We start from the raw sequence: 57,671 nt of genomic DNA on the forward strand, positions 1-57,671 counted from the left end.
ATCCCGCATTCGTTGCTGCGTCCCCATAGATTTTCGTCAATGCTGTATGGGCTATCCACATTTATCGGAATCGAGATGTCATGCTGCTGTGCAAACGCAATTTCTTCATCTCTGGACATTGACCATTCCCGTACAGGTGCCACAACATCGAGGTTCGGATTCAGTCCGGCAAAAGCTACATCAAACCGGACCTGATCATTGCCTTTTCCTGTACACCCATGTGCAACCGCAGAAGCACCTTCTTTCTCAGCTATATCAACGAGCAGTTTGGCGATAAGTGGTCTGGAAAGCGCTGAAATCAGCGGATATTTTCCTTCGTATAGCAGGTTGGCCTGTAAAGCCGGCAGAACGTATTCATTGGCAAACAATGATTTTGCATCAACCACATAGGACTTCATAGCACCTACATCGAGTGCTTTCTGTTTGACAAATTCCAGATCTTTTCCTTCCCCAACATCGATAGCCACCGCAATGACATCATAATTATATTGATCCTGGAGCCACTTAACAGCAACAGATGTATCAAGCCCTCCTGAATATGCTAATACGATTTTTTCCTTACCCATGATATCCTCTCCTTAAATAATATATCGTCACGTCAGCCGATAAAATCAGCTCATTAATGCTGTCATCAATGCCTTCTGAGCATGCAGCCTGTTTTCCGCTTGTTGAAACACGACCGATTGTTTGCCATCCATAATATCCGAGGTCACTTCTTCACCGCGGTGTGCCGGCAAGCAATGCATGAAAATGGCATCGTGATTTGCCAAGGCGAAAAGTTCAGCGTTCACTTGGAAGCCGGAAAACGTTTGTTCACGGACAGACTGCTCTTTTTCCTGCCCCATACTCGCCCACACATCGGTGTAAATGACATCTGCGTTTTGTGCAGCGGTTTCCGGACTTGAGCTGACTTCCACTTGGCTTCCGGAATTTCCGGCGATTGATAAAGCTTCCTGAATAACAGAACTCTCAGGCTGATAATCCTCAGGTGCGGCGATGCTGATATCCATACCAGACATAGCCGCTCCAATCATCAAGGAGTGTGTCATATTATTGCCATCACCGAAATAAGCAAGTTTCACACCTTTAAGTCCGCCTTTTATTTCCTGGATTGTCTGGAAATCAGCAAGAACCTGACATGGGTGATACATATCTGTTAACCCATTAATGACCGGGATGGAGGCATTTTCAGCAAATTCCCCCACCATATCCTGTGAAAATGTACGAATCATCATCCCATCAACGTACCCGGACATCACTTTAGCTGTATCGGCGACCGTTTCGCCCCGGCCCAATTGCATCTGATCGGCATTCAGGAAAATACCTGTACCGCCCAGTTGGGAGATGCCGGCTTCAAAGGATACACGCGTTCTTGTCGATGACTTTTCAAACAGCATGCCGAGTGTTTTTCCTTTCAATGGCTGATTCTGTGATCCTGATTTATAGCGCTTTTTCATCTTATCAGCCAGCTGAAGCAAATAGGCCAATTCATCTTTACTATAATCAGCAAGTTTTAAAAAATCACGGCCTTTTAACTGGTGTGCAACATGGATAGGTTCAATTTTTGTCTGCATTCACACCACCTGCTCTTTCGTCTTATTCAAACCATAGCTGATATCCAAATAATCATTGATTGAAACAGGTTTTCCTTGAGGTTGAACCGACGCATGCACGTAAGCGAGCAACGTCTCAGCTGATGTCAAGCATGGCGTGCCAACCGAAAGCGCCTCCGTCCTGAGTGAGGCATGAGCATCCTCTCTAAACGACTTCTGCGTATCACAAACGAGCTGGAAACCATTTTCTGCACAAATCGTCCGGGCCTCTGCAAGACTGATTACCTGCTTAACCGAAACACCCCGATTGCTGAGTGCATCAGCCGTTTCCTGATCGGCAGCTAATGTATCCGTCATATCTGAAAGCAGTGACAAGAGTTTCTGCGGCAGACGAGCAGCTGATGCACCAAGTGATAAATAAATCGGTTTTTCCGTTTGTTTAGCCAACAGACTGTTTTCCGTCCAGCCAACTGCTTTTGCCAACGCCTCTTCCATCGATGTTCCTATCCCGATCGCCTCACCGGTCGATTGCATTTCCGGTCCTAAATACGGATCCACACCGGCCAATTTATCAGATGAAAAGACCGGCATTTTGACAGCATAATAAGGAAGGTCATCATGCAAGCCAAGTTTCCACGGCTGTTCGTTCAGCGGTTTGCCCGTTTGTACCTGTACAGCGAGATCAATGAGCTGAATGCCGGTCACCTTGCTTGCTATCGGGACAGTCCTTGATGCACGCGGATTAACTTCCAGAACATACAATTGCTCTTTGTCTTCACTGAGCACAAATTGTATATTGACCATTCCCTTTAAGTTCAATGCTGCCGAGATAGATGTTGTATATGCTTCAATCAATTGCTTCTGCGACTTGGAAAGTTCCGGCGCCGGGAAAACTGCGATACTGTCACCTGAGTGGACACCTGCCCGTTCAATATGCTGAAAAACACCAGGTATCAGCACGTCTTCGCCATCACAGACAGCGTCAATCTCAAATTCATGTCCCGGAATAAACCGATCAACTAACACTGGAAATACGCTCGTATCCGGATTATCCGCATTTATCGCGTTAAGATATGTTATCAGTTCATCTTCATTCGTCAAAACGACCATACCGCTTCCGCCAATGACGTAAGAAGGGCGTACCAAAACCGGATAACCTATCGCATCCGCAGTCTTGACAGCCTCGTTTAATCCTGTCACTGTTTCCCCGGGTATATGGGGAATGTTAAGCCTCTTTAGCAGCTGGTAAAATTCATCCCGATCCTCTGCAGCATTGATTGCCGATAGTGGCGTACCGTACACATGAACACCGGCCTGACTCAATTCTTCTGCCAGATTAATCGCTGTCTGACCCCCGAATTGAACCATCACCCCGTCAGCCTTTTCATTATGAACGATGGCCAACACGTCTTCAGCTGTCAGCGGCTCAAAATAAAGATGATCGGCCATATTATAATCGGTACTGACTGTTTCCGGATTATTGTTTATGACAACGGCTTTGATCCCCTGATTCTGCAGTGAAACGGACGCCTGAACGGAACAATAATCAAATTCAACACCTTGCCCAATCCTGATCGGGCCGGATCCTAAAACGACAACTTTTTGCCCTTTCATCGGTAATGCTTCATTCGCATCATGCCATGTACTGTAAAAATACCCTAAATCGACCGAATCCTCTGTCGTGCTTGTATCAACTGACTTAAAGGAAGGTGCCATTTTCTGAGACCGATTTTTCACGTCTGATAAATCCTCGTTGAAAAGATAAGCCAGAACCTTGTCAGATAATCCAATAGCTTTTGCTCTTCTCACTTCGTCCCGGCTTATGTCATCCCAGCCTTTCTTAGCCAATTCATTCTCCATATCAGTTACAGATGCTATTTCGTTCAGAAAAAAGTGATTGATACCAGTCAATTCGTGTACCTGATCAAGCGAATATCCCCTTCTTAACGCTTCAGCTGTCACAAACAGCCGGTCATCAGTTGCGTCTATAAGTGTTTGTTCAATGGTTTCCGTCGTCCAATCCGTGAGAAAAGGAAAACCATCGATCCCTGCATCAAGCGACCGGATTGCTTTATTCAACCCAGCCGGTAAATTGCCTGCCAGTGCCATCACTTCCCCTGTTGCCTTCATCTGTGTCCCAAGTGTTCTGTCAGCTGTTTTGAATTTATCGAAAGGCCAGCGCGGTATTTTCACTGCGATGTAATCAAGTACCGGTTCAAAACCAGCATATGTCTTTCCTGTCATCGGATTTTGCAATTCATTGAGATCCCAGCCCATGGCGATCTTGGCAGCAACCCTGGCAATCGGATAGCCGGTCGCTTTTGAAGCAAGTGCACTTGAGCGGCTGACCCTTGGATTAACCTCAATGATGACATATTCGTCACTATCCGGATTTAGCGCAAATTGAATATTGCATCCGCCAATGACGCCGAGTTCCCGAATGACGCTAAACGAAGCACTGCGGAGCATTTGCTTCTGTTGATCCGTCAATGTCTGTGAAGGTGCAACGACGATACTGTCACCTGTATGAATACCGGCTGGATCAATATTCTCCATATCACAGACGATAATACAGTTATCGCTTGCATCCCTTATCACTTCATATTCAATTTCTTTCCACCCCTTAATGCTTTGTTCAACAAGCACCTGACCAACGGGGCTGACATCAAGACCGTGGCGTACAACTGATATGAGCTCCTGTTCGGTTTCGGCAACACCACCGCCGGCACCGCCTAATGTATACGCCGGTCTGACGATAATCGGAAAACCGGCTGTCTCTGAAAATCGGACCGCATCATCGGTTGTACGGACAGATAAACTTTCAGGAACAGGTTCGCCGATTGATTTCATTGTCGATTTAAAGATATCGCGATCTTCACCTTTTTGGATGGTATCTAAAGAGGTTCCCAGCAGTTCAACATTATGTTGTGCCAATACACCTGCTTCATATAATGTTACCGCCAGATTCAGACCTGTCTGTCCACCAAGTGTCGGTAATATCCCATCTGGCTGTTCTTTTTGAATAATGGCGGAAAGGGAGTCTTTCGTCAATGGCTCTAAATAAACCTGATCGGCAATCGTACGATCAGTCATAATGGTAGCCGGATTATTATTGACGAGAATGACTTCAATGCCTTCTTCTTTTAATGCCAGACAAGCCTGTGTTCCGGAATAATCGAATTCAGCTGCCTGGCCAATGATGATAGGACCCGATCCAATGACAAGAACTTTCCGGAAATGCTGTAATTTAGGCATACTGTACCTCCCTTTTCAAAAACGCATCATTTACATAGATATAAAATGTTATGTATTATTATGCAATAAAATTTATATTAATGCAACATGTTATCGATAATAAATTTTTTTCTATAAAAAAGAGTACAAATCACTATATAGATTCGCACTCATCGTTAATTCATTATTCAAATTTTGATTGTGCCACTTTATTTTCAATCCGCCCGATATTGTCGATCTCCGCAGTTACGATATCGCCATCTTTCAAATACTGCGGTGGTTTCATCCCCATACCGACGCCAGCCGGTGTACCTGTCATAATGATGTCGCCCGGTTTCAATGTGATGAGCCCTGAAATGAATTCAATCAGAAAAGGAATATCAAAGATGAGTTGGTTCGTTGTTGCCGCCTGTCGTACCACGCCATTCACCGTTGAGCGTATGGACAAATGACTTGGATCACCGACTTCATCAGGGGTCACAACCCACGGGCCAACAGGTGTCGTGCGATCGAGCGTTTTTCCCTGCAGCCATTGCGGTGTTCGTTTTTGCAGGTCACGGGCTGAAATATCATTGCCGATTGTATAGCCTGCAATCGCATCAAGCGCTTTGTCCCGTTTAACATGCGATGTCTCTTTTCCAATAACGACTGTCAACTCTGCTTCATAATCAAATTTTTGGACGAACCGCGGCTTTTTAATATTATGCTCAGGGCCGACAAGTGCATTGGCAAATTTGGCAAACAGCACCGGATAGTCCGGAACATCACTCTGCATTTCGGCTGCATGAGCTGCATAATTCTTTCCGACACAGATGATTTTTTCAGGCGATGGAACTGGTGTGGAAAGATAGACGTCACCACGGCTGAAGCTGATATCTTCCACATCTTTATTTGCTGCATAAGCCTGTACGTTTTTTGCCTGGTCAATGAGGTGCTGGCCGGCCGAAAAAAATTGTGTCGGGTCTGATGGAAAAAGTATATCTGCAGAACCCGCCAAGTCCTGATTCTCATTAGCACGATGCATCTTCTGCCATGCTCCCTGGAGATCGGTAATTTCATCGCCCTTCATAAAACCCATCCGCAGTGGTCCGGGAGCCCCTTTTATTTTATAGCTTAATAATTTCATGTTAAGTCCTCCTTGAAGATTGCGATTATATACTTATTCGATTCCAACCATTACAATCCCTTTAAAAAGATCGTATTTTGGGAAAGATTTTTATGTATACGGAAGGCTGTTTTATTGCTAAACGCCGCTATATGGGGAATATGAGCTGGAGACGACGTATATGGGCGGGTAAATAGAATTATGGGCGCGCGATTGAAAACATGGGTGCAAAAACTAAATTATGGGCGTGTAATCGGAAATATGGGCTTGAAAACTGAATTATGGGCCCGTGAATGGAAACATGGGCGCAAAAACCAAATTATGGGCCCGTAATCGGAAATATGGGCTTGAAAACTGAATTATGGGCCCGCGAATGGAAACATGGGCGCAAAAACCAAATTATGGGCCCGTAATCGGAAATATGGGCTTGAAAACTGAATTATGGGCCCGTGAATGGAAACATGGGTGCAAAAACTAAATTATGGGCCCGTAATCGGAAATATGGGCTTGAAAACTGAATTATGGGCCCGCGAATGGAAACATGGGCGCAAAAACTAAATTATGGGCGCGTGACCTCCCCTTCAAGCGCCTTCTGGCAAAAATCATCCTGCCATTAAAAATCCGGCACCCTTTTAAAAGGGATACCGGATTTTTCGATTACGTATTCATGTGTCTGCCGATATCTGCGACCATTTGTTTACATTTTTCATATTCATGCTCGCGTCGTTTTTCCACGGCTATTGCGGTTATCCAGTTTTCTTTCATATTCCACATAACCCATTTTGTGCGATTGCTGCATGGCTTTCTCCATTTCCGGAGTATAATGCATTTTTATTCCACTATGAATAGTGAACCATCCTTTCGTTTGATTACGATAACAAGGATATCATATCATCAATGTCCAAAACAAAATGCATATAGCCGCTTTAAATCGAAACGTATCATGTGAAAAAAGCTAAGACGCACTCACCAGGTTTTCATTTAAACATAGGGCAAATTACTGCCAAATGCTATCGATTCCTTAAAATCCATCCCCACGTGAATCACTCTGGTGCACCATCTACAGGAACAATAGCACCATCAAATTCTTCTATCATAAAGTCCTGTATCTCATCAGAATGCAGGACATCTACCAGCGTATTCAATGCTTCGTTGTCCTCATCGCCTTCGTTTACTGCCACAACATTGTGATATTGTGATTCCTCATCTTCGAGGATGAGTGCCATCTCCATTGGATTCAAATCTGCTCCAATGGCATAGTCGGTGTTTGATGGCAACGAGTGTGTTTTCTTCTGTTTCATATAACTCAGGCAGATAAGCTGCATCATAATCATATGAGAACGTTAAGTTTTTCGGGTTTTCCACGATATCATCCGGTGTTGCGTCCACTTTGTCAACATTCTCATCCAATTTGATCAGGCCTTCGCGTTCCAGGAGTGACAGAATACGGCCATGATCGGCAACAGAACGGCTCATCAGCACCTCAGTACCGTCCGGGATCTCATCAAGACTGTTGAAATCCTTGGAGTAAATCCCCATTGGTTCGATGTGAATACCACCGATATGTGTAAAGTCATACCCAATTTCCTCGATTTGTCCCTCTAAATAAGGAATATGCTGGAAATAGTTTGCATCAATTTCGCCGTTCTCAAGATCATCATTCGGCAAGACATAATCCTGATATTCTTCAATGTTTAATGTAATGCCCTGTTCCTCCAGTATTGGTTTAGCTTCTTCCAGAATGATTGCATGCGGGGTACTGTTTGCACCAACAGTTATTTCATTGGAATCCCCGTCGCCGGAACCACCACATGCCGCAAGTAAAAGAATGAATAGTAAAGCAAAAGTTACCAAAAGCCTTTTCATTTACATCTCTCTCCTTATCGTTTATCCAGTTTATTTGAAACATAGTCGCCAATGAATTGAAATAAAAATACGATGAGTACAATAAGAACCGTACAAATAAACACAACATCAAATTCACGCCGCTGGAAGCCAAAGAAATAGGCGTAGTTCCCAAGACCCCCGGCACCAATGACACCTGCCATGGCCGTGTAACCGATGATATTAATTGCTGTGACGGTAATACCCGAAACGAGTGCCGGCATCGATTCCGGAAGCAATACTTTGAAAATGATCGTTCGCGTTTTGGCCCCCATTGATTTTGCTGCTTCGATAACGCCTTTATCAACTTCCTTTAAGGCAATCTCAACGAGCCGTCCATAAAACGGTGCTGAACCGATGATCAAAGCAGGCAGAGCCGCATTCGGACCACGGATCGTCCCAATCAAAAAGTCGGTAAACGGGAAAAGTAATAAAATCAATATAATGAATGGGATGGCCCGAAATATGTTAACAATTGAAGCAACAGCCATGTTAAGGTATTTATTCTGCCAAATCCCTCCCTTCATGGTCAGATAAAGCAGCAGCCCAAGTAAAATCCCAAAAATAAATGTTCCAATCAATGCCAGGATTGTCATGTAAAACGTTTCATAGGTTGCTACCCATAAATCCTGCATCTCAATGTTTGGAAAAAGATTATTCCACATCCCGGACCACCTCCACTTCCACGGAGGTTTCATCCGTTATAAACGTTATGGCCCTGTCAATTTCATCCGGGTCTCCATCCATCTGGACAAATAAAGTGCCATATGCGCCCTGCTGCATTTGAGTTATTTTCCCTTGTAAAATATTAATGTCGATGTGATAGGACTTAGCTATCTGACTGATAAGAGCCTGGTTTGCTGTTTCACCGACAAAATGCAGTTTCATGATTTTGCCGCTCTCATATGTGCTGATCAAGTCCTCAACACCATCATCTTCATCATTTGTTCCCATAACCTGTTCCACAAACTTTTTGGTTACCTGCTGCTTAGGCCGTAAAAACACATCGAGTACATCACCTTGCTCGACGATTTTCCCTTCCTCCATCACGGCAACTTGCTTACAGATTTTACGGATAACATGCATTTCATGTGTTATCAGAATAACCGTCAGCCCTAATCTTTCATTGATGTCAACGAGCAAATCCAAAATCGCGTTCGTCGTTTCCGGGTCAAGTGCAGATGTTGCTTCATCACACAGCAATACTTTCGGTTTGTTGGCAAGTGCCCGCGCAATCCCGACCCGCTGCTTTTGTCCACCGCTTAATTGTGACGGATAAGCTTGTTCCCGGCCGGCTAATCCGACAAGTTCAATTAACTCCTGAACGCGTTCTTCCCGTTCTCGTTTCGCAACACCTGCAATTTCCAATGGAAAGGCAATATTATCTTTCACAGTCCGGGACCAAAGCAAGTTAAAATGCTGAAAAATCATGCCGATTTCCTGACGGGTTACCCGAAGCTGATTGGCATTCAAAGATGTAATCGTCTCATCATCAATAACAACTTTTCCGCTGGATGGCTCCTCCAATCTATTTAAAAGCCGTACAAATGTACTTTTACCGGCTCCGCTGTATCCAATAACACCAAATATGTCACCTTCCTCAATATCAAGGGTCAGATTATCGACAGCTGTTATCCGGCTAAGTGATGTATTATAAAATTTGCTTAAACCCTCTATGGATATCAACGTCATCCTCCTTCACTTCATCCACTATTATGTTCAACTTTGGAAAAAATCCTGCATCTTTCCTGCGTTCGAACGCACAAAATTTGGGGATCATCCAAGGTCAAGGTATTTTAAAAAATAAAAACGCCTTTCTGTAAGAGAACAGAAAGACGTATGCTGACATCCGTTTTCACGTTCCCCTATCTGCCAAAGCATCCGCTCTGCAGGAATTGGCACCTTTCAAATAGCTTTCATTTGAGGTTGCCGCGGTTTCATAAGGCCAGCCCCTCCACCGCTCTGGATAAGAGAATATCCATATTCATTTTGAAATTAGTAATCATTATTATAGTACGCTTTATCCTGGTTGTCAATTCAGCATTAGCTTTTGATAAACAGCTCCGGCTTGTATTCCATTAAATAGCTGTAAATATTGCCAATTGACTTGAATGCATAAATTTTATCCTGAATTTCCCCGCCTTCTTTGATCAGGAGGCAGGGGACACTTTCAACCTTGTATTCCTGCATAAAATCAGGATTGAGTGATGCATTCATGGCATAAAAGACATCCTGCCCGTGTACCGATTCTATTTTATCAAGCATTGACCGCGCCAAAGCGCACGTACCACAAAATGGTGTATAAATGTATAATAAATAGCGATCTTGTTCTAAGAGCTCATTCGATACTTCCTGCAAAAAATCACCCTAAATCAGAAAAATCGGATTAACCTCTATTCGCTTTCCCGCCAGTTCAGCAGCCAGTATATTTTCAGGCGTTGTCGCCACTTCGCGATATTCACTACTCACGAAGACATGCTCGGCATGCGGCAGTTCTTGTGACAGCTGCTTGCGTAACTTAATACCTGGTTCATCTTCATCAACCAAAATATAGACATCCCGATTGTCCAGATCATAATCTTCAAGAAGCTCATCAAATTTTTCCACGCCCAGTGTCCCGTTCGTACAGATGATATCGGCATCTTCAGTGATTACTTTTTGGATTTGTTTCTTATCGGTTAATCCTTCTACAATGATAACTTTTTCCGGAATATGTGTCATCTAAATTGCACTCCTTAGAGAAACAACCATGTTACGGGTATTGCATTTATTATATGATTTTCCTTTGATGCCATCCACCAATTTATAGCATATTAAAAAAGCCGACTTACCTCATGTCGAGTGAGTCAGCTTTTCATTCGTTCTGACAATTAATCTTTTTTAACGGCCGCTTCATATTGTTCAGCAGATAATAATTCGTCAACATCTGATGGATCAGCCGGCTCTACAACAACCATCCAAGCCTTATCATATGGTGATTCATTGACAAATTCCGGGCTGTCTTCCAGCTCCTCATTAATTTCGACCACTTTTCCGCTGATAGGCGCGTATAATTCGGAAACAGTCTTAACGGATTCCACACTGCCGAATGGTTCATCTGCTTCAAGTTCGTCACCAACCTCAGGCAGCTCGACAAAAACAATATCACCGAGTTCGTCCTGTGCAAAGTCGGTAATTCCGATTCGTACTTTTCCGTCTTCTTTTTTCACCCACTCATGTTCTTTTGTGTAAAACAAATCGTTCGGTAAGCTCATCAGTACCCCTCCATTAAAGATTACAGTTTATTAGTTTCAGCATACTAGGTACATGTGCATTTTTCTAGTATTTCAGCTCATTGTTAAAGCCAGTTTTCAGTGAACATTTCCTCTTTAAATCCGACCGTCACGTTATGCCCGTCCGTCACAATGGGACGTTTGATCAGCATCCCGTCAGTTGCCAGCAGTTCTGCCATTTCCTCCGTGCTCATATCTTTGATTTTATCCTTAATATTCTGTTCACGATATTTTTTTCCGCTTGTGTTGAAAAATTTTTTTGCCGGCAAGCCACTTTTGGAAATGTAGTCAAGCAGCTGTTCCTTTGACGGGGGTTCTTCGACAATATGTATGCTCGTGTAGTCAATATCATGCTCATCAAACCACTTTTTTGCTTTTTGACATGTACCGCATTTCGGATACCAGTAAAACCTTAACGTCATTTTCTTCTCTCCTTACTTTTCATTGGTTACGTTTATTATAGCAAAATTACTCAGGATGGGCGAGTTGAACTTTATGGACGTCAGAATTTTTGCTGTGGCTGTCGAGCGTGACCGGCAGACATTTCGTCATGAACATTAAGATTTTACAATTGATGGCCCATAATTGTGAACACTTCGGCGAAAAAATTGTGAACTTCAGCCGATTTTGTGACAACTTCAGCCGAAATTCTGTGAACTTCAGCCGGTATTGTGACAATTTCAGCCGATTGATTCAATCGCATTAAAAAACGCCCCCATCTACCAGACCGAGGGCGTTTTTTGTCTTTCTCAATTAGACAACATATTCTTCTTCTTCAATAATTTTCGCAGCGATGTCACGTTTTTTGGCAACCACATTAATAGGCGTATGGCGGGTCAGTTTGCGCAATGATGACAGCATCATGCGCAGTGTGTCGCCTTCCTCGACAGCGATGAGTGATTCTTTTGCATCTGCTTCAATCCGGTTGAATGCTTCCTGCACGTATACTTGTGTGTATAGAATTTTTTGCTTGTGTTTATCTTCGCCATCTTTGTTGATTGCTTTTTCCGTTCTTAGAATGGCTGCCTCCATATTGTATACCTCGTTAACCATATCAGCCAGGTTAACCAGAATTTCCTGTTCATTTTCCAGCTTCTGCTGATACTTTTGAGCTGCCAGACCGGCACCAAGCAAAATCATTTTCTTGGCATTTTTCAGCAAGTATTTTTCCTGTTCCAATGTGGCCTCGCCAACTTCTTCAGGCATCATCATCATGAGTTCTTCCTGAAGATTTTGTGCTTGCTCCAGCAGCGGTAATTCACCTTTCATTGCTTTTTTCATCAGCGTTCCGGGTACGATCAGACGGTTTATTTCATTAGTGCCTTCAAAAATACGGTTGATCCGTGAGTCGCGATACATCCTGGCTACTTCATACTCTTCCATAAAACCATAACCGCCATGGAGTTGTACTGCTTCATCAATAACATAATCCATGCACTCGGTAGCAGAGAATTTATTCATGGAACATTCAATTTGATATTCGGCAATGGCTTTGGCGACTTCCCTGCCATCCTTCAATTGTTCATCCGTAAGGGATCCCATACGCTGCTCGAACAGACCGACTGTACGATAAACCGCACTTTCATTCGCATACGTACCTGCTGCCATCGTTGCCAGTTTTTCTTTTGTCAGTGAAAAGCTGGAGATAGGCGTGTTAAACTGCTTGCGCTCATTCACATATTTTGTTGCTACTTCGAGGGCGCGCTTGGATCCGCCAACACCGCCCATTGCCAGTTTATAACGGCCGACGTTCAGGATGTTGAAGGCAATTTTATGCCCTTTGCCTTTTTCACCCAGCAGATTTTCAACCGGCACTTCAGCATCTTCCAAAACCAACGTACGTGTTGAGGAAGCTTTGATGCCCATTTTATCTTCTTCAGGTCCTGTCGAGACACCAGGGAATTCACGTTCTACAATGAATGCTGAAAATTGGTCGCCATCAACCTGCGCGTATACAATGAACACGTCTGCAAACGCTGAATTGGTGATCCATTGCTTTTCACCGTTTAAAATGTAGTGGGTACCCGCTTCGTTCAACTTTGCTGTGGTTTTTCCGCTCATGGCATCAGAGCCTGCACTCGGTTCGGTCAATGCATACGCGGCAATCATGTCACCAGTTGCCAGCTTAGGCAAATATTTTTCTTTTTGTTCATCATTGCCAAAAAATACAATTGGCAGTGTTCCAATTCCGACATGACCGCCGTGCGTAATTGAAAAACCGCCGGCACGTGCAAACTTTTCCGTGATGATGGCTGAGCTGATTTTATCCAAGTCCACTCCGCCGTATTCTTCGGGTATGTCCGCACCAAGCAGTCCAAGTTCACCTGCTTTTTTCAATAAACGGGCGGAATGCTCAAATTCGTGGTTTTCCAGGTTATCAATTTTTGGTATAACTTCGCCATCAATGAAATCATCGGTTGTTTTGCCGATCATTTCGTGTTCTTCAGTAAAATCTTCGGGTGTAATGACATCATCAGCTTGCAGGTCTTCAGTTAAAAAGCCCCCGCCTTTAAATAATTTTTCTTTCGTTTCACTCATATCAATCGTTCCTTTCCCCGGTGGAATTTTTTCAGGTCATCCATTCTTGAGATGCCCATTTTAATAAAGGCTCTTTTCAAATATTTTGTTGCTTTTTATACAGTTGATATGAGCTGCGACATAGTGAAAATTTGTGTGCAATGGCACCGCTCCGGAAATACGCTCCGCTTTCCGCGGGCGGCTGGTGAGCCTCCTCGCGCTGACGCGCTCCGGGGTCTCACCGAGGCCTTTCCTCCCGCAGGAGTCTCCGCGTATTTCCTACGCTGTTTTGTGCTTTATAATCATATTATTTATCATGTAATCAATCCTCTCTTGTGGTTGTTGATTGGAGTGGAGGGCAGGAGACTCCTGCGGGAAAGCGGGCAGCTGAAGACCCCGCAGGAAGCGGTTTTCTTCCGAGGAGGCTGAAGCGTTGCCCGCGGAAAGCGACTGCCCGAAACGGAAATCAACAAAGCACTCTACGTCGCAGTTTATAGTTTTTGTTTCAAATATAATAGCATTTTAGAAAACAGCCTTTATCAAATCTCTGGAATTTTGTAAATTAGCGTTGATGTCTTCAATAAAATAAATAAGATTCATAGCTTACAATAGCTCAAATACGCCGGCTGCTCCCATGCCGCCGCCGATACACATGGTGACGACACCATATTGTACGTTGCGGCGCTTCATTTCATGAATGAGACTGAGCGTCAGTTTTGTTCCTGTCATGCCTAGCGGGTGGCCAAGGGCGATTGCACCACCATTGACGTTAACAATTTCCGGATCCAGATCCAGTGCCTGAATGACACGGACTGATTGTGAAGCAAATGCTTCGTTCAGCTCAATCAAACCAATGTCGGATAAGTCCAGTCCGGCAATTTTTAACGCTTTCGGGACCGCTTCAACCGGGCCAACCCCCATGATTTCCGGTTCAACACCTGCAACAGCGAATGAATGGAATTTAGCAAGCGGCTTTAATCCTTCTGAATCCGCTTTTTCACGGTCCATGACCAATACCGAGCCGGCACCATCGCTCATTTGGGATGAGTTACCTGCTGTGACGGATCCTGTTACTGAAAATGCCGGCTTCAGATTACCGAGTACTTCTTTTGTTGTTTCGGCACGTACACCTTCATCCATCTCAAACAACGATGTCTTCTTTTCCACTTTATTCTTGTCACCAATAACACGCTCGGTCACTTCAACCGGGACTATTTCATCTTTGAATTTTCCTTCTTCAAGTGCTTTGGCGGCACGTTGATGACTTCGGACAGCGAATTCATCCTGTTCATCACGCGAAATACCAAAGCGGTTGGCCACTTCTTCGGCTGTATGACCCATACTCATATAATAACCTGGAGCATTCTGAACCAGCTTTGTATTTGGCTTGATTACATGACCACCCATTGGAATCAGGCTCATGGATTCGGCCCCGCCGGCGATGATTGTATCGCTGGCGCCTAGCATAATGCGTTCCGCTGCATAAGCGATGCTTTGGAGTCCTGATGAGCAATAACGGTTAATGGTAATACCGGGAACATCTTTCTTCAACCCCGCAAGGCCAGCGATATTGCGTGCCATATTCATGCCCTGTTCTGCTTCCGGCATGGCAGTGCCAATAATGACATCATCAATGTTTCCGTCATAATCGCCTGCCCGCCTCAACGTTTCTTTAATCGTTAATGCTGCCAGATTATCCGGCCTTGTGTTGGCTAGAGATCCTTTATTCGCTTTCCCTACAGGGGTCCTTGCACCTGCAACAATTACTGCTTCCTTCACACTTTTTCCCCCTCTTCAATTAATTTCGCAATGGTTTTCCTTTTAAAAGCATGTGCTGCATACGTTGTTGCGTTAGCGGCTCACTAATCAGACTCAGGAATGCTTCACGTTCCAAATCAAGCATTACTTGTTCATCGATTAACGTTCCTTCTTTAATACGACCACCTGATAGCACATATGCTAATTTTTCGGCAATTTTAAGGTCATGGTCTGAAGCGTACCCGCTGAACTTCAGTGATTTTGCTCCAAGCAGCATAGCAGCATAGCCTGCATCACCGACAACCGGGATTTTCTCGCGTTTCGGTGCCTGATAGCCGGCTTTTGCGAGTGCCAGTACCTTTTCTTTTGCATCATGTAACAGGTGATCAGGATTTACGCTGATTGAATCACCACTGTCCATAAAGCCATTTTCACGTGCTTCTTCAGCTGATGTTGATACTTTGGCCATTGCCACTTTTTCAAACACATCATTCGCCACTTTGGTCAAATCGAAATCAACCCCTTTAGGCAGATTACGAAGCTCTTTCAGGTAAAGCTCTTTCGTTCCGCCACCGCCGGGAATCAGTCCGACACCAAATTCAACCAGACCCATATATGTTTCGGCTGAGGCCTGGATGGAAGCTGCCGGCAAGGAAACTTCAGCACCGCCGCCAACTGTCATATTGAATGAAGCAGTAACAACCGGCTTTTCGGAATATTTAATGTTCATTGCCATGTTCTGGAATTGCCGGATAACCATATCCAGTTCAAAGAAATCATCATCCTGTGCTGCCATCAGCATCATTCCAAGGTTGGCGCCAACACAGAAATGTTTGCCCTGGTTGCCGATTACCAGCCCCTCATAATTTTTATTCACTTCTTCAAGCGAGTCATTGACCATCTTGATAATGTCAAGGCCGATTGCATTGCCTTGTGTATGGAATTCCAGTCCTGCAACACCGTCTCCCAAATCTATTAAACTGGCACCGGAATTCTTCTTAATGACGCCTTTTTCATCCTTTAGTCGCTTAAGGTTAATTTCTTTCGGGTTGAAATGCTGCTGTTTGTAGTCACCATTATCGTAATAGTAAACATTGCCATTCTCGGTCTGATAGAAAGATTCTTTTCCGTCTTCGAGCATCTTCAATACCCAGTCTGGTACATCTGAGCCTTCTTCCTGCATACGTTCCACCGACTTGCGGACACCGATTGCATCCCACGTTTCAAATGGCCGATCTCCCAGCCGAATCCCCATTTCATCGCCTGATCAATGGATACGATATCATCAGCAATTTCACCGGTAAGCTCCGCAGAATAAATGAGTGCCGGTTTTAAAACGGACCAGACCAAATCACCGGCTTTGTCACCTTTAGCCTTAACAAGCGCTTTCAATTTACGGTGCGGACCTTTTTCCTGATTTGCCATCTCGGTTGCATCCGTTTTCAATTTTTTGCGGTCTTCATACGCCAGGGTTTCCGGATTTAATTCGTATATCGTGCTTCCATCTTTCCCTTTTTCCTTCAAGAAGAATCCTTGACCGCTTTTGGCACCAAGCCAGCCTTTATCCTGCATTTTCTGCATGAAATCCGGTATTTTGAATACGTCTTTTTCATTACCTTTAACCTGATCACGAACGTTGTTGGCAACGTGAATGAACGTATCCAGCCCGACGACATCCAACGTGCGGAATGTTGCACTTTTCGGCCGGCCGATCATTGGCCCGGTAACTGAATCAACTTCCCCGATACTGTATCCGCCTTTTAACATTTGCTGAACGGTTACAAGCAACCCATATGTTCCGATCCGGTTGGCAATAAAGTTCGGTGTATCTTTTGCCTCAACAACACCTTTACCCAGCACATCTTCACCAAATTCTTTCATAAATGCCAGGACATCCGGATCCGTATCTTTCGTCGGAATCACTTCAAGCAACTTCAAGTAACGCGGCGGATTAAAGAAATGCGTGCCAAGAAAATGCTTGCGGAAATCTTCAGAACGCCCATCGGCCATATCTTCCACAGAAATACCCGATGTGTTCGAACTGATAATCGTTCCTTCTTTACGATAGTTGTCAACGTTTGCAAAAACTTTTTGCTTGATTTCCAGATTTTCCACAACAACTTCGATGATCCAATCAACATCCGCCAGTTTCTCAATATCATCTTCCATATTACCGACCTCAATCAAGTCAAGGCTCTTCTTAGACGTAATTGGTGACGGATTTTGTTTTAATAAAGCTTTTTTACTGTCAGCAGCCATACGGTTCCGCACAGCGCGATCTTCCAGCGTCAAACCTTTCTTTTCTTCATTCTTCGTCAGTTCACGCGGTACAATATCGAGCATGATTGCCGGAATACCAACGTTCGCCAAGTGTGCGGCAATACTGGACCCCATGACACCAGAACCAAGTACGGCGGCACGCTTGATTGTTCGCTTCATGTTTTTTCCCCCTTCATATTTTGAATGAATACTCATTCATTTTGGTTGGAAAATAAAGATAGTCGCCTATCTATCTACTAAACAGTATAAGTTAAATACTGATCGTTCGCAATAAAAATGAATAAGAAATTTTCAATAAAGTGAAACTTCAATCTGTGGGGGCGGTTTTTCCCCACAGATTGTTAGTTGAACAGAATCGGACATTTACTGGCAGTTGACCCACTTAGTCTCTTTGAATTTCACCTCTTCATCCAAAGGTGGGGCTTACTGCCAGTTATATGCGGGATAAAGTGAAACTTCAATCTGTGGGTGCGGTTTTTCCTCACTGATTGTTAGTTGAACAGAATCGGACATTTAGGAACAAATAGACAAAAGGCTTTTATGACGTCACAAACTGCGTTAAAATAATAGAGGTTTATACAATAGTTGAATTCGGTTTAGGCGTAAAGTTCCGTCTTTTGAAGAAAGGAATTACAGCATATGAATAAAAAGGTTATGACAGAATACGCTCAGATTATCATCGGTGCTTCATTAGTCGCACTATCCTATAATCTTTTCCTGTTGCCTTCCAGACTGGCAGCAGGAGGCATTTCGGGGATCAGTACGATTCTTTTTGAGTTATATAGCATCAGTCCGGCAATGTCTCAGTTTTTTATAAACCTTCCCATATTTATTATCGGTTGGATGACGTTTGGAAAAGATTTCAGCTGGAAAACGTTAGTCGGTACATTCTGGGTGCCATTCATGATATATCTTACAGCTGATTTCCCTTATACCGTACCAAACCCCATTTTAGGTGCCATCTATGGTGGTATCATACTCGGCGTCGGGCTGGGTACAGTTTACAAGGGACGCGGATCGACCGGTGGAACTGCAGCCATTGCTCAGGTTGTCAAAAAATTCACCGGTCTCTCAAGCGGTTACTCACAGCTGATTGTTGACGGGGTCGTTGTCATCTCATCCATTATCGTATTTAATTTGGAGCTCACGCTGTTTGCACTCATGTGTATTTATATTACAAGCAAAACGATTGATATCGTTCAGTTGCGCACGTCAGCGTCTAAACTGATTATGATCATCACGGAAAACGAGGAAAAAATTCATAGCATGATTAGTGACCGGATTGATCGCGGCTTGACAAAAGTCCGGACCACCGGCGGACATTCCAACGAGAGCAAAACCATGATTCTGTGTGTTGCCGATCAACAGGAAGCTATAAAGCTAAAAAGGGTATTGCAAGACGAAGAGCCGACCTCCTTTGTCGTCTTTATTAACGCCTCTGAAGTATTGGGGCGTGGATTCACACTCGATAGGTATTATGGACAAAAATTTTAATAACGTCCGTTCAACAGAAACCGGTGCCATGCCGGTTTCTTCTTTTTTTCATTGGTGTTTTTCGTGATGTTGGCTGTTCTGCCGATATTTTGGTCTTCTGCTGATATTTCCGCTCTTCTGTCGATGTTCCTGCTCTACTGCCTATGTTCCCGCTCCTGCTAATGTTAAATGACAACACTTTTTACATAAAGAGCTTTCTATGGACATAATCATTTATTAAATCGTAATCATTCCTATTTACAAATCGTAATCATTACGATATCATGATAAACATCTATTCGGAAAGGACTTTAAAATGAAAATTTATCGTGTCTTGATTATATTGATTATCAGCGGGATTATCGCATCAGGTTGTACATCCTCCCATTCTGAAACAGACAATAATGCGGAGTTAACAGTCTATACATCCATTTATCCTATTCAATATGCGGTAGAACGGATCGGCGGTGATTTTGTTGAAGTTGAATCAGTTTACCCGCCCGGTGTTGATGCCCACACATATGAACCTTCGTCCAGAGAAATGACCTCCATTGCGGAAGGCGATGCATTTATTTACCTTGGCGCCGGAATGGAAGGCTTTGCGGAAACCGCTGCGCAAGCACTGGAATCTCAGGATGTTGCCTTAATCGAAATGGGTACGGATGAAGAACTCTTTCATGATGAAACACCTGAAACCGAATCACATGACCACCAAGAAGAGGGACACCATCACCATGATCACAATCCGCATATTTGGCTTGACCCTTTACGGATGATTGATTTGGCCGGGAGTATCGAGGATGAACTCATAGAATTGAACCCTGAAAATGCTGACGAATACAATCAGCATTACAATGCTCTTAAAGATGATTTGCTTGCATTAGATCAGCAATACCAGGAAGCTCTGAAACCCAAGGAAAATAAGAAAATCATCGTTTCACATGCCGCATATGAGTACTGGGAGGAACGATACGGCCTGGAGCAAATTGCCATCAGCGGCTTATCATCAAGTGATGAACCATCACAGAAAGAGCTGACAACTATCATCGACGAGGCAGATGAGCATAATCTTGACTATATTCTGTTTGAACAAAACAGTTCCGATCGCGTTTCCGAAATCATTCAGGAACAAATCGGTGCCGAAAGTCTGCAGCTTCATAATCTTTCCGTTTTAACAGAAGCTGATATTGAAAACGGCGAAGATTACCTGTCATTAATGAATCACAACCTGGAAGTACTTGATCACGTGACCGATTAGGAGGGATTAGAAAATGGAAGAGCCAGTTGTTTCAATGAAAGATATACACTATGCCTATGAAACGAAAAACATCCTCCATGATATTCATTTCGACATCCCACAAGGTGCTTTTATGGGGATGCTTGGACCAAACGGCGGAGGTAAAACAACGTTAATCAAACTCATTCTTGGCCTGTTAAAACCTGACCATGGATCCATCCACCTTTTTGGGCAGCCTATCGAAAAGTTCAGGAATTGGAGTAAAATCGGATTCGTCTCCCAAAAAGCCAATACATTCAATAAAGGCTTCCCGGCCACCGTCTATGAAGTTGTATCGATGGGGCTGACTGCCAAGATTGGTTATTTGAAATTATTTACAACAAAACATAAAAAGAAAGTGCTTCACGCAATCGATCAGGTTGGCATGAGCCATTATGCATATGAAAATGTCGGAAGCCTCTCGGGTGGGCAGCAGCAGCGCGTCTTTATCGCACGCTCACTGGTCAGTGACCCGGAACTGCTCATTCTCGATGAACCGACTGTCGGTGTCGATCAGGAAAATGTACAAAAATTTTACAGTCTTCTGCACCAATTAAATGACGAGCACAATATTACACTTTTGCTTATCACGCACGATACCGGTACGATGACAGAACATGCAACAGACATCGTTTGCTTGAATACGACACTTCATTTTCACGGCAAGCCCGAAGAATACAAAACGTTGTCAAACAAGGATTTATCACAGTTTTACGGTCATCCCGTCAATATCGTGACCCATGACCATTAACGTTGGAGGAAACATTTATGCTGGCAGATTTTTTAGAATATGATTTTTTGCGATATACCTTTTTAACCGGGCTTTTAATCGGCATCATCGCGCCACTTCTCGGCACATTCATCGTTGTCCGGCGCCTTTCCCTGATTGCTGATGCATTATCACATGTGACACTTGCCGGGATTGCATTCGGACTTTTTATGGACAAGAAATTTGCCCTGGGATTGCCGCCGCTTTACAGTGGTATGGGTTTTTCAGTACTTGGATCTATTTTTATTGAAAAATTGCGCGGGGTCTATAAAGCTTATCAGGAACTGGCCATCCCGATCATTTTATCAGGCGGCGTCGGGCTTAGTGTCATTTTTATTGCCCTGGCAGACGGCTTTAATACGGAATTATTCAATTATTTGTTTGGTTCAGTTTCTGCCGTCAGTCAAACGGATTTATATACCATTCTGGGAATCTCCGTCATTATCATTTTAGTTATCGGGTCATTTTATAAGGAACTGGTTACTTTATCATTCGATGAAGAACATGCAGTCGCCTCAGGCATTCATGCGAAACGGATTCATCTGTTGTTTATCGTACTCACGGCACTGGTCATAGCAGCTTCAATCCGGGTTGTTGGTGTGTTGCTTGTTTCAGCATTAATGACGTTACCGGTCGCAGCAAGCATGCGGATTGCCCGCGGATTTAAACAAATGATTATATTTTCGATTGTGTTTGGTGAATTAGCTGTTATCATAGGGTTAATAACTGGCTATTATTTCAGCATCCCACCCGGCGGCACGATTGTCGTTGTGTCAATTATCATCCTGCTGCTGGCTATTGGCATAAAACGCTTTTCACATACGCCACGAAAAAGGAGGGATCCCCATGGAACTGAATGAAGCCATCAGGAAGATTAAAAAAGAAGGGTATAAAACCACGGCTAAACGAAAAGACATGCTGACATTTTTTGCTGAGGCTGATGGTTATCGAACGGCAAAAGACCTGATTAACTATCTGGAACCGACATACGAAGGCATCAGCTTTGATACCGTTTACCGCAACCTCCATTTATTTGATCAAGTCGGTGTATTGGAAACGACTGAATTAAACGGGGAAAAACACTTCCGTATCAGCTGCAGCCATCATCACCACCATCACTTTATCTGTAAAGATTGCGGGAAAACGAAAGAAATTGATGTTTGTCCGATGGATGACGTTCAGCAATCCCTTGGTAATTATGAAATCGAAGACCACAAGTTCGAAATATATGGCTTATGCCCGTTATGTCAGTAAGAGGGGTCTGTCCCCCACCACATTAACGCATTAAAGCGGTGAGGGACAGACCCCCGATACCCCTCGCCAAAAAACCATCCATGCCCCTTCAAAGCGCTCCTGAAAATCCCCATCACGATAAATAAAACTTTCCGTAAACAAACCATCCATCAAAATATAAAAACCGGCTCTGAATACAGGAAATGAACAATCATTTAATACGTTTTCATTTACTCCCTGCTCATAAAAATTCATCAATAGCTGATCTATGTTTGCATCCCCTGCTTGATTAAGTATCTGCAAATCTTCAGCAATTCCTGCAGGCGGAAATAACATGAATCGTTTATACATAGCTCCCTCATGTTTTTGTAAAATAAAATCAGTGCTGTCGGTTAAAACTAAATATATTCGATCTTCTACAGCCTTTTCCTGGTGTAGATTCGCACTGGTCATCATCACTTCTGTTAATTCTTCCATAACCTTTTTAGCAACTGTAAAAAATAATTCATCTTTACTGGAAAAATGATTATAGAGCGATGGCTTTTGTATACCGACATCCCTGGCGATTCGTGCAAGTGTGGTGCCGTCATATCCACGTGCAGCAAATGACGAAAGAGCTGCCTGGATGATCTTGTCTCGTGTGGTTTTTGGCATTGGCGATATCCTCCTTAATTTTAGAAAGACTCAAGCAAATAAACACTAAGAAAGCTGGTTGCCTATCATTGTACCACGTGATATACTTACTATCGTTAGTTAGTTTTGGATTCTTTCTTTTAGCTTACCAAAAATAGAGGTGTTTGCAAATGAATATGAAGTGGCTATTAGTTGTTATTGCTGCTGCCTTTGAAGTAGGTTGGGCAACAGGACTTAAATATGCAAATGATACGCTGACATGGACCTTAACAGCAATCGCTGTCTTTATCAGTTTTTGGGTACTCCTTAAAGCGGCGACTTTACTTCCGACAAGTACTGCTTATGCTGTTTTTGCCGGTTTGGGAACCGTCGGCACAGTGATTGTGGATATCGTCTTTTTCAATGCTTCGATTAACATTTGGATGATTCTTTTTGTTGTACTGCTGCTTGTAGGAATCATCGGATTGAAAACAGTAACGGGCGAAGCATCAGAAAGGAGAGGTCACGCATGAACTGGGTAATACTCATTATTGCGGGTCTTTTTGAAGTTGTTGGTGTTACTGGCATGCAAAAGATCGCAAAAGGGGAAAAGAAATCTGGTTTCCCCATTCTTATTGTGGGGTTCCTAATTAGTTTTAGTTTACTGTCCGTTGCTATGGAAACTATTCCACTCGGTGTTGCATACGCTGTCTGGACAGGAATGGGGACCGTGGGAAGCGCGATTGTAGGCATGATCTTTTACAATGAATCGACTGACCGCCTGCGTCTAATGTTTATGGGTATGGTGATAGTGGCTGTTATAGGATTAAGACTTGTTTCATAAACGATTCAGTTTTTCCAGCAGGCCCCCCATCTGATCACATTGAAATCAAGTTCCATCGGTCGCTTTAATTGAACTATTTGAATAATCCTCATACAAAAGAATGCTCAGAGCCATATAAGACTCTGAGCTTTTTGGTTGTTGTTTCAGGGTCTTACAATAACTGAATTGCTTACCACACAAGAAAGTTATTTTGTCATATTTCCAGGCTTCATTTATTTTAGCCAAAGATTTCTTCCAGCACTTTTGATTCTTCATGGTCAAGCAGATTTTTTTGAATTATTTGTGTTACCGGTTTGTTCAATTCTTCTTCTAAATCCGGTGCCTCCCCCGGTTCACCTACAACGTATAAATTGTCCCATCCCTGGTCTTTTGCCTTTTTATCCAGTTTTGGTGCAATGTTTTTATACCAGCGCTGCTTGTTTGCCTCATAACGGGCATTGAATTTATCCCTCTGCGCACTTTTGCCCCCGGAACCCATTGATGCATCAGCCTGGTGCGGGCCGGTAAACTGACGCCATTTTTCTGTATCGATATCAAGTTTATAGTACTCGGTATTTAAAATTTCGTTCAAGTACGCTTCAATCACTTTAATCTCATCTTTCTGTACAAGTATGATGCCTGATTTCGGATATTCTTCCCGGCGTTCCTTTAATTGTTCAAGTCTCGGGACCTCCTCCCAGAAAAATTCAGTCCTCACCGGCATTTGAAACCTGTCAGCGAACCATACATCTTCGGCAGCTGTGGCAAACAATATAATGCTTTTTTTAAAATGCTGCTCATTATGGTGAACAAATTCTTCTACCTTTTCTTTAACGCTCCGGAAATTTTTAAGCTCTTCTTGGTTATTATCCTCTTGTAAATAACTTTCAAAATTACGGAGACCGTTTTTTAGATGTATTTTCCATTCACCCGCCTGCTGTTCAGCATCAGATGGGTCTGTGTTTAAATACATCGTCAATACTTTATTGTCGCTTTCTTTTTTAACGTTTTCCAGTTGCTTAATCTGTTGGCTTAAATTCATAGGATATCGGCACTCCCTTAACGATTCTGACGTTTTTCGATTTCTTAGTAGTGTTTATCCGTATATCCCGGCAACTAAACGTTTCTTGGTAATCAGCTTAACCCAGCTCATGATTCCCACTCATCTGCCTGTTCATCTGTAACGAGTTTCAACCCGATGCCACCGCTTAACAGTAATAAAATGGCTTAATGGATTAATGTGCGTCAACCAACCAGTCTTGGGTTATCAGCAGTAACTCATGTATGCCTGCGTCAGTTCTCCTTTTTTATCAGAACCTTCCTGATCATCCTCCCTTCAATTTGCAGTACTTTAAACGTGAGATTTTCCCGTTCGATAACGTCCCCTTCTTCAGGGAATTCATTAAATTCTTTCAGCAAATATCCGGACAGAACATCCTCTTCTTCCGGAATAATTGTATCAAATAATGCGTTTAGCCGGTGAAGTGTTATTTTACCATTACAGACGATTTCATAGTCCGTCATTCTTTCAACAATTGACGCAGCTTCAAGATCCATTTCATCTTCAATTTCCAACCGGATCATGGACTCAATAACATCTTCATGTGTTAAAACCCCCTCTGTTCCGCCATATTCGTCCAAAACAATCGCCATATGCTTGTTTTCCTTTGTCATTTTTCGGAACACCCATTCAATCGACTGAAACTCAAATACAATCAGTGGATCCGAGTAACTGAACGCCTGCAGCGGTTTTTCCGGATCCATGGACCAGGAAATTAAATATTTCGAGTGGAAAACCGCGACAATATCATCAATATCTTTTTCATACACAGGGTACCTTGTATACGGGTTTTGAATCACAGCATCCCTTGTTTCCTCAAAAGTAGCATCCACCGGCAATGCGGTTAAGTCGACCCTTGGTGTTTTCAGGACATCTTTAACGTCCAGGTTGTGAAAATCAATGACCCCTTTAATACGATCAGATTCCGCATCATTAAACGTTCCTTCCGAATCGGCAATATCTATCATAGCCCTCAGTTCTTCCTTTGAAACGGACTCATCATCGTCTGCATCATCCGCCAAAGCTCTTTCAATTCTATCGGTCAACCAATTTAATACGATTGTGATCGGCTTAAATACGAACATGAAAAAACGGATAACCGGCGAGACAATGATTGCTATCCGGTTGGGAAACGCGGCAGAAATGGATTTGGGAATGACCTCACAAAAAATAATAATTGTAATCGTTAAAACAAGAGAGGCAAGCCCAACGTTAAACCCATACTGAATAGCCATTGACGTCACAAGTGTGGGAAGTACAATATTCGCTATATTGTTTCCAATTAAAATCGTCGTGATAAACTCACTTGGTTTAGAAACCAAATCCAGAAGTTTTTTTTCGGCCTTTTTTTCATCGTTATCAACTTTTGCCTGCAGTTTCATCTTATTCGTGGCTGTTAAAGCCGTTTCACTGCCGGAGAAGAAAAGTGACACGAATAATAACACGATGATAGCTATTAGCACAGGACATCCCCTCCTTCCTGCAAATATTACATGGATAATTTAAGTCAATCACTCATAAATATGATTAGGACAAGTCAATTGGTGTGTGATAATTTGCTGCGAAAAATAGTATCGGTCGTCATTGGGAGCATTCTGATTGCCATTGGAATCAATTATTTTGTCATGCCGAATCACCTTGTTGACGGCGGGATTATCGGATTGGGTCTGATTACCAACTATACATTAAATCTGCAGCCAGGCTTAACCATTATTGTATTTAACTTACCTTTATACATTTACGCCTGGTTCCATTTTCGTTCCTATTTTTATAATGGGCTGCATGGTGTATTAGCTTCAGCGTTCTTTATTGATTATTTTCACCCATTGATGACTTTACATACACCGCCAATTCTAATAAGTGCTATAACGGGAGGTTTTATGCTTGGATGCGGAATCGGAGTCATGCTGTTGGCGAAAGTGAGCGCAGGTGGCGGCGACTTGCTTGCCCTCATGCTAAGTAATATTTTTAGACTTAACGTGGGGCTGATTATTTTAGCCATTGACGGTTTGGTTATCCTGCTCGGTTGGCTCGTTATCCAGGAAACGACACTCATTTATTCCGGCCTGATGATTGGCATGACCGGCCTGACCACATTCACCATTACCAAAACCTTCACTTAGCGGGGGTCTGTCCCCCAGCACGTTAATGCGTTAAAGTGGTAGCGCAAAGAGGGTCTGTCCCCCGCTACATTAATGCTTTAAAGTGGTGGGGGACAGACCCCCATAAAAAAGACCTATCTGAATAGATAGGCCTTTAAGTTTATATGGTTTATTGAACACGGCGGACATGACCGCTGAAGTTACTGCTCCAGTATGTGCTATTCATGTCGGCAACATCAACCCCGGTACTGTTTTGGGCTCCCAGGAATTTACCATTTCCAAGGTAAATCCCAACATGTCCGTTTGTCCCGTTGGTATCAAAGAATACAAGATCTCCGGGTTGGGCATTGCTGTATGAAACCTTTGTTCCAACTCCCGTCAATGCTGAAGTACTGGACGGAAGGGAAACACCGGCTTGTCCAAATGCCCATGATACAAATCCAGAGCAGTCAAAACCGCTAGGGCTTTTCCCTCCCCATACATATGGTGTGCCAGTCTGTGTAAATCCTGCTTCGATGGCAGAACCATAGCTTCCACTTCCGCTGTTACTTTCACTGCCCAGCTGCTTTAAATCCCCATCATCAGAAGAGGATGAGGCAGAAGATGATGACGCAGACGCCACTGCAGTTGAACTTTCAGAAGAACCGGCCTCGGAATTATTATCCCGCTGCTGCAGTTCCTGTTCGATGGAAGCAAGGCTGCTATCCCTATCTTCCAGTTCAGCTTTCAAATCTTTCAAATTCTCTTCTTTCTCTTTCAATTCCTGCTTATCTGCTTCATTTTGTTCTTTCTGAGCTGTGATTGTTTCTTCCATACCTTCCAGTTCTACCTTCATATCCTGAAGTTCAGACAATTTTTCCTGCTTATTATCTTTTTTATCCTGAACGGCAGCTTTATCCGCTTCCTGCTGCTTCATTAATTTTTCATCAGATTCAGCAATCTTAGTGACAGCTGACACGCGGCTGACCATATCACTAAAACTTTTGGAGCCAAAGATAACTTCCAAATAATCGATGTTACCCCCATTTTTTTGCAAGGATACGATCCGATCTTTTAAGATATCTTTCCGTTCTTCTATTTTTTCCTCAAGTGTTGTGACTTCTTCTTCAAGCTCCGTGATTTCTTCTTCTGATTCCGTTATTTTCTGTTCCGTATCATCCATTTTCCGCTCGTTTTTATCGAGCGCTTCATTGACGGACGCGATTTTTTCATTTAATTCTTCCAAGTCCATCATAACATCTGCAATTTCAGATTCTGCATCTGATAGATTAGCTTTAACTTCCGAACGTTCATCCTGCACATCCTGTAATCTTTCGGCGTTTACCGAATCACTCAGAAACACGCTGCCAACCAACATCGCACCGGCAGTGACGACTGCCCCGAACGTTTTTTTCACTTCCTATGTCCCCCACTTTCACAGCCGCAACACGTTTATCTATGTATAATCCAATGAAGCCATTAACTGCGGCAGTCTACTTTTTCTATTATGTATTTAATAGTTTTAGGCAATTCGAATTATATCAGGAAATAATGACATGCATATTATAGAGAGATTACAATTATATTTCAAACGCCAAACGTTATACACATAAAACACGGTACTCTGCATGCTCAATACTGATATGGCCCGTTTCTCCATTTCATTAAAGCCTGAAAAAAATTTCATAATAACCAGGAAAAAAATCCACCTTTTTGTGATAAAAGATGGATTTTAATAGATTTTCTATCAATCGACTTTATCTGACAAATTGCTCACTTTCTGTCGACCCCTTTAAGGCTCCTGTTGATGATGTTCCCCCTGAAATGACTTGTGCAACGTCATCAAAATAACCTGTGCCCACTTCACGCTGATGACGAGTAGCACTGTAGCCGAATGTCTCATTTGCAAATTCTGCCTGCTGCAATTCCGAATAAGCTGCCATTCCTGATTCTTTGTATTTTCTTGCTAAATCAAACATACTATGGTTCAATGCATGGAAGCCGGCCAATGTTACAAACTGGAATTTATAGCCCATCTTACCCAGTTCCTGCTGAAAGTTGGCAATTTCCTGGTCTGATAATTTATGTTTCCAGTTAAACGAAGGCGAACAATTATAGGCAAGCAATTTATTCGGATATTTCGCGTGAATGGCATCAGCAAATTTCCGTGCCTCCTCTAAATTCGGTTCAGATGTCTCGCACCAGACCATATCAGCGTATGGGGCATAAGCAAGACCACGGGAGATTGCCTGATCAAGGCCGGCTTTGGTGCGGAAAAAGCCTTCTGCTGTCCGCTCATCTGTTATAAACGGCTCATCATATGAATCCAAATCACTTGTGATCATATCGGCAGCATTTGCATCGGTACGAGCAGTGATAAGTGTTGGCGTCCCCATAACATCTGCAGCCAAGCGTGCTGAAATTAAATTCCGTACGGCCGTTTGTGTCGGTAATAAAACTTTACCGCCCAGATGCCCGCATTTCTTCTCCGATGACAGCTGATCCTCAAAATGTACAGCTGAAGCACCTGCTTCAATCATGGACTTCATTAGTTCAAATACATTCAGCTGCCCGCCGAATCCCGCTTCCGCATCAGCAACAATCGGTGCAAACCAGTCAACGGCGTTGTCACCTTCTGCATGATGAATCTGATCAGCACGCTGCAGGGCCTGATTAATCCGTTTGACAACATTTGGAACACTATTGGCCGGGTACAAACTCTGGTCCGGATACATTTCTCCGGCAAGATTATTATCAGCTGCCACCTGCCAGCCGCTTAAGTAAATAGCCTTTAAACCGGCTTTAACTTGCTGAACTGCCTGATTCCCCGTCAGCGCGCCGAGTGCATTCACATAGCTTTCATGATTGATGCGTTCCCATAATTTTTCGGCTCCTTTTTTAGCGAGTGTATGCTCAATATCAAGTGAACCGCGCAGCCGATCAACATCTTCAGCCGTGTAGGGCCTCTCGACATTTACCCACCGCCAATCACTTTCCCATTCATTTTTAATAGTTTCAATTCGTCTATTCCCCTCCATCAGACATCTCTCCCTTATTAACAATTTTGATTTAAAAATGATACTTTGATCAGCCGACCCACTCTGTTGTTATAAAACAATGATCATAATTTGTTTTTGTTATATAACAATATAGCTAAAAAAAATTACTCATCCTTTTTTGACAAGCAGTAATCACATTCCAGTATATAACTGTGCTGATCAATCCGTTTACCACATTCCGGACATGTCGGAGCTTTCATCAGTCATTCCCTCCCTTCTTTTATATAACAGAGAAAGTATTATTAACTTGTTATAGTACAGTCTATTCCCTAAAACAAAAAAATGCAACCCTTTTTTAAATTTTTTCATAAAAAGTTGCAAAGCACCTGAATTACTGGAAAAATAGGAGTTTGAAGAGATGTTTGGGGATGAGTGTTATGAAATTTTTCAGGTTAGCAGGAAGCCGCGTTGTCAAAACCGGTGTTGCCATATTTATAACGGCATGGATTTGTGTTCTCTTGGACTGGCCGCCAGTATTCGCTGTTATAACAGCTATTGTTACAATTGAGCCAACAGTGTCAGATTCCATTAAAAAAGGAATCGTGCGTTTTCCGGCCTCGGCTATCGGTTCAGCATATGCTGTCCTTTTCATATCATTATTCGGCAACTCGCCACTTACCTACACACTCGCGGCCGTCTTTACCATTGCAACATGTTTCCGGTTAAGACTTCATGCCGGATTGCTTGTTGCCACGCTGACATCTGTCGCAATGGTCGAAGTGATACACACCAATGTACTCATGTCATTTTTTATTCGGCTCGGAACAACAACCACAGGCCTTGTAGTCTCAACAGTGGTCAATATGTTTATGATGCCGCCTGACTACACCAAAGAGATTGCCAGGAAGCTGGAAAGAATAGCATTCAGGACAGGGATTGCAGCTGAAAAGGTTTTTCACGATATACTTGATGATCAGCATCAGGTTATTGTCGTTGAACAAGAGCTGACGGATCAGCTGGATAACATGATTCAACAAACAGAACAGCTTATTCGCTTTCAAAAAGAAGAATCCAAATACCATCCGCTTATCGGGAGTGAACGTACACGATTTGAGCAAGATCAGAAGCAGCTTATCCAGCTGCGATTAATCCACTATCATATTGAGAATCTGGTTTATACATCATTCGATCAGGTCGAGTGGCCTCCAGAAGAAAAGACGGCGATCATGACTGCTGTAACAGATATGGCACAATCACTTAAACACCCTGATGCATTTAACCGGGTAAAACATCGTGAGCATCATGAGCGGTTAACTGATATATTTTGGGATGATACTGAAGCCATAACGACGGCGAAGAAACAGTATCCCGCCAACTTACCGCCAGAGCTGAAAATCCTATATGAACTTCTGTCCATTTATAATCTGGTTGGTAGGTATTACGGAAAGCTGGAGTGATTATAACATCCTAAAACAGGCATATAGGCTGCATATAACAACAGCCTGGTTTATCATGAACCAGGCTGTTCAACATCATTTGCATCGAGAGTTATTTCCTTCCTTTAATAATGCCGCTCTTCTGCTGATCCTTCCTGTCAGCGGATAAATTGTTTCACTTAGCTGTCCGATAATATCTCTTTCGCCAAAAGTTCATACGACTTTTTCCTGGCTTCGTAACTGTGTGTAATGGTGACAAGCATCCATTCATCCACATGGTAAACGGCTTGCAACTGTTCAAGCTGCTGTTTTACTTCTTTCGGGTTGCCGACGATGAGGTTTTGCCGCATGCCCTGTATTTTTTCCTTTTCCTCATCTGAGTAAGCATAATTTTTTGCCTCTGAAACAGTTGGCACCTTGCCGTCACCTTCTCCTTTATCCCGCTGAATGCTCCACAACCCTGTGCTCGTGGCGAGATCCCAGGCTTCCTCGGTCGTTTCTGCACATATGACGGAAACAGTCATGATTATCTTTGGCGACCTGTCCGGATACTTTTCGGCAAATTTCTCGTTGTATGTTTTGATGATGGATGGACCGTCCTGATCACTCATAAATTTGCCGAATGTATATGGCAGGCCGTTTTCAGCTGCAGCAATGGCGCTTTTCTCACTTGTCCCAAGCATCCAAGGTTGGGGTGAAAACTCAGGAATCGGAGTTGGACTAATTTTGGCATACATATCGTCTTCAGCAAAATTATGCCGGAAAAAGCGCAGCAGTTCATCAAGCTTATCGGGCATCTGGCGGACGTTTTCCAGAAAATCGCCTGACAATGCTATTGATGCCTCTGCTGATCCACCGGGGGCACGGCCAATCCCAAGATCAATCCGCCCCGAGTATAACGTCGCTAAAAGATTATACGTTTCAGCTACCCTGAATGGTGTGTAATGCGGCAAAAGAACCGCTCCGGCTCCAATCCGTATCCGTTCTGTCCGTGAACCAATCATACCAAGCATCACATCAGGGTTCGGGCAGGCAAGACCGGAAAAATCATGGTGTTCAGCAATCCAATACCGTGTATAGCCAAGCTCATCACCCAACCTGGCAAGATCGACCGACGCATTTAAGGCATCCCGTGGTGTTTTACCTGTCGAAATAGGAGATTGATCCAATATACTGAGCTTCATTCAATCATGCCTTCTTTCCTGTAGAATTGTCACTGGTCCGATCCCAGCTCGTCCACCAGTTTTTCGGCAGCCCGGCGGTAATGATTGCTCATGTTAGTGAATACCGCGATCATCATGATCTGCTCCAAGTATGCTTCATCATTATCCGCAAGCTGCCGGATTGTTTCTGTGATGTCCTGATGATGCTCCTGAAGATCCGCCTCGAATTTTTCAGCGTTTTTTGCCATTAACTGAAGATAACATTGATAAAGTTCCGGTAAGTTAAACGCGTCGTCATCTGTCACTTTTTCATTCAGCCGGGCCAACGTCGTCTTAACGTCGCTTATCGATAAAGTACCCTTCATCTGGTAGATCATGCTTATCAGGATCAAATGTTCCTTGGAATATTTTTTGTTCTCAACGGGAAAAAATAATTCACCCTTGGCATAATTATTAATCATGGTCTTGGTCAGGACCTTTTCGTCTGTGTTTCGCTTCATGCCGCTAAATTTTTGCTCAAATAATTGAATGACCTGATCCATATACAAATTCAGGTCCGGGATGTCTTCCGAGGATAATTGACTGTTCAACTGCAGCTCATCAGCTAGGTCTTTCATATTTTTCATAACAAAAACTCCATTTGTATGGTATTAATCTCAATTATACGGCACCGGTTTGTTTAAGTAAATCATTGACGATATCATAAAATATGCGTATTATGGTTATATAGTTTTAAAAACTACTTAGGATTATGAAGGTGTTAAAAATTATGAACTTGTCTATTCGTGAACCCATTAACGGTCTGACACATTTATTCGGAGCCATTTTATCACTTGCAGGACTGATTGCATTGATTATCAAGGCTTCCATTACGACAGATTCCGCGCTTGCGATTGTGGCGGTTATTATATTTGGAATAAGCATGATATTGTTGTACAGTGCATCGGCGACATATCACATGGTCGTTGCCAAAGACCATGTGATTGCTTTTTTAAGACGGGTTGATCATTCGATGATTTTTGTATTAATAGCAGGGACGTATACCCCATTGTGTCTGATTAGTTTAAATGGGACTACTGGATGGGTTCTATTTGCGGCCATTAGCAGTATTGCGGTCCTCGGGGTTATCTTTAAATTAGTCTGGTTTCATGCACCCAGATGGCTGTCAACTGCCTTGTATGTGGGATTGGGGTGGATTGCTATATTCTACAGCCCGTTGCTTTTACCCATAATAGGCAACAGTGGCATGCTGATGCTCATTCTCGGCGGGGTGTTTTACACGATTGGAGCCTTTATATACTGGCTGAAGCCAAAATTTCTGTCATTTAAACATATGGGATTCCACGAGATTTTCCATATATTTATTTTGATTGGCAGCCTGTTTCATTTTATTTGTGTTTATGGGTATGTTCTTTAGAGGTTAAAAGAGTGCAGCCCCTTCGCTGGGGACTGCACTCTTTTTTTACGCAACCATATCCGAAAGCACGTATTGGTTTTTGGAATCTTCCCATATCGATATCAGAAGTCCTTTTTTCTTCATGTCTGGCCCATGAGCCAAACAGGTATACATTCACAGAGGTGCCCGAAGCGATTGCTATACAATATTTTTCAGTTTCATTAACGTCTGCCCCCTGGCAGAAGTCTTTTCGTTCAAAGCAACAATCATGTCTTTCTGTTTCACATATGATTATAGCATAACCCTTTCCATGTCAGTAGATTCTCATCCAGGAAATTCCTCCAAATTGTCATCAATGAGATGAACTTCATTTTCATTCAAGCCAAACGCTGCTGCTGTATATTGGTCGATTTGGTCATTCAGTTCTTCCTCCTTCTCAGCCAACTGAACAAACACCTGTTTCCTGTTCCAAAAATATTCGAGCCAGTCATTTTTTTTAGTAAGGGATAATCGTCTCAGCTTACCGATTTGTTCAAGCCATTCGTCAGCATCCCACTCATAAAACGATTGAAATCTGACAGGCAACTTATCGATTTTCAACGCATGCAGCATAACGTTTTCCATCGCGTTCAACACCTTGCTTTTATCATGCTGCAGATCAAGCATTTGACTCACAGCTTCCGAAATTCGCTTCTCTTCCTGTTCAGACACATCGGGAACAGGGAACATTTTCAGATCTTTCACTTTAAATTGCGGAAATGTTTTGCGCTGGAACTTATCAAATTTATGAATGAACCAGAACGTTATGATCTTGGAATTTATCACACCAAGCAAGAACAGCGGGTCCTTCTGAAAGTCAATAATATTGTTGGAATTGCGGTCATTGAGCATGTCTTTTTCCGTATAAACCGCATGGATGGCATATTTTGAGTTTGCAGGAATCTGCCTCACCAAAATTCTTGGGGAAGAGAAAATATCTTCACTTCTCTTGGCGGCCAGGTGCGGGCCATATCGAAGCCAGCTGCCGCCCCAATCTATATGATAGCGGCACACATCCCGCCCTTCCAAATACATCCAATACGTGTCATCAACCTGAAAATCACTGTGATAAATCCTGTTCTCTTTCATATCTTTCGTTTGTTCCGGATTGCCCCTGCCAACTTCATATGCGACTAATCCCGATTTCACCGTCGCGACCGAACCTAAATCAGGATTCCCTGTTTCAATTTTTTTCAGGACATCAGCAACTTTCTTATTTTTCATAAGGGAAATATTAATGATGCTTTGTTCGTTTAGCAATTCTGCAGGATGTACTTCAGCAACGATGTCGACACTTTCGTTAACATATTCGCCAAGCTTAACAGTTGTCGGTCCGGTTTTTTGGAAAATCAGCAAGCATGTATCAACATCTGCCTGTTCAAACATCCGGTGAGGTATATTGATAATTTTCAAATTGCCGGTCTGTTCCAGCAAAAACTGCCGCATTTTTTTACATGACTCGATTGTCAGGAAGTTATTCGGGACAATAAAGCCTAACCATCCGCCTTCTTTCAGCAAATGATAGGACCGCTCGATAAATAATAAATATGTATTGATCTGATATTCCGTCAGTTTATAATGACGTCTGAAATAGCTTTTCTCTTGGTTTGTGAACCCTTCATTTCTGGCAAAAATGTACGGAGGATTGCCGATAATGATATCAAAGCCGCCGTCAGCCATGACTTCCGGAAACTCCTGATGCCAGTCAAATGCCCGCTCCGAAATGTCCAGGTGATCGATAATGGCATTGCCGGTTTTCAGGTTTTTATCAAGTGTCGGCCAATTATCTTGTCCGGCAGCCGATTTGAGCCAAAATGACAGTTTGGCCAGGTCAAGGCTTTCTTCATTTAATTCAACCCCGAACAGATTGTCAGTACCAATATTCCCTTTTGTCGTATCATTCATTTTAGTCCACTCAGTCTGTAACATCTCATAGGCCATGGTCAGAAAAGCACCACTGCCCGCAGCCGGATCGAGAATTTTAACAGATTTCAAATGGCGCCGCCACTCCTGATGACATTCGATGTCGTCACCAGAGTAAATTTCACGTAATTCCCGCTTCCTATCGTCAATCCAATTCAGCAACGTCTCCTGCAGCAATAACCTGGTGATATCGGGGGATGTATAAAATATACCATCTTGCTTCCGTTTCCCCTGCTGAAGACTATCATGTTTATCCGTCATGTCTTCCATACCATTAATCGACTGTTCAAAAACATAGCCAAGTACACTGACATCAAGATCTGACGCAAAATCATAATCGATGATCGCTTCAAACACAGGAAAAATACGATCCGTCACGACCAATTGATCCAAAACATCATCTTTATGTAACAACTTGCTATTGAATATACCTGAATTTTCTTTTGCAATTGAGCGGAACAAACCGCTTAGTTTTTCCCAGGACTTCATCCCGCCCATATCAGAATGCTGTGCAGCTTGTACAATGTTCCTGAGCGCGTTTCGGGGCATCAGCTTATAATCTTCAATGAAACGGATAAATAACAACCGACCGAGGATTTTCTGTGTTTTGTCAAAAAGAACACGTTTACTCAACTGACTGTTTTGCTCCAGCAAATGCGTAAATAAGGCATAGCGCACTTTTTCATAATCCTGATAAAACGTTTTAGCTATTGCTTTTTCTTTCCGGATCCCAAATTCTTTAACGGTCATCGTATCACCTATTTCAGCAGATGTTGCATAATTCAATTACACGGTCAATTCCACAAGATTACCTTCAGGATCTTCTATCAGACTTTCATAATAGCCGTCACCTGTGACACGGGGACCATTAACAAGGCGATAACCATCATTTTGTAAATGAGCTGTTTTTTGATCGACGGCCTCCCTGCTCCCCAGGGAAAAGGCAATATGGGCGCATCCTATCCTATTATCCTGTTGCGGCTTATCTATCCCTGACTTTACACATAATTTCCAAACGTGCACCTTCGTCAAACGTCAGAAAATAAGATTGGAATTCTTTATCTTTATTGTAATACTTTGTGTTTGCTTTACCGTCAAAATACGTTACATAAGTGGACATCCACTTTTATGCAAGGGAAAACACATTAGGCTTAACTTATTTGCTTTCTATCTCATAGGTTTCCGGTGACTCGCGAACAATTTCCATAACATTTACATCAAGAGCCTTTGCGATTTCTTTAATTGTATCTATTGATAAATTTTGGTTTGCATTCTCAATCCTGGAAATGACACTTTGCTTTGTCTTTAGCGCTTCAGCAAGTTCAATTTGTGTAAGATGTTTTTTTTTACGTAAATGTATAATGTTGCGGGCAATTACGTACTCAAGTTCGCTATCTTCCCACTCCTGACGAAATTTGGGGTCTTTTAACCTTTCTTCAAGTTTCTTTTTTAGATAGCTCATTTCATTCCTCCCTTTTTTTGCCGCAAAAAATCATCCCGATACTTTTTTGCTCGTATGATTTCTTTTCTTGGTGTCTTTTGCTGTTTCTTTGTAAAACCATGAAGAAGTATCAATTTACCATCACGGTAATGGAAAAATAGGGTTCTAAAGATATTGGTTGAAAACTTTGTGCGTAATTCATAAATATCATCCTCTAGATAATCAACATGCGGCTTACCTATAAGATGGACCAAATTCCTCTAACAACCCGATTGATCTCATTACCTTTGCTTCATGTTTTTCAGAGAGAGAATCCAAAATTCATCAACAGGGGTTTCTCCATTTGGTTTTTGCAATTGTTTCCCAACGTTTATTTTCCATATCATAAATATAGCATATACTTCAATCGCCTTGTATAAAGTTATTGCTCCAGAACATCTCGTTTGGGTTTTCACCTCATCATTTGCAGGCTTAAGTTAAAACAACTGCAATTGCATTTTCCTCAGCAACACCTCATTTCTATAAAAATAAGTTTATCTCTTGACCTCGAGTTAACTATAAGTAATAAGCTTAATATGTAAGAGAAAAAGCGGGATGGATTGAACGGATGAAATTTTTATCTAAGTTCTGTATTCTCTTGCAAATTTAGGTTAAAAGGGAGCGTGGTATTATGGCAATCAAATAAGATAGCTATTATTACAGGTTGTTAATTATTTTAGTAAGCTAAAGTTGTCAGCGATTAAAGCAATCGCTTACCTTAACTACAATTAAACGAAAGAAGGCAATAAAATGGTATTAAATGAAACTTACACATTATCAAATGGCGTTAAGATTCCCAAGTTAGGTGCAGGCACATGGATGATTGATAACGATACAGTTGTTCAAGTTGTAAAAGGCGCCCTTGATTCAGGATACCGTCATATCGACACGGCTGAAGCTTATCTTAATGAAAAAGGCGTAGGACGTGCTATTTGGGAATCTAATGTTGATCGTGACGATATCTTTGTCACGACAAAGCTTGATGGCAACATTAAAAATTATGATGAAGCTGTCAAAGCAATTGATGAATCACTGAAACACTTGGAAATGGATTACATCGATTTAATGCTTATTCATAGTCCGCAGCCTTGGGCAGAATTCCGTGATGAGAATAACCATTACTTCGAAGAGAATTTAGAAGCTTGGCGTGCCTTAGAAGAGGCTTATGAAGCAGGGAAACTACGAGCAATCGGCGTTTCTAACTTTGAACAAAGGGATTTGGAAAATCTAATTAATCATGGCAAAATCAAACCAATGGTAAATCAAATCCTTACGCACATTACAAATGTTCCCACAGGCGTAATTGATTACAGTCACAGTCAGGATATTGTTGTCGAAGCCTACTCACCAATTGCTCACGGTGCAATTCTTGATCATCCTGCTGTTAAAGAAATTGCTGAAAAATACGAGGTTTCACCTGCTCAATTAAGTATTCGCTATGTCTTACAATTAGGTACAGTGGCATTGCCTAAATCTACCAATAAGGACCATATGAAAAATAATACGGCAGTAGACTTTACTATCTCTGACGAAGATATGAAAGCTCTCAATGACCTGCCCCTTATCGAAACTTATGGTGACGATGAGGATCAGCCTGTCTTTCGTTCACAATACAAAAATAAGTAATACATGTTAACCACTCAGTGATTCACTGAGTGGTTAGCGTTACAAAAGGTATTTTCGAGAGAATGGTAAATAGTCTCTTGTCCCCCTTTTTCGGCCATGTTTCTGTGATGATTTCCCCATCCTTGAATCGGCAATTGACTGATACATTTCTCCGATAAAAAGAACAGAATTTAACTCGATCTCCCTCCGTATATTTCCAACGTCCTCCCCCCTAGTGCAGAACATGCGATTCTATATAACTACGACTATTTTACCGTATATTCGATTTTTAGGAGGGTATTATAAACACAAAAAAGACTGAATCGTTATTTGATCCAGCCCGAATTTGTATAGAGATTTATTAAACAGATATATTACCCAAAGCTATGCCTGAACCTCCTCTGCTTTCTTCGCCTCAAATCCCATCTTATTAATTCGCTCAATAATAGCCGAAATGCAAACCAGATTCCGATCAAATGTTACAGAGCCCTTTTCAAGTTCCCAGCTAACATTCACTTCAATGATTCCCTCCATTTTCAAGAGTGATTTTTCCACTTTAGCCGGGCAATTTACACAATGCATCCCTCGCACATCCAGATAAACTGTTTCGATCATAAACGATCACCGCCTCCAGTAATAATAATACATTCTATGTTTGCCTGTGGCGGCTTAGAACGAAGCAGAAGGATGTATCTGTAACTGACAACATTGTGTCATTGTTCTATAATCGCACAAGTTCCATTCCCATCATGTGAACCTCTCCACCTAAATCCGAGACTTTGATGGAGCATCCCTTATCTTGAATAAACCACAAAATCCAGCTGTGTAATCCCTTACAGAATCACTGCGCCGAATCAAGGGCAATTAACGAAGACAAGGTCTGTTGTGTTCTTTTTGACAATTCAGGAACTTTTGCCTGAAGTGCCAACACTTCTTTTCAGAAATGAATTTTTGGATGCCGCGAATAAAATAACGGGCACCGATATTGTAAGAAGCCGACAAATCCGCATGATAAACTTTCCCTGACGTAAATGTGGCAAGGTCTTTTTTATCATTTCTTTTCAGTTTCCCGGATCCATCGAATGCAAGCGCACTGGTATTCCGTGCGTTAATGCGTGACATTCGCATGCCTGCATAATGCGCCATTTCCTCGATCTTGTTTTGAATCCCTTTCTTTCGCCAATACCGGAGTTTGAAGCGAAGTTTTTTCGCTCCCCAATGGTTTTTGGGCATTTTCATCTTATCGAGGAATTCGAAAACAATCACATCACAGCCATGTGTTTTCGCGAACATTACGATTTCGTGTGCGGTGTTGTTGACGATCTGCTTCTGTAATCCATTGATTCGCCGCCAAAAATTTGGCGCCTGAATGTAACCCGACATCGCCTGAGCTTTTCGCAGTTTGTTCGTCATCGTGTACAACTGGTTTTTTTTTTGGATTGATTGATAAATTTCCTATCCAAGACAGTGCCCCTTGCATCCATAATCGAACAAACGGCTGAATTCGTGATTCCCAGGTCGACAGCGCAGATCTTTTGGTCGTTTATGTTCTTTTTCGAAAGTTCTACGTTCGATTCATAGCTGATATGTAAAAAATACTTCTTTCCAACCTTAACAAGCTTGGGATTGCATTCCTTCCAATCCCAGACACCACGCTTATATAAATCCTGTTCCTTAAATTCAATATCGATCCAAACCCAATCATTTTGATGAAAAATTTTAATTTGGGCTGTGTTCTCAGAATGATGTTTAAACATGTTGCCGCGATAAAATACGGGAAATTCCTTATGTTCCAACTGTAATTGAGGTGGATTCTTGTTGAATTTCTTTCCCTCAGAAAGCACCACAGCTTTTTCTTCTTCCCAATTTTTATAATTGGAACGAAAACTTTTGACTTTTCCAAAGGCTGCAGCAATCACTCCTCTTCTAAAGTAAGAAGGGAATTTATAGAAACGGGTATTAAATTCCCGATATTTTGGATGAGGGTTTGATTTGGTTGTATGAATCAGTTTTTCGACAGCAGGAACGATGGAATTCGTTGTATAATCATCTAAATTGACAAATTCGTTATCGATTACTTCCATGATAAACGTTAACGCTTGGTTATAGATTGCCAGCGTCTCATCGAAAATGCAGCTCTGATTGGTTACTTTATGACGCAGCGTTTTAGCAACTTTCATCCTCAAACCCCTGCTTCCGAAAATATGTTCCCCTGTGATATATCGATTATATCAAATTAGAACTCAGTTGTATATGGAAAAGAGTGATTATATGAAGGATTATAATAGAAATGGACACACTTATTTTAGGTTGTTGAAACAAAATACAGGCATAAATGTATCAATCAAGATGTCATGACAAGGTTAAAGAAACTTTCCGGTAATCTGTTTTCCAAGTGGCATTGCGACATAATCGAAATGAACGTTGAGGAGGACCAAATTCATATTTTATTTGATGTACCGCCCCAGATTCATTTAGCCAATACCATCAATAATTTTAAAACAGTTACGTCCCGATATATCCGCAAAGAATTTCCGTAACATCTGAAAAGGTATTATTAGAACCCTGTTTTTGGAGCCGAAGTATATGATTTTAACGGCTGGCGGCGTAACGATTGATATTATAAAAAAATATATAGAGGAATAAGGCGAATCAAGACCTTAGCGACTAACCCCCACTAAATCATAAGATTTTGAAGGGGGAATGCGTCGCTAATTTTTGTTCAAAATGATAATCAAAAGAAAAAACCCTTTGAATTCTTGTTCTTTCATGATGGCAACGCTTAAAATCAACCGAATACTTTTCGGCATTGTCTGCCATTACCAATAAAGGGTTACTTTTCTGACGCTCTTTTAAAGAATACTCTCGAATAGCTTCTCTTACAACTTCTGCTTCTGACCATCCTTTGCTGGCAGCCAGGTCTTTTACGGTTTTATCGTCTTCATTGGTCATATGATATTGTTTTCGTTTCATTGGATTTTCCATTTTAATCCCTCCTACACACAAATTATATAAAAAGTGTGTATGTAAGTCGATACTAAACACCCTGTCATTACCAAAATAGCGATAATGAGTCAACCTTTTATTCTAATTCTGAAAGGGATATTCTATAAAGTCTGTCATCACTGTTCTCTGGCGTACCACGCCCGTCGCCATTATTACTAATGAAATAAAGATAATCATCGTCAACCAGCACATCCCGGATTCTCCCGAGATCCGTTATAACTTCACGGTGTTCACCTGTCTCCAGATCAAATTCTAAAACGGCAGAGCCTCTTAGTGCTGCAACGTACAAATTTCCATTATAATTATCCATGCCGGATGGCGCCCAAGTTGATTCATCACCGGAAGTGAATTGCGGTGCTACCATCCCTTCTTGTTCTTCATTGCCTTCGATAACCGGCCAACCGTAATTTTGGCCGGCTTCGATCATATTTACTTCATCATTCGCATTGTTACCATGCTCACTTGCGTATAGCGTTCCATCAGACGTCCAAGTTAACCCTTGAGGATTTCGATGCCCATAACTATAGACGTAGGAATCCGGAAATGGGTTATCACTTGGTATCGATCCGTCCAGATTCATTCGTAAAATTTTACCACCTAATGAATCGGGATCCTGTGCTATTTCACTATTAGAAGCATCCCCGGCTGTTGCATAAAGATAGCCATCCGGTCCAATTTTAATTCTGCCACCATGATGGTAAGCACCACTAGGGATTTGGTCAAGCAGCAGACTCTCTTCTCGCCACACATTATCTTCCAATCGAAGCGTTACGATACGATTATATTGGCCGTCGCTGTCTTCATAAGTATAATAGGCATAAGCCAAGTTCGATTCTGAAAAATCGGGAGCCAGCACAAACCCAAGCAGACCTGCCTCTGAGGCTGTTGATACCTCTTGCTCAAGCTCTACAGTTTGACGTTCCACTTCCCCATTTCCAATTTCTACGATTGAGCCAGATCTTTCTGTCAAATAAAAAGTGTCCTCCAATTTTTCGATGGACCATGGCACCTCAAGATTTTCCGCAATAACTTCAAGACTTTCAACAGGCAATGATAATTCTTCCTGCTGTGAATTCTCCTGCTCATTGGAAGAATTTTGCTGCTCATTTTCAGAACACCCGACAAGGAAAAGAATTCCCAACAGACAGGGAACCAACATTATTTTTTTCACAAACATCACTCCTTGGATAATATACTCCTGATTTAACCTTGATTCCCGCCCACCCATAACGAGGCGGGTTGGGCTCATCTTAGGCGGTCCGCGGGGCGGTTCAGCGGCTTGGGTCCTTTGTTCAGCGGTTCCTGTCTCTACTTCAGCGCCCACTCCTCCTTCTTCAGCAGGTTACCCTCTATTTTCTTTACGATCCGATATTTCAACTTGCTTTCCATACGATTAATTGTATTCATAATATCTTCATAGCCATTTCCGCTTACGACTGCTGTTGCAAGATAACTTGACTCAAAATCTTTCGGCGGCAATACCACTTCATCATGAATCTGCTTTACAGGAATAATCAAAATAATATCCTCATCTTCCATGACGTCATCCAGACCACGAATATCCGTAATAACGCCTTCCTTATCGGCTAAAATTTCATAGTGGCATACACTTTGATTGCTGTTTTTATCGAAATCTCGCCAGCTGTCCCTGATGTCTTCTCCAACCGCTACTTTTATAATAAACTCCAGGTACGAATGACCGGAAGCATGTTCAAAGACATGGGAAGCAAGGAACCCGCCTGCAGGACGGCCTGCAACTTCTATCACTTTGAATCCATCTGGTGTAAATCTGGCTTCCAGATGAAAAGAACAATTATTGAATCCTAGCTTTTTTACTGCTATTTCCGTGCATTTCTTTATATTTCCAACAGTTTCATCATCTTTTTCTGACGGGAAAATTTCAAAGTAGTCCAGTGAATAATCGTCTGAAACCAAATTATCAGCGACACCTGTAATAAATACGGTATTATTTTGGACAACACCATCAACAGATATTTCCGGACCTTCCAAATATTCTTCATAGATATATTCGTTTGGGTAGTAAGTGAAAATTTTATCATTGTCAGGGGAGGCAGATTCAATCATTATGTCATATAGTTCACGAATATCCGTATCATCTTCAACTTTAAATATACCTTTACTTCCTGCTCCCCCGACAGGCTTAAAGATACCTGGTGTTCCAACCTCATTAACCGCTTGTTTCAGATCATCAAAAGATATGACTCGCTTATATTTCGGGCAAATCTCTGGAACGTGACTTAACGCATCTCTCATGACATATTTATTCCTGGCCCGTTTTGCAGCTTCCACGCTCATTGTGTGCAAGCCTAATTCTGAACCTATTTTTGCCACTAACTCAACATCTTTATCTGACCACGTTAATACACCGACAATCGTGTGGCTTTTCGAATACTTAACACTTGCTTTAACGGATTCTTCCATATCATACGTATCAACCAAAATTAAGTCGTCAATTAATCCTGCATCTAAACCAGGGTCTTCATCCGCCATTAGAGCGATTCTATACCCTAATTTTTTTGCAGCATAAATTGGTTTTACCCTCTCTACTTTATAATCCCTTATATTTACGTATAGCAACGTCTGCAAATTAAATTTCCCTTTCATACATTGAACAGGCTCTTGATATTATAATCGCTTGCTGAATTATCAAACACAATGGTATAGGTCATCTTTTGTATTACTTTAAGTACAATATAAAGTTTCTCCTAAATGATCTTGTGAAAAGATGTTTTCTTCATTGCCATTTCACTTCTTTTTGACAGAATAGCGAATCCATAATGTACCATGTTCCAATTCTTTAACAGATTCAAGTTGAAAAGCTGTTTCTTTAATGCTGGAATATGGTTCTTTTGCAACGAAGAATCGGTGGCCGTCGGGATCAGCATTTGCGATAGGGGCCAGGATGACGCTGACTTCATCAACCAGTCCGTTTTGTACGAAAGACCAATTCATCGTTCCGCCTCCTCCAACCATCATTCGCTTGATATGGAAGAGGTTGTAGAATTTGTCCAGCATTACTTCATAATCAATTTGATCTTTCCCAGCAATGATATATGATATCTTTTTCTTTCTGAGAAAATCTTTATAGGCGTTTGATGCTTGCTCCGTTAAAACTTCTACAATATGAGAAGGGACACCACCATAGCCAAAGGTATTCTCTTCAAAGGCTAATTCTCCCCGAGCATCTATGGACAAATAATACATGGGAGCATCAGAGTCCGCCACATAATCTCCTTCAGGAACGGGAGCTGCGTTCTCATCTAACTCCGGTACCTTGTAAAAAGTCATGTTGTCTTCTGTTGTCGTTTTACCGTTCAGAAAACCTTGTATTTCAAATTGTTGTTTTTCAGGATCCAGTGAGAGTTCTTGATATTGTCTACTCGCTTCCTCAAATTCCCGCAAATTCATAATATCCAGGTTGCCATCAATGGATGTATGTGTGTGTATAATGATATATGGTTTGTTCATCTTTAATCCTCCCGGTAAGTTTATATCTTTTTTGAAGTTCCCAATATTTTTAAACTGGATTTCCTTAATGGAAAAGTATTCACAGTGTTTTTAATACTTCCTTGATTGGCGTTTCTCCACCAATCATATCAAAGGCTTTTCCAATCGTTCGGTCATTCTCAAGCGAAGCAATGATTGCTGAAGCAACATCTTCACGAGGAATATGCTTATGTTCAAGATCACCTGCTACGGTTACCTTTCCGGTTTCAGGCTCGTTGGTCAGTTGTCCCGGACGGATAATCGTATAATCCAGACCACTTCTTTCTAACCAAGCATCAGCGTAATATTTAGCCGCAGCATACGGTGAACTATCCATCCATTCCAGATGATTATTCGCATGCCATCTGTGAACACCAATTCCACTGACAATGACGAAACGTTTTACCCCAGCTTGTTCAGCTGCTTTCATTGACTTAATCGCTCCGTCCAAATCAATTAACATGGTTTTGTCAGCACCTGTCTGACCGCCGGAACCTGCTGAAAATACGACGGCATCTGCTTCCTTCGCTGCATTAGCTATTGTCTCAATGCTTTCTTCTAAATCAACGAGTGCTGTTTTAACTCCCTGTTCCTCAAGTCTTGTCTTTTGTTCTTCTTTCCGAACCATAGCAATGGTGTTATGCTTATCCGATTCTTGCAGCTTTCTCACAAGATGCCTGCCTATTTGTCCATTTGCTCCTACAACAAGTACGTTCATGATTTTTGCCTCCTGTTATCTATTAATGAAAGAAAATTTATACGTTATCTTCAAAACCGCCGCTGCCAGAGGTGTTGCGGTTGTCCGCCACTGGCTGAGCGGTCAGCATTTTTCATCTGTCCAATACGAAAACAGTGGTCCATTTTTTCCAAACAATGGATCATTGTACGGTAATGGAACTTTTTTGATATTCTCCAATTTTTCAGGTCGTTCGTCTGCCTTACCATAGCAAAAATCATAACTTTGCCCATTTGGATATGCACCAATGACAGTAAAATCCGCACTTCCTTCCAATAACTTGTGACCAAAACCTGCCGGTAGAATGATCGCGTCCCCTTGTTCAATTCGCACTTGCCCTCCCTGTTCTCCGCCAAGCTGGAGCTTAGCCGACCCGCCAGCCACAACAAGCACCTCGTGGGAGTTGCTGTGATAGTGGTGATAAGGAGCAACACGTCCGCGCCATGCACCAAGCCAGTTGTTTTCTGCTAAAATATCTTTTGGGTCTTCCTCGGAAGTCATGACGTTTTTATATAATAACAACGGATAGGACGGATGGTTAGGAATAGAGCCGTCATCCTCATATTTTAATGTCTCTATCGTGATGTCATCTGCGTGTTTAATTATCCTTCCCTCCTTGTACGTGTTATCCATTCAGACCACTTGAATGGATAACACGTTCATCAAATTTTATTAATTCTTCACCAGAATTTACCCATTCAAACTTTTCTTGAAGAAATCTTCCAATTTATCACATTGTGCTTATGTCGATCACAAATCGATATTTTACATCGGAAGCTAATACGCGTTCGTAGGCTTCGTCGATCTGATCGGCGGAAATCACTTCAATTTTAGGTGCAATGTCATGGTCTGCACAGAAATCCAGCATCTCCTGTGTCTCGCGGATGCCGCCAATCATGGAAGCAGCGAATGAGCGCCGCTGACTGCTGAGAGAAAACACGCTTAATGACAATGGTTCTGCGGGCGCACCAACGTTCACTATCGTACCATCCAGCGTTAACAGGGAGAGATAGGCATCCATGTCGATCTTTGCACTAACTGTGTTAATAATTAAGTCAAAGGATCCGGCAAGTTTTTCAAATGTTTCTGAATTGCTGGTGGCATGATAGTCTTTTGCACCGAACGTAAAGCCATCTTCCTTTTTATTCAATGTTTGTGACAGAACGGTCACTTCTGCCCCCATGGCGTGTGCAATCTTAACAGCCATATGTCCAAGACCGCCCATGCCAACAACCGCTATATTCTTTCCGGGACCGGCTCCCCAATGATTTAACGGTGAATAGGTTGTAATACCTGCACAAAGCAATGGTGCTGCAGCATTCAGTTCAATGTTATCAGGTATTTTCAGTACGAAGTCTTCCGTTACGACAATATGGGTAGAATAGCCGCCTTGCGTATATTCACCATACTTGTCAACCGCTGCATAGGTGTCAACTTTTCCATTAAGGCAGTATTGTTCTTCGCCTTTGCGGCAGTTCTCACATTCACCACAGGAATCAACCATACAGCCAACCCCTGCCCGGTCACCGACTTTAAACTTTGTTACCTCTGATCCAACATCTGTGACGATACCCGCAATCTCATGCCCAGGTACAAGCGGATAGTTCACCGGTCCCCATTCTCCATGGGCAATATGAATATCCGAATGACAAATGCCTGCATATTTTATTTCAATCAGCACATCATGTTTATCAAGATCACGTCTTTCAATCTCTGCGGCGCGAAACGATTTGTCCGGTCCGTCTACTGCCCGTGCTTTAGCTGTTATCATAAATAAAACCTCCGATGTCTAATATTTTCTCAAGCTAAGGCGCTTGAACCCGATATCAATGAATATGAATGATTTATGTTTCCTTTTCATTCATTGACATCTTGTAAATCATCTTAGATGCTATAGTTAACTCGAGGTCAAGTAGTAAATTTATATTTTTTATAAAGCATAGGGACGGTTCTAATGCTTCCTATTTTTGAATGAAGCATCAGAACCGTCCCTATGCTTCTGCTTCTACTTTGACATGTCACAAAAGCCGTGATAGAATTTTATAAATACTAGAGTTAACTCGAGGTCTATATGCTTAATAAAAAAGGAGAAATGGAAATGACTTATTCGATCAGCGAAGTCGCAAATAAATTGAATCTCACTGTATATACACTGCGTTACTATGACAAGGAAGGACTGATGCCTTTTGTAGAGCGCACAACTGGCGGAAAAAGAGTATTTAAAGATTCCGATGTCGAGTTGTTAAATGTCATCGAATGTTTGAAATCCAGCGGCCTGCCGATTAAAGATATCAAGAATTTCATTGAATGGCTTTCGGAAGGTGATTCGACATTAAAGCAACGTTATGACATGTTCATCGAGCGAAAAGCTGCTGTAGAAAAACAAATGGCGGAACTGCGAAAGACCATGGACCTCATAGAACACAAATGCAGCTACTACAAAACGGCGCTTGAAGCAGGAACGGAAGATGTTCATAAAGACAATAAGATGGGGAAATCGGTTTTTAATTGACTTAACATCATCCACAAGGGACAGGGACCACACAAGCAGAATGATCGGCTGCATCAGCCGATCTCCGCCATCATAAAATAATACATAATCTTATCGGGTTTTTGCCTCCGAAGCATATAGAAAATAAAGGTGAGAATCAGGGGATGAATATAGCAAGGAGGATGACAAACGTAGCGTCTGCGCTCCACACCCCTGTTACTCCCTTTTCCATGCCATCCTACCAAAACAGGTACATTGTCAGCCAAAGCAGTAAAAACAACAGGAAAATCAAGTTCCACGTCTCTGCTTTTACCATAGCCAGTTCTTTTTGATGCCTGCGCGGTGAAACTCCTTTCCTTCACATCCTGTTTGTTTTTTGAAAATATTCCAAATCCAGATATGCAGCTTTTGGACATTGCGCGATAAATGAATTAAAATATGTATAAGATTAAAAAAGGAAGGGGTAAGGTAATGGAGGTAAAGAAGGAAGAAAACTCTTTAACCTATAGCGAGTACCTGCAAATGAATGATGATATCAAGTATGAAGTCATCGATGGCTATATTTACAATATGGCACCTTCTCCAAGTGTTAAACATCAAAAGATCGGTGTAAAAATCTCAACTGAATTCGATAACTATTTAAGAAAAAAAGCTTGCGATGTTATTTCGGAAATCGACGTTTCTCTCGAAGGGGAAACGGATACAACAAAGATGGAAGAGTGGTTCCGGCCTGATATCTCGATTATATGCGACCAAAATAAAATGAAAGAGAATCACATCGCTGGTGCTCCGGATTTAATCGTTGAGATTTTATCAAAATCTACGGCAAAGGCTGATAAAATGATTAAATTCAACCGTTATCAAGCTGCAGGTGTGAAAGAATATTGGATTGTTGACCCTGCGTATGAAACTGTCGATATCTATTTACTGAAAGATGGCTATTTTTGTTCACGACGGGACCTATACAAACGAAGAGACGATCAACGTCAATATATTTGATGATTTAGTTATAGATCTGAAGAATATATTTGTCTGAAAAAGCAACTTCGAATGGAAGTTGCTTTTTTAAATCCGAGCACTTCCTAAATCACCACCATCCCCTGAGTTCTTTTACGTTTTAAATGATCCGGCCATTCCACAGGTACTTTCTCCCAATTTCTGCCGGCATCATAAGACATATAAAAGCCGAGATTATTAACCCCGTAGAAAACACCCTGATCGGCTGGATCGGAGGCTAACGCAAAAACAGCGGATCCCTCCGGCTCAGGAAGGCCTTCATATACAGGCATCCAAGGACCGCTATTTTCTCGCCGTACCAAAATCGTGCTTGCTCGCGCAGGATCATATGCTGTATGGGGCCCTTGGGCAGCTGATGCCACCATCGTATCCGGATTCCCGGAATCCACGGCAATATTCACCAAATAGTTATAAGGTTCAAGTCCATCATTGAATGTCCGCCAAGTGGTTCCGGCATCAAAGCTTTCCGCATATCCGCCACCAGCGGCTTCGTATATTCGCCCCGGCACCTGAGGGTGGATCATTAATGAATGGCAATCATATTGGGAATTTGGTTTTCGGTCCTCCCAATGCGCCCCTTTATTTTCACTCTTCATGACACCGCCAAGTTCAATCCCGACAAAGATACGATTCTCATCATGACTATCCGGTTCAATCCAACGTACGTGATGGGTATGAGGACGAGGTGGAAAACTCCAAGTAGTTCGTGACGGTAAATCCAGCAATCCCGGGCAATCGGTCCATGTTTGACCACCGTCTTCGGAACGAAATGAGCCGCTGGGTTCCGTTCCTGCCCATACAACACGATAACCATTCTTCTCCTCCGCCGGACTGACGGCCACACTCATTACCCGGTTATGTGCTATGCCTGGCCCGGCAGGCTCCCACGTCTCGCCACTATCATCACTAATCCAAAGACCATCGTCAAATGTTCCGCCATACAGCCGTCCCGGGTGAGCAGGATCTGCTGCAAGGCACAACAATACATTCGGTGCCGATCTTTCATTCATCACCCATTCGCTCTCCACTTTTTTAATTTCATAAAAGAACTTCCAGCGGAAAAATATAAAGCTTTCATGTTCTTCACCACCTTGGTGTGACTTCGAATTTTGATAAACAAACACTTAGATACCTTTACCCTTATTTATTTTTAAAAAACGTCTTCTTAGTATTAGGCAGACCCGCTTTGAACACTTTATATTATAATGTTATTCATTTAATAGCTTCAGTATAATACCTTGCAAGGAATGAATCCATTTGTCCAACCTTAGTATCCGCATAGAAGCTTAATAGATTCCTCTTCATAACTATAATCGAAACTTTTATGGGTTTGGGGGCATGAGAACGGAAAATAATTTTTATTTTTTTGGACTGACGATGCCACTTTTTCCAGGTTCGTTTCGATTATATGGGTGAGAGGAACTGTTTATAGCAAGTTTTAAGACTTTCCGACCAGTTCTTCATTGTGGCCGCTGCCATATGCTTCCTCTGTATCAAAAAGGTACAACCCAAATCATAAGTTTGCCAAATCGGGTGAACGGCCGCTTTATCATGCCGCACGAATGGTGGGATAGAAAAAGTATCAAATATGGTGAAAACCATTTTTAAAGAGCCCTGACCAAATGCATATTTTAATTTTGGCAAAGGCTCTCAAAGAAACGTATTGGTCCAATGAAAAATACATCCTTGAAAAAATTGAGTGGAATTTAACCTTTTTACCGATTTTTGACGCTCTCAGATTCGCCTGCTTCCTCCGGAGGATAGGTTTTCTTTATAAAAAAGGCAAAAATGACCCCAATAATGGAGAGCACCGTGATCACCATAAAGGCGACATTCACACCATGAATCATCGGGTTTACAATGGATGGGTCCTGCCTTGCTCCCTCTCCAGTTGTGGTCATGACCGTCACAATAATTGCCGTTCCAATCGAAGCAGAGACCTGGCGCATGGTATTATTCATCGCTGTCCCATGCGCGATTAACCGCTTGGGTAATTGGTTCAATCCAGCCGTTGTCACGGGCATCATCACCATCGAAAGTCCAAACATCCGAATAGCATAAAAGATGGTGAGATAAGCAAACGAAGTATTAGTCGTCAGGCTTACAAATGGGAATGTCGTAAGCGTCATGATGATTAATCCCGTAATCGCCAACCACTTGGCGCCAATTTTATCGAAAATACGTCCAGTGATCGGTGACATCAAGCCCATGACAAGCGCCCCGGGTAGAATGGCCAATCCGGACTCCATCGCTGTAAAGTCCCGCATATTTTGCATATAGAGCGGGAGCAATGTCTCGATACCAATGAGACCCACAAATGCGAGCATCCCAATACCAGTCGTCAATGTAAAAATAGAATATTTAAACACTCTGAATTCCAGCATCGGATGGGCAAGTCGCAGTTGCCGAACAATAAACAGAACCAAAGCAATGACACCTATGCCCAAGGTGCTAATGGTTATGATATGACCCCAGCCGAGATTTCCTGCACTGGTGAAACCATAGAGCAATCCTCCAAAACCAAACGAGGATAGAATGATCGATAAAATATCTACTTTCGGCCGGGTCAGTTCTGTCACATTTTGCATGGCACGCGTACCAATGCCAATTAGCAATAGGGCAATAGGTAAAATGACAAAGAACATGACACGCCAGGAATAGGCACTGATCAGCCAACCGGACAATGTAGGCCCGATAGCCGGCGCAAATTGGATAACCAGGCCCACGAGCCCCATCGCCGCACCGCGCTTATGAATCGGATAAATCAATAAAAAGACCGTTTGCATCAGCGGCATCATAATCCCGGCACCCGCTGACTGAATAATGCGGCCAAGTAAAAGAGCACCAAAATTCGGCGCTATCCCGGCTATCAATGTTCCAAAAGCAAAAATGCTCATGGCGGAAATAAAGAGCTGCCGTGTTGAAAAACGTTCAATCAAGAAGGCTGTAACGGGAATCATCACACCATTGACGAGCATAAAAACGGTTGTTAACCACTGAGCTGTATTGGCACTGACATGCATTTCTTTCATAATCGGCGGGATAGCTGTAATCATCGTTGTCTGATTTAAAATTGAAATAAATGCTCCGCCCAATAACAAGGCAACAATTGTTTTTCTGTTATACGTTTGAGATGTCATTCATACCTGCCTCATTCTATCTATAATTATAAAGCTATTTTTATTATGACAATTATTTATCATACGCTGTTCCCATCCATTTTAAAAGTAAGAAGCATCGTTTCCCAATTTATTTAGTGAGGCTGAATAGTCACTACATAATATAACTTGAATTGCTTCTGCCCCTGGCACCGTTGCTTTACCCGTGAATACCTGCTATATTTAAATCAATAATGGAATAAAGGAGGACTACCAAATGTCAGAGTTGGATAAAAATGGATTCTACACATTGGATGAGTTTCTGTTGCATGTCAAGGAAGAACGCGCGGAATTATATGAAGGTACACCTGTTTTCATGGCACCTGCCTCATTTCAACATGAAAATATCATTGCAAATTTAATGGGAAAGTTCAGTAACATGCTGGATGGTAAATCCTGTTATGCATTCGGCAGCAATCTCCAGGTTGTTTTTCCATTTAAAGACAACAATAAAGGGAAAGACGATGTTGTTGTATTACCAGACATCTCCATTGTCTGTGACATGAACAAATTGCGTAACAAGCGCTGCTACGGTGCACCAGACTTGATTGTGGAAGTACTTTCGCCCAGCACAAGTCGTAACGATCGGTTACTTAAGCGAAACTATTATGAAAAAGCTGGAGTGAAAGAATACCTGATTGTTGACCCTCATAATCAATATATTGAAAAATATGTACTTCATGAAGATACACTTAATTTGGAAGAAGTCTATTCCAGTGAAAATCCAACCTTCGTTTCCACACTGTTCCCTGATATTACTTTCTCTTTTAAGGCTATCTTTTCTTTTGGGTTTGGTGATGATATGGAATAATCATTTCATTGTAAAAAAAACACTAACCACACCAATCACCCACAGGGTCACATTGCTGCTGCGGATTGTAATATTTTAAAGAAAAAGACTATTCTCTTTTATGAGGTATACTAAAATAAATATAACCCCTTGCAGAAAGGGGGTGAGTGGATATGGAGACGTGGTTAATTCTTTTAACGTCTTTCATTAATTTGACAGTCGCTGTTATTAACCTGACAGCCGTCATTTTAACAAGGCGGAAAAAGAAAAAGGACTTTCTCATAAACAGAGAAAGTCCAAACAACCATGGAGAGGATTAATTCCTCTCCCCCATATCTTACTCTAAGTATAAATCATTTATGAAAAATACGCAAGGAAAGAAGTGATAATATGCTTTGGATTTCGCTTTTTATTTCGATTATTGCATTGGTCATATCCATATATACATTAACCTTAATAAAAAATAATAAATAAAAACCACCAACATATGTATTGGTGGAGACGGTGGGAATCGAACCCACGTCCAGAGATATCGCCACTCAGACATCTACACGCATAGTTGACATATTATCATTCGCGTACCGTTCAGCCTGCCAACAGGCTTACCGGCAGCTAGTCTGATTAGGTTCTGCCGTCATCCTCAGACGGTGGACGACGGAATAGCCCGCTTCATTTGAGACCCTTCAATCTGCACCACGGGCGGGTAGCAGGAAGGATCGCTCTAGGCAGTGCTTAGGCAGCTGCTAAAGCTGGAGTTTCTTCTTTTTCGCCGTTTATATTTAGCGAGTAACGTTTTACGAGCCGTAACCTCGACGCGCAGTCTGAGCTCAATCTATCCCTGTCGAATCCGTAACGCCCCCATAGAAATGATGGAGAATTCGCTCGGGTAGAACGAGCACTATTTATTTAATTGTCATAACGACAATTATTATTATAACAAAAATCCCTTGAAAGTCAAGACCCATCCGGACCTACTGCAAGCTTTCCTTAACAGCACGATCTGCATCACGCTTCATTTGCTTTCGTTTCAGATCTTCACGTTTATCATACTTCTTTTTCCCTTTGCCAACGCCAATCAGCACTTTGGCCACACCATTTTTGATGTACACTTTCAAAGGCACCAGCGAATAGCCTTTCTGCTGGATCAGACCTACCAATTTGTCAATCTCTTTTCGATGAAGCAACAGTTTACGTGAACGCGTCGGATCGTGATTAAACTGGTTCCCCTGCTCATATGGTGCAATGTGCATATTAACAAGCTGCATCTCACCGCGATGATCAATCCGTGCGTGCGAATCCTTTAGATTAATACGGCCCGAACGGATTGATTTAATTTCCGTACCCCGCAGGACAATGCCGGCCTCATACGTCTCTTCTATAAAAAAATCATGTCTTGCTTTTTTATTTTGTGCGATGGTCTTACCATTACCTTTTGGCATACGTGCGTCCTCCCACTACATGCGTGCAACTTATTTTAACAGAAAAAAGCAGATATGCCAATTGAGAGCAAGGTCAATATATTACCCTGGGGCAAATGTCTGATAATCCCTCTCAATGCATTCTCGTTACAAATTATAGTCATATTAGTGTTTAACCATTATTAATTACTTCGATATAATAGGCTGAAATTTGAGATGGATTTGATTCCCTTAGGTAATCACCATAAACACGTACTTTTTGGTTTACCTTTAGTTCATTAAAGATATTCTGATTCTCAACATCACTATGTTTTGACACAAAGGTACTTCCTGAACCATAGCTAGATATAAAATAACGTGGTAATCTCTCCCAAATACTGATCGGTTCATCCGATATCCATACGGCATCGATTCTCTTAGAAACGACATAACCCTCTATGGTCATATAACGACCAGGAATATCCTTTATATCAATAGAAGGTTCTTTTTCTTTGGATATTACCACGTTAAGTGTTAGCGAAAATACCAGCGTAAGTAAACAGGCTAAAAGAAACCTTTTATAGAATGGCGACTTATCCAAGTGATAACACCTCTTACCATTTCTGTTTAAGTTCACTAACATATCCCAATGTCATATTTCTTATTGATTCATTTGATTAAACAAATTCGTGAAGTCTCTTCTTATCTTAGGACCTCCGTTGATTGTTCTTTCTGATGAACCTTCTCTAATAGTGTATGCAGCATTATGGACAGCAATCATGCGATTAGATGGATTTAATACGGGAGCACCTGATTGCCCATTGTTTGTGTCCATGTCATAGAATAGCAACGAAGAATCTAGAAATGAGTCTGAACGTCCGTTCATGCCCCACATTGATATTTCCCCTGTTTCTTCCATTTTATCTCCTGGGTACCCATAAGTTCTCAGGAAAGTATTTTCGGTTATTCTTCCAGCTTCAGACCAGGATAAAATACCCGCCCTACTTCCAATTTGGTTTCCATTTTCATCTGGTGATACTCTCAACGCTTTTTTCATAATCAATCAACTCCTTAATAGATTAATAACTTCACTTAGTTTACTCTGTTTTTTGTATTTTGTAAATATTTTTAATTAAATTATGTGGTGCTATATACCTGATACTTAAGAAATGGAAAGAAGTGAACCAAGGCTTGCTTATCGTGGTAGAAAAACGGGGGTCTATGGTTTTTAGCTAAAAAATTCAATTTTCACTGGAAATTAGCAGTATTTCGCCATAAAATGATAAAAACCTCCTTAGGATCAACCCAAGGAGGTGGTCTGTATGCCAATTTTCAATGAGGTCAGTTTCTTGCTCTCAATTCCTCTATCAAAACGCCATCATCCAAATAATCCATCTTACCCAAGATTCAATTTCATTCGTTAATCTTAATACATTTGACAATAACATACATCGATGGAGGCAGATACCATAAACGATCGCTGCATCTCACTGCCACTTGTCATAATAACTTCATTGGACTTTTTCAATCACAGCTATATAAACAACAGCAAGCTTATTGCCATAACAGCCATTCCACCAATTAATCCATAAATTGATACATGTGCTTCGTCGTATTTTTTGGCTGCCGGAAGCAGTTCATCAAGCGAAATGAATACCATAATCCCGGCAACAGCAGCAAATATAATTCCAAACATAATATCGTTCAAAAATGGCATTAATATCAGGAATCCCACTACAGCACCGACCGGCTCGGCAAGTCCGGATAAAAATGACCAGCGAAATGCTTTGCGCCGATCATTTGTCGCATAGTAAATCGGTACAGAAACAGCAATGCCTTCAGGGATGTTGTGTATAGCGATAGCGACTGCAATGGCCAGGCCAAGTGCGGGATCCTGCAAAGCAGACATAAATGTGGCTATGCCTTCAGGGAAGTTATGGATGCCAATAGCCAATGCCGTAAATGTCCCCATCTTTAACAAGTCGGGATCTTTTACATGTGTTCCGTTTTTCCGCATATCTTCAACTTTTTTCATCTCATGGGGATTGGAATGCTTCGGTATGAATCGGTCAATCAAGGCAATCAGAAGAATTCCGCCAAAAAAGCCACCTACAGTCATCCAGCTGCCGCCTTCTTCTCCCAATACACCAATAAGCGCATCCTGTGCTTTCGCGAAAATGTCAATCATCGAAACATAAATCATAACGCCTGCCGAAAAACCGAGCGCAAATGATAAAAACTTGGTATTAGTGGTTTTCGCGAAAAAAGCCAATAAACTGCCGATACCAGTAGCAAGGCCGGCAAACAGCGTAAATAAGAACGCTAATATGACATCCTGTGACACGGTACATTCACCCTCCTTGTTGTACAAATTAACAATTGTTTACCTAAGGAAACTTTTATAGTCACAGTTACATTCTATTCTTCCAAGATACAAAATGCAACTGTATTATTCCCAAAAAGAAGGTGAAATTTCAGTCAGCAGAGATTTCTGCCAAATGGCCCGGTTTTTTAAATAAAGTAAAAAAGTTTTTGGTTGGAGGTTATCGGCAACTGCTGATTCTAAGCAGATGCGCGAGATTGGCTGGGGGTCGCGCG

General features: G+C 42.1%; 56 protein-coding genes, 1 other RNA gene, 4 pseudogenes and 1 riboswitch (2 of these 62 only partly in view). Of the genes and pseudogenes, 16 read left to right on the forward strand and 45 right to left on the reverse strand.

The window, feature by feature from the left end:
* The 15 genes and pseudogenes from Len3610_RS09640 to Len3610_RS09710 all read right to left on the reverse strand — a co-directional run.
* Positions 1-566, reverse strand: the 5' portion of a protein-coding gene (locus tag Len3610_RS09640) for an argininosuccinate synthase (protein WP_176447761.1). It extends 691 nt beyond the left edge of the window; only the first 566 of its 1,257 coding nucleotides appear in the window; it begins with the start codon at positions 564-566; its stop codon lies off the left edge, out of view.
* Positions 567-611: 45 nt separating this feature from the next.
* Positions 612-1,574, reverse strand: coding sequence for an ornithine carbamoyltransferase (gene argF, locus Len3610_RS09645; protein ID WP_176447762.1), 963 nt, complete (start codon positions 1,572-1,574; stop codon positions 612-614).
* Positions 1,575-4,808 (reverse strand): carbamoyl-phosphate synthase (glutamine-hydrolyzing) large subunit, encoded by a 3,234-nt coding sequence (gene carB / locus Len3610_RS09650; protein WP_176447763.1) that lies wholly within the window; start codon positions 4,806-4,808, stop codon positions 1,575-1,577.
* Positions 4,809-4,971: 163 nt separating this feature from the next.
* Entirely contained in the window at positions 4,972-5,913 is a 942-nt protein-coding gene (locus tag Len3610_RS09655; RefSeq protein ID WP_176447764.1) for a fumarylacetoacetate hydrolase family protein, read from the reverse strand.
* 1,022 nt (positions 5,914-6,935) lie between these two features.
* Positions 6,936-7,758, reverse strand: a pseudogene (locus tag Len3610_RS09660) (MetQ/NlpA family ABC transporter substrate-binding protein).
* Between the two features lie 14 nt (positions 7,759-7,772).
* Positions 7,773-8,441, reverse strand: coding sequence for a methionine ABC transporter permease (locus Len3610_RS09665; protein ID WP_176447765.1), 669 nt, complete (start codon positions 8,439-8,441; stop codon positions 7,773-7,775).
* Entirely contained in the window at positions 8,431-9,462 is a 1,032-nt protein-coding gene (locus tag Len3610_RS09670; protein WP_176447766.1) for a methionine ABC transporter ATP-binding protein, read from the reverse strand. The genes Len3610_RS09665 and Len3610_RS09670 overlap by 11 nt, the downstream gene beginning before the upstream one ends.
* Positions 9,463-9,638: 176 nt before the next feature.
* Positions 9,639-9,749, reverse strand: a riboswitch (SAM riboswitch).
* Positions 9,750-9,819: 70 nt separating this feature from the next.
* Entirely contained in the window at positions 9,820-10,134 is a 315-nt protein-coding gene (locus Len3610_RS09675; protein ID WP_176447767.1) for a thioredoxin family protein, read from the reverse strand.
* A 9-nt stretch (positions 10,135-10,143) separates the two neighbouring features.
* Positions 10,144-10,497 carry a toprim domain-containing protein gene (locus Len3610_RS09680; protein ID WP_176447768.1) on the reverse strand — a complete coding sequence of 118 codons (354 nt, stop codon included), beginning with the start codon at positions 10,495-10,497 and terminating at the stop codon, positions 10,144-10,146.
* 149 nt (positions 10,498-10,646) lie between these two features.
* The gene (gene gcvH / locus Len3610_RS09685; protein WP_176447769.1) at positions 10,647-11,030 is read right to left on the reverse strand and encodes a glycine cleavage system protein GcvH; all 384 of its coding nucleotides are present in this window, start codon (positions 11,028-11,030) and stop codon (positions 10,647-10,649) included.
* 83 nt (positions 11,031-11,113) lie between these two features.
* Positions 11,114-11,470, reverse strand: a complete 357-nt coding sequence (locus Len3610_RS09690; protein ID WP_176447770.1) for an arsenate reductase family protein — start codon at positions 11,468-11,470, stop codon at positions 11,114-11,116.
* A gap of 143 nt (positions 11,471-11,613) precedes the next feature.
* Positions 11,614-11,751 (reverse strand): hypothetical protein, encoded by a 138-nt coding sequence (locus Len3610_RS09695; protein WP_176447771.1) that lies wholly within the window; start codon positions 11,749-11,751, stop codon positions 11,614-11,616.
* A 50-nt stretch (positions 11,752-11,801) separates the two neighbouring features.
* Positions 11,802-13,586, reverse strand: coding sequence for an acyl-CoA dehydrogenase family protein (locus Len3610_RS09700; RefSeq protein WP_176447772.1), 1,785 nt, complete (start codon positions 13,584-13,586; stop codon positions 11,802-11,804).
* 582 nt (positions 13,587-14,168) lie between these two features.
* Positions 14,169-15,344, reverse strand: coding sequence for an acetyl-CoA C-acetyltransferase (locus tag Len3610_RS09705; RefSeq protein ID WP_176447773.1), 1,176 nt, complete (start codon positions 15,342-15,344; stop codon positions 14,169-14,171).
* Between the two features lie 19 nt (positions 15,345-15,363).
* Positions 15,364-17,762 (reverse strand): annotated as a pseudogene (locus Len3610_RS09710) (3-hydroxyacyl-CoA dehydrogenase/enoyl-CoA hydratase family protein).
* Between the two features lie 480 nt (positions 17,763-18,242).
* On the opposite strand from Len3610_RS09710, the gene Len3610_RS09715 reads away from it, so the two are divergent.
* From Len3610_RS09715 to Len3610_RS09735, 5 genes are all read left to right on the forward strand, one after another.
* The gene (locus tag Len3610_RS09715) at positions 18,243-19,097 is read left to right on the forward strand and encodes a YitT family protein (RefSeq protein ID WP_176447774.1); all 855 of its coding nucleotides are present in this window, start codon (positions 18,243-18,245) and stop codon (positions 19,095-19,097) included.
* A gap of 295 nt (positions 19,098-19,392) precedes the next feature.
* Complete coding sequence (locus Len3610_RS09720) at positions 19,393-20,334, forward strand: metal ABC transporter solute-binding protein, Zn/Mn family (protein WP_176447775.1); 942 nt, start codon at positions 19,393-19,395, stop codon at positions 20,332-20,334.
* 13 nt (positions 20,335-20,347) lie between these two features.
* On the forward strand, positions 20,348-21,103 hold the full coding sequence (locus Len3610_RS09725) for a metal ABC transporter ATP-binding protein (RefSeq protein ID WP_176447776.1): 756 nt from the start codon (positions 20,348-20,350) through the stop codon (positions 21,101-21,103).
* Between the two features lie 17 nt (positions 21,104-21,120).
* On the forward strand, positions 21,121-21,981 hold the full coding sequence (locus Len3610_RS09730) for a metal ABC transporter permease (RefSeq protein WP_176447777.1): 861 nt from the start codon (positions 21,121-21,123) through the stop codon (positions 21,979-21,981).
* On the forward strand, positions 21,968-22,375 hold the full coding sequence (locus Len3610_RS09735) for a Fur family transcriptional regulator (RefSeq protein ID WP_176447778.1): 408 nt from the start codon (positions 21,968-21,970) through the stop codon (positions 22,373-22,375). The genes Len3610_RS09730 and Len3610_RS09735 overlap by 14 nt, the downstream gene beginning before the upstream one ends.
* A 30-nt stretch (positions 22,376-22,405) precedes the next feature.
* Here Len3610_RS09735 and Len3610_RS09740 read toward each other — a convergent pair whose 3' ends face one another.
* The gene (locus tag Len3610_RS09740) at positions 22,406-23,008 is read right to left on the reverse strand and encodes a TetR/AcrR family transcriptional regulator (RefSeq protein ID WP_176447779.1); all 603 of its coding nucleotides are present in this window, start codon (positions 23,006-23,008) and stop codon (positions 22,406-22,408) included.
* A 155-nt stretch (positions 23,009-23,163) separates the two neighbouring features.
* On the opposite strand from Len3610_RS09740, the gene Len3610_RS09745 reads away from it, so the two are divergent.
* Together Len3610_RS09745 and Len3610_RS09750 are read left to right on the forward strand one after the other, a co-directional pair.
* Entirely contained in the window at positions 23,164-23,499 is a 336-nt protein-coding gene (locus Len3610_RS09745) for a DMT family transporter (RefSeq protein ID WP_176449616.1), read from the forward strand.
* Positions 23,496-23,810: a DMT family transporter gene (locus Len3610_RS09750; protein WP_176447780.1), complete on the forward strand. Its 315-nt coding sequence runs from the start codon at positions 23,496-23,498 to the stop codon at positions 23,808-23,810. The genes Len3610_RS09745 and Len3610_RS09750 overlap by 4 nt, the downstream gene beginning before the upstream one ends.
* Before the next feature lie 217 nt (positions 23,811-24,027).
* Here the strand turns inward: Len3610_RS09750 and Len3610_RS09755 are convergent, their stop codons facing one another.
* Positions 24,028-24,831 carry a VLRF1 family aeRF1-type release factor gene (locus tag Len3610_RS09755; RefSeq protein ID WP_176447781.1) on the reverse strand — a complete coding sequence of 268 codons (804 nt, stop codon included), beginning with the start codon at positions 24,829-24,831 and terminating at the stop codon, positions 24,028-24,030.
* Positions 24,832-25,082: 251 nt separating this feature from the next.
* A complete protein-coding gene (locus Len3610_RS09760) occupies positions 25,083-26,312 on the reverse strand; it encodes a hemolysin family protein (RefSeq protein WP_176447782.1) in 1,230 nt (409 codons plus the stop codon).
* 93 nt (positions 26,313-26,405) lie between these two features.
* On the opposite strand from Len3610_RS09760, the gene Len3610_RS09765 reads away from it, so the two are divergent.
* Positions 26,406-26,972, forward strand: a complete 567-nt coding sequence (locus Len3610_RS09765) for a YitT family protein (RefSeq protein ID WP_255259858.1) — start codon at positions 26,406-26,408, stop codon at positions 26,970-26,972.
* A 148-nt stretch (positions 26,973-27,120) separates the two neighbouring features.
* On the opposite strand, the gene Len3610_RS09770 is transcribed toward Len3610_RS09765, so the two are convergent.
* The 3 genes and pseudogenes from Len3610_RS09770 to Len3610_RS20270 form a co-directional block, all read right to left on the reverse strand.
* Entirely contained in the window at positions 27,121-28,347 is a 1,227-nt protein-coding gene (locus tag Len3610_RS09770) for a C40 family peptidase (protein WP_176447783.1), read from the reverse strand.
* Positions 28,348-28,687: 340 nt separating this feature from the next.
* Positions 28,688-29,968 carry an isocitrate lyase gene (gene aceA / locus Len3610_RS09775; protein WP_176447784.1) on the reverse strand — a complete coding sequence of 427 codons (1,281 nt, stop codon included), beginning with the start codon at positions 29,966-29,968 and terminating at the stop codon, positions 28,688-28,690.
* A 125-nt stretch (positions 29,969-30,093) separates the two neighbouring features.
* A pseudogene (locus Len3610_RS20270) lies at positions 30,094-30,174 on the reverse strand (YhfH family protein); the annotation flags it as partial.
* 192 nt (positions 30,175-30,366) lie between these two features.
* Here Len3610_RS20270 and Len3610_RS09780 point away from each other — a divergent pair.
* Positions 30,367-31,386 (forward strand): aromatic acid exporter family protein, encoded by a 1,020-nt coding sequence (locus tag Len3610_RS09780; protein ID WP_176447785.1) that lies wholly within the window; start codon positions 30,367-30,369, stop codon positions 31,384-31,386.
* A gap of 158 nt (positions 31,387-31,544) precedes the next feature.
* Here Len3610_RS09780 and Len3610_RS09785 read toward each other — a convergent pair whose 3' ends face one another.
* Both Len3610_RS09785 and Len3610_RS09790 read right to left on the reverse strand, forming a co-directional pair.
* Complete coding sequence (locus Len3610_RS09785) at positions 31,545-32,549, reverse strand: LLM class flavin-dependent oxidoreductase (protein ID WP_176447786.1); 1,005 nt, start codon at positions 32,547-32,549, stop codon at positions 31,545-31,547.
* A gap of 29 nt (positions 32,550-32,578) precedes the next feature.
* Positions 32,579-33,154 (reverse strand): DUF1836 domain-containing protein, encoded by a 576-nt coding sequence (locus Len3610_RS09790; protein WP_176447787.1) that lies wholly within the window; start codon positions 33,152-33,154, stop codon positions 32,579-32,581.
* Positions 33,155-33,297: 143 nt separating this feature from the next.
* Between Len3610_RS09790 and Len3610_RS09795 the strand changes: the two genes are divergently transcribed.
* Positions 33,298-33,945 (forward strand): PAQR family membrane homeostasis protein TrhA, encoded by a 648-nt coding sequence (locus Len3610_RS09795; RefSeq protein WP_176447788.1) that lies wholly within the window; start codon positions 33,298-33,300, stop codon positions 33,943-33,945.
* Positions 33,946-34,248: 303 nt separating this feature from the next.
* Here the strand turns inward: Len3610_RS09795 and Len3610_RS09800 are convergent, their stop codons facing one another.
* From Len3610_RS09800 to Len3610_RS21795, 4 genes and pseudogenes are all read right to left on the reverse strand, one after another.
* Entirely contained in the window at positions 34,249-36,672 is a 2,424-nt protein-coding gene (locus Len3610_RS09800; protein ID WP_176447789.1) for an Eco57I restriction-modification methylase domain-containing protein, read from the reverse strand.
* A pseudogene (locus tag Len3610_RS09805) lies at positions 36,673-37,006 on the reverse strand (VOC family protein).
* 36 nt (positions 37,007-37,042) lie between these two features.
* Positions 37,043-37,348 (reverse strand): helix-turn-helix domain-containing protein, encoded by a 306-nt coding sequence (locus tag Len3610_RS09810; protein WP_176447790.1) that lies wholly within the window; start codon positions 37,346-37,348, stop codon positions 37,043-37,045.
* Positions 37,345-37,581: a type II toxin-antitoxin system RelE/ParE family toxin gene (locus tag Len3610_RS21795; protein ID WP_176447791.1), complete on the reverse strand. Its 237-nt coding sequence runs from the start codon at positions 37,579-37,581 to the stop codon at positions 37,345-37,347. Before Len3610_RS21795 ends, Len3610_RS09810 begins: the two co-directional genes overlap by 4 nt.
* 535 nt (positions 37,582-38,116) lie before the next feature.
* On the opposite strand from Len3610_RS21795, the gene Len3610_RS09820 reads away from it, so the two are divergent.
* Positions 38,117-38,992, forward strand: coding sequence for an aldo/keto reductase (locus Len3610_RS09820; RefSeq protein WP_176447792.1), 876 nt, complete (start codon positions 38,117-38,119; stop codon positions 38,990-38,992).
* Between the two features lie 363 nt (positions 38,993-39,355).
* Here the strand turns inward: Len3610_RS09820 and Len3610_RS09825 are convergent, their stop codons facing one another.
* From Len3610_RS09825 to Len3610_RS20860, 3 genes are all read right to left on the reverse strand, one after another.
* Positions 39,356-39,586, reverse strand: a complete 231-nt coding sequence (locus Len3610_RS09825) for a cation transporter (protein WP_176447793.1) — start codon at positions 39,584-39,586, stop codon at positions 39,356-39,358.
* 249 nt (positions 39,587-39,835) lie between these two features.
* On the reverse strand, positions 39,836-40,384 hold the full coding sequence (locus Len3610_RS20855) for a hypothetical protein (protein WP_255259859.1): 549 nt from the start codon (positions 40,382-40,384) through the stop codon (positions 39,836-39,838).
* Positions 40,381-41,151: a hypothetical protein gene (locus Len3610_RS20860; protein WP_255259860.1), complete on the reverse strand. Its 771-nt coding sequence runs from the start codon at positions 41,149-41,151 to the stop codon at positions 40,381-40,383. Before Len3610_RS20860 ends, Len3610_RS20855 begins: the two co-directional genes overlap by 4 nt.
* 174 nt (positions 41,152-41,325) lie before the next feature.
* On the opposite strand from Len3610_RS20860, the gene Len3610_RS20865 reads away from it, so the two are divergent.
* A complete protein-coding gene (locus tag Len3610_RS20865; RefSeq protein ID WP_255259861.1) occupies positions 41,326-41,511 on the forward strand; it encodes a transposase in 186 nt (61 codons plus the stop codon).
* A 142-nt stretch (positions 41,512-41,653) separates the two neighbouring features.
* Here Len3610_RS20865 and Len3610_RS09840 read toward each other — a convergent pair whose 3' ends face one another.
* The 7 genes from Len3610_RS09840 to Len3610_RS09870 all read right to left on the reverse strand — a co-directional run bounded on the left by Len3610_RS09840 (position 41,654) and on the right by Len3610_RS09870 (position 47,991).
* The gene (locus Len3610_RS09840; protein ID WP_176447794.1) at positions 41,654-41,956 is read right to left on the reverse strand and encodes a hypothetical protein; all 303 of its coding nucleotides are present in this window, start codon (positions 41,954-41,956) and stop codon (positions 41,654-41,656) included.
* Positions 41,957-42,053: 97 nt separating this feature from the next.
* A complete protein-coding gene (locus Len3610_RS09845; RefSeq protein WP_176449618.1) occupies positions 42,054-43,154 on the reverse strand; it encodes a PQQ-dependent sugar dehydrogenase in 1,101 nt (366 codons plus the stop codon).
* A gap of 131 nt (positions 43,155-43,285) precedes the next feature.
* Positions 43,286-44,602: an ATP-grasp domain-containing protein gene (locus Len3610_RS09850; RefSeq protein ID WP_255259862.1), complete on the reverse strand. Its 1,317-nt coding sequence runs from the start codon at positions 44,600-44,602 to the stop codon at positions 43,286-43,288.
* A 141-nt stretch (positions 44,603-44,743) separates the two neighbouring features.
* Positions 44,744-45,466: a dihydrofolate reductase family protein gene (locus tag Len3610_RS09855; protein WP_176447795.1), complete on the reverse strand. Its 723-nt coding sequence runs from the start codon at positions 45,464-45,466 to the stop codon at positions 44,744-44,746.
* Between the two features lie 79 nt (positions 45,467-45,545).
* Positions 45,546-46,202, reverse strand: coding sequence for an SDR family oxidoreductase (locus Len3610_RS09860; protein WP_176447796.1), 657 nt, complete (start codon positions 46,200-46,202; stop codon positions 45,546-45,548).
* A gap of 102 nt (positions 46,203-46,304) precedes the next feature.
* Positions 46,305-46,853, reverse strand: coding sequence for a cupin domain-containing protein (locus Len3610_RS09865; protein ID WP_217994058.1), 549 nt, complete (start codon positions 46,851-46,853; stop codon positions 46,305-46,307).
* Positions 46,854-46,950: 97 nt separating this feature from the next.
* Complete coding sequence (locus Len3610_RS09870; protein ID WP_176447797.1) at positions 46,951-47,991, reverse strand: NAD(P)-dependent alcohol dehydrogenase; 1,041 nt, start codon at positions 47,989-47,991, stop codon at positions 46,951-46,953.
* Between the two features lie 327 nt (positions 47,992-48,318).
* Between Len3610_RS09870 and Len3610_RS09875 the strand changes: the two genes are divergently transcribed.
* A complete protein-coding gene (locus tag Len3610_RS09875) occupies positions 48,319-48,732 on the forward strand; it encodes a MerR family transcriptional regulator (RefSeq protein ID WP_176447798.1) in 414 nt (137 codons plus the stop codon).
* A 450-nt stretch (positions 48,733-49,182) separates the two neighbouring features.
* Positions 49,183-49,710, forward strand: a complete 528-nt coding sequence (locus Len3610_RS09880) for a Uma2 family endonuclease (protein WP_176447799.1) — start codon at positions 49,183-49,185, stop codon at positions 49,708-49,710.
* Positions 49,711-49,793: 83 nt separating this feature from the next.
* Here Len3610_RS09880 and Len3610_RS09885 read toward each other — a convergent pair whose 3' ends face one another.
* Positions 49,794-50,852, reverse strand: a complete 1,059-nt coding sequence (locus tag Len3610_RS09885; RefSeq protein ID WP_255259863.1) for a WD40/YVTN/BNR-like repeat-containing protein — start codon at positions 50,850-50,852, stop codon at positions 49,794-49,796.
* A 591-nt stretch (positions 50,853-51,443) separates the two neighbouring features.
* The gene (locus tag Len3610_RS09890) at positions 51,444-52,868 is read right to left on the reverse strand and encodes an MDR family MFS transporter (protein WP_176447800.1); all 1,425 of its coding nucleotides are present in this window, start codon (positions 52,866-52,868) and stop codon (positions 51,444-51,446) included.
* Between the two features lie 235 nt (positions 52,869-53,103).
* On the opposite strand from Len3610_RS09890, the gene Len3610_RS09895 reads away from it, so the two are divergent.
* Both Len3610_RS09895 and Len3610_RS09900 read left to right on the forward strand, forming a co-directional pair.
* A complete protein-coding gene (locus Len3610_RS09895; RefSeq protein ID WP_176447801.1) occupies positions 53,104-53,697 on the forward strand; it encodes a Uma2 family endonuclease in 594 nt (197 codons plus the stop codon).
* A 152-nt stretch (positions 53,698-53,849) separates the two neighbouring features.
* Positions 53,850-53,996, forward strand: a complete 147-nt coding sequence (locus Len3610_RS09900) for a hypothetical protein (protein WP_176447802.1) — start codon at positions 53,850-53,852, stop codon at positions 53,994-53,996.
* Positions 53,997-54,169: 173 nt separating this feature from the next.
* Here Len3610_RS09900 and ssrA read toward each other — a convergent pair.
* The 6 genes from ssrA to Len3610_RS09930 form a co-directional block, all read right to left on the reverse strand.
* Positions 54,170-54,536: a transfer-messenger RNA gene (gene ssrA, locus Len3610_RS09905) on the reverse strand.
* Positions 54,537-54,647: 111 nt separating this feature from the next.
* Positions 54,648-55,115 carry an SsrA-binding protein SmpB gene (gene smpB / locus Len3610_RS09910; RefSeq protein ID WP_176447803.1) on the reverse strand — a complete coding sequence of 156 codons (468 nt, stop codon included), beginning with the start codon at positions 55,113-55,115 and terminating at the stop codon, positions 54,648-54,650.
* A 151-nt stretch (positions 55,116-55,266) separates the two neighbouring features.
* The gene (locus Len3610_RS09915; protein ID WP_176447804.1) at positions 55,267-55,674 is read right to left on the reverse strand and encodes a DUF3221 domain-containing protein; all 408 of its coding nucleotides are present in this window, start codon (positions 55,672-55,674) and stop codon (positions 55,267-55,269) included.
* A gap of 60 nt (positions 55,675-55,734) precedes the next feature.
* Entirely contained in the window at positions 55,735-56,130 is a 396-nt protein-coding gene (locus Len3610_RS09920) for a trypsin-like serine peptidase (protein WP_176447805.1), read from the reverse strand.
* Between the two features lie 477 nt (positions 56,131-56,607).
* Complete coding sequence (zupT, locus tag Len3610_RS09925) at positions 56,608-57,417, reverse strand: zinc transporter ZupT (RefSeq protein WP_176447806.1); 810 nt, start codon at positions 57,415-57,417, stop codon at positions 56,608-56,610.
* A gap of 105 nt (positions 57,418-57,522) precedes the next feature.
* A protein-coding gene (locus Len3610_RS09930; protein WP_176447807.1) for a hypothetical protein crosses the window boundary here: on the reverse strand, positions 57,523-57,671 show its 3' portion. 106 nt of this gene lie beyond the right edge of the window; 149 of the gene's 255 nt are visible here — the last part of the coding sequence; its start codon lies beyond the right edge, outside the window; the stop codon is at positions 57,523-57,525.

This window comes from Lentibacillus sp. CBA3610 (assembly GCF_013373365.1).
Lineage (GTDB): Bacteria > Bacillota > Bacilli > Bacillales > Amphibacillaceae > Lentibacillus.

Excerpts from the sequence above, each read along its gene's own strand:
- Len3610_RS09790 (WP_176447787.1), bottom strand. The coding sequence starts at position 33,154 with ATGAAAAATATGAAAGACCTAGCTGATGAGCTGCAGTTGAACAGTCAA.
- Len3610_RS09795 (WP_176447788.1), top strand. The coding sequence starts at position 33,298 with ATGAACTTGTCTATTCGTGAACCCATTAACGGTCTGACACATTTATTC.
- Len3610_RS09870 (WP_176447797.1), bottom strand. The coding sequence starts at position 47,991 with ATGATAACAGCTAAAGCACGGGCAGTAGACGGACCGGACAAATCGTTT.
- Len3610_RS09810 (WP_176447790.1), bottom strand. The coding sequence starts at position 37,348 with ATGAGCTATCTAAAAAAGAAACTTGAAGAAAGGTTAAAAGACCCCAAA.
- Len3610_RS09695 (WP_176447771.1), bottom strand. The coding sequence starts at position 11,751 with ATGCGATTGAATCAATCGGCTGAAATTGTCACAATACCGGCTGAAGTT.
- Len3610_RS09860 (WP_176447796.1), bottom strand. The coding sequence starts at position 46,202 with ATGAACGTACTTGTTGTAGGAGCAAATGGACAAATAGGCAGGCATCTT.
- Len3610_RS09715 (WP_176447774.1), top strand. The coding sequence starts at position 18,243 with ATGAATAAAAAGGTTATGACAGAATACGCTCAGATTATCATCGGTGCT.
- Len3610_RS20865 (WP_255259861.1), top strand. The coding sequence starts at position 41,326 with ATGACAAGGTTAAAGAAACTTTCCGGTAATCTGTTTTCCAAGTGGCAT.
- Len3610_RS09725 (WP_176447776.1), top strand. The coding sequence starts at position 20,348 with ATGGAAGAGCCAGTTGTTTCAATGAAAGATATACACTATGCCTATGAA.
- Len3610_RS09730 (WP_176447777.1), top strand. The coding sequence starts at position 21,121 with ATGCTGGCAGATTTTTTAGAATATGATTTTTTGCGATATACCTTTTTA.
- Len3610_RS09890 (WP_176447800.1), bottom strand. The coding sequence starts at position 52,868 with ATGACATCTCAAACGTATAACAGAAAAACAATTGTTGCCTTGTTATTG.
- carB (WP_176447763.1), bottom strand. The coding sequence starts at position 4,808 with ATGCCTAAATTACAGCATTTCCGGAAAGTTCTTGTCATTGGATCGGGT.
- Len3610_RS09855 (WP_176447795.1), bottom strand. The coding sequence starts at position 45,466 with ATGAACAAACCATATATCATTATACACACACATACATCCATTGATGGC.
- Len3610_RS09820 (WP_176447792.1), top strand. The coding sequence starts at position 38,117 with ATGGTATTAAATGAAACTTACACATTATCAAATGGCGTTAAGATTCCC.
- Len3610_RS09735 (WP_176447778.1), top strand. The coding sequence starts at position 21,968 with ATGGAACTGAATGAAGCCATCAGGAAGATTAAAAAAGAAGGGTATAAA.
- Len3610_RS09665 (WP_176447765.1), bottom strand. The coding sequence starts at position 8,441 with ATGTGGAATAATCTTTTTCCAAACATTGAGATGCAGGATTTATGGGTA.
- Len3610_RS20855 (WP_255259859.1), bottom strand. The coding sequence starts at position 40,384 with ATGACGAACAAACTGCGAAAAGCTCAGGCGATGTCGGGTTACATTCAG.
- Len3610_RS09720 (WP_176447775.1), top strand. The coding sequence starts at position 19,393 with ATGAAAATTTATCGTGTCTTGATTATATTGATTATCAGCGGGATTATC.
- Len3610_RS09740 (WP_176447779.1), bottom strand. The coding sequence starts at position 23,008 with ATGCCAAAAACCACACGAGACAAGATCATCCAGGCAGCTCTTTCGTCA.
- Len3610_RS09755 (WP_176447781.1), bottom strand. The coding sequence starts at position 24,831 with ATGAATTTAAGCCAACAGATTAAGCAACTGGAAAACGTTAAAAAAGAA.
- Len3610_RS20860 (WP_255259860.1), bottom strand. The coding sequence starts at position 41,151 with ATGAAAGTTGCTAAAACGCTGCGTCATAAAGTAACCAATCAGAGCTGC.
- Len3610_RS09880 (WP_176447799.1), top strand. The coding sequence starts at position 49,183 with ATGGAGGTAAAGAAGGAAGAAAACTCTTTAACCTATAGCGAGTACCTG.
- Len3610_RS09845 (WP_176449618.1), bottom strand. The coding sequence starts at position 43,154 with ATGTTTGTGAAAAAAATAATGTTGGTTCCCTGTCTGTTGGGAATTCTT.
- Len3610_RS09750 (WP_176447780.1), top strand. The coding sequence starts at position 23,496 with ATGAACTGGGTAATACTCATTATTGCGGGTCTTTTTGAAGTTGTTGGT.
- Len3610_RS09875 (WP_176447798.1), top strand. The coding sequence starts at position 48,319 with ATGACTTATTCGATCAGCGAAGTCGCAAATAAATTGAATCTCACTGTA.
- Len3610_RS09745 (WP_176449616.1), top strand. The coding sequence starts at position 23,164 with ATGAAGTGGCTATTAGTTGTTATTGCTGCTGCCTTTGAAGTAGGTTGG.
- Len3610_RS09840 (WP_176447794.1), bottom strand. The coding sequence starts at position 41,956 with ATGGAAAATCCAATGAAACGAAAACAATATCATATGACCAATGAAGAC.
- Len3610_RS09865 (WP_217994058.1), bottom strand. The coding sequence starts at position 46,853 with ATGGATAACACGTACAAGGAGGGAAGGATAATTAAACACGCAGATGAC.
- Len3610_RS09900 (WP_176447802.1), top strand. The coding sequence starts at position 53,850 with ATGGAGACGTGGTTAATTCTTTTAACGTCTTTCATTAATTTGACAGTC.
- argF (WP_176447762.1), bottom strand. The coding sequence starts at position 1,574 with ATGCAGACAAAAATTGAACCTATCCATGTTGCACACCAGTTAAAAGGC.
- Len3610_RS09920 (WP_176447805.1), bottom strand. The coding sequence starts at position 56,130 with ATGAAAAAAGCGTTGAGAGTATCACCAGATGAAAATGGAAACCAAATT.
- Len3610_RS09680 (WP_176447768.1), bottom strand. The coding sequence starts at position 10,497 with ATGACACATATTCCGGAAAAAGTTATCATTGTAGAAGGATTAACCGAT.
- Len3610_RS09825 (WP_176447793.1), bottom strand. The coding sequence starts at position 39,586 with ATGATCGAAACAGTTTATCTGGATGTGCGAGGGATGCATTGTGTAAAT.
- Len3610_RS09690 (WP_176447770.1), bottom strand. The coding sequence starts at position 11,470 with ATGACGTTAAGGTTTTACTGGTATCCGAAATGCGGTACATGTCAAAAA.
- gcvH (WP_176447769.1), bottom strand. The coding sequence starts at position 11,030 with ATGAGCTTACCGAACGATTTGTTTTACACAAAAGAACATGAGTGGGTG.
- aceA (WP_176447784.1), bottom strand. The coding sequence starts at position 29,968 with ATGGAGGGGAATAGACGAATTGAAACTATTAAAAATGAATGGGAAAGT.
- Len3610_RS09655 (WP_176447764.1), bottom strand. The coding sequence starts at position 5,913 with ATGAAATTATTAAGCTATAAAATAAAAGGGGCTCCCGGACCACTGCGG.
- smpB (WP_176447803.1), bottom strand. The coding sequence starts at position 55,115 with ATGCCAAAAGGTAATGGTAAGACCATCGCACAAAATAAAAAAGCAAGA.
- Len3610_RS09850 (WP_255259862.1), bottom strand. The coding sequence starts at position 44,602 with ATGAAAGGGAAATTTAATTTGCAGACGTTGCTATACGTAAATATAAGG.
- Len3610_RS09780 (WP_176447785.1), top strand. The coding sequence starts at position 30,367 with ATGAAATTTTTCAGGTTAGCAGGAAGCCGCGTTGTCAAAACCGGTGTT.
- Len3610_RS09895 (WP_176447801.1), top strand. The coding sequence starts at position 53,104 with ATGTCAGAGTTGGATAAAAATGGATTCTACACATTGGATGAGTTTCTG.
- Len3610_RS09785 (WP_176447786.1), bottom strand. The coding sequence starts at position 32,549 with ATGAAGCTCAGTATATTGGATCAATCTCCTATTTCGACAGGTAAAACA.
- Len3610_RS09700 (WP_176447772.1), bottom strand. The coding sequence starts at position 13,586 with ATGAGTGAAACGAAAGAAAAATTATTTAAAGGCGGGGGCTTTTTAACT.